This window comes from Streptomyces sp. NPDC101165 (assembly GCF_044768135.1).
Classification (GTDB): Bacteria; Actinomycetota; Actinomycetes; order Streptomycetales; family Streptomycetaceae; genus Streptomyces.
The window spans coordinates 55,751-97,803 of the sequence record NZ_JBIWPG010000031.1 but is presented as its reverse complement, the minus strand read 5'-3'; the positions used below and the strand labels follow the sequence as shown (position 1 = coordinate 97,803).

At 71.8% G+C, this 42,053-nt stretch carries 41 protein-coding genes and 2 pseudogenes; 25 read left to right on the top strand and 18 right to left on the bottom strand.

Translation table 11 applies throughout. The features are described 5' to 3' along the window. Together ACIRVH_RS42800 and ACIRVH_RS42795 are read right to left on the bottom strand one after the other, a co-directional pair. Positions 1-596 (bottom strand): maltotransferase domain-containing protein (locus tag ACIRVH_RS42800; protein ID WP_403965444.1); only part of this gene is annotated, 596 nt, incomplete at its 3' end. Positions 597-705: 109 nt separating this feature from the next. Further along, positions 706-1,005, bottom strand: a complete 300-nt coding sequence (locus tag ACIRVH_RS42795) for a DUF5133 domain-containing protein (RefSeq protein WP_403965442.1) — start codon at positions 1,003-1,005, stop codon at positions 706-708. A gap of 303 nt (positions 1,006-1,308) precedes the next feature. Between ACIRVH_RS42795 and ACIRVH_RS42790 the strand changes: the two genes are divergently transcribed. The 3 genes from ACIRVH_RS42790 to ACIRVH_RS42780 are packed head-to-tail and all read left to right on the top strand — an operon-like array spanning position 1,309 to position 4,287. After that, entirely contained in the window at positions 1,309-1,821 is a 513-nt protein-coding gene (locus ACIRVH_RS42790) for a pep a2 (protein WP_403965440.1), read from the top strand. A gap of 23 nt (positions 1,822-1,844) precedes the next feature. Beyond that, positions 1,845-3,986: a glycogen debranching protein GlgX gene (gene glgX / locus ACIRVH_RS42785; protein ID WP_403965456.1), complete on the top strand. Its 2,142-nt coding sequence runs from the start codon at positions 1,845-1,847 to the stop codon at positions 3,984-3,986. A 58-nt stretch (positions 3,987-4,044) separates the two neighbouring features. Then, a complete protein-coding gene (locus ACIRVH_RS42780; protein WP_403965439.1) occupies positions 4,045-4,287 on the top strand; it encodes a hypothetical protein in 243 nt (80 codons plus the stop codon). 6 nt (positions 4,288-4,293) lie between these two features. On the opposite strand, the gene ACIRVH_RS42775 is transcribed toward ACIRVH_RS42780, so the two are convergent. Next, positions 4,294-5,103, bottom strand: coding sequence for a VOC family protein (locus ACIRVH_RS42775; RefSeq protein WP_403965437.1), 810 nt, complete (start codon positions 5,101-5,103; stop codon positions 4,294-4,296). A gap of 127 nt (positions 5,104-5,230) precedes the next feature. Here ACIRVH_RS42775 and ACIRVH_RS42770 point away from each other — a divergent pair, with 127 nt between their 5' ends. Next, positions 5,231-5,587: an ANTAR domain-containing protein gene (locus ACIRVH_RS42770; protein WP_403965435.1), complete on the top strand. Its 357-nt coding sequence runs from the start codon at positions 5,231-5,233 to the stop codon at positions 5,585-5,587. A gap of 48 nt (positions 5,588-5,635) precedes the next feature. Here ACIRVH_RS42770 and ACIRVH_RS42765 read toward each other — a convergent pair whose 3' ends face one another. Further along, positions 5,636-6,451 carry an RNA polymerase sigma factor SigF gene (locus ACIRVH_RS42765; RefSeq protein WP_403965433.1) on the bottom strand — a complete coding sequence of 272 codons (816 nt, stop codon included), beginning with the start codon at positions 6,449-6,451 and terminating at the stop codon, positions 5,636-5,638. A gap of 194 nt (positions 6,452-6,645) precedes the next feature. Here ACIRVH_RS42765 and ACIRVH_RS42760 point away from each other — a divergent pair, with 194 nt between their 5' ends. From ACIRVH_RS42760 to ACIRVH_RS42745, 4 genes are all read left to right on the top strand, one after another. Beyond that, positions 6,646-7,098: a MarR family winged helix-turn-helix transcriptional regulator gene (locus ACIRVH_RS42760; protein ID WP_403965431.1), complete on the top strand. Its 453-nt coding sequence runs from the start codon at positions 6,646-6,648 to the stop codon at positions 7,096-7,098. Continuing rightward, positions 7,095-7,934 (top strand): ABC transporter ATP-binding protein, encoded by an 840-nt coding sequence (locus ACIRVH_RS42755; protein ID WP_403965429.1) that lies wholly within the window; start codon positions 7,095-7,097, stop codon positions 7,932-7,934. Before ACIRVH_RS42760 ends, ACIRVH_RS42755 begins: the two co-directional genes overlap by 4 nt. Next, positions 7,894-8,751: an ABC transporter permease gene (locus tag ACIRVH_RS42750; RefSeq protein WP_403965428.1), complete on the top strand. Its 858-nt coding sequence runs from the start codon at positions 7,894-7,896 to the stop codon at positions 8,749-8,751. Before ACIRVH_RS42755 ends, ACIRVH_RS42750 begins: the two co-directional genes overlap by 41 nt. 189 nt (positions 8,752-8,940) lie before the next feature. Further along, entirely contained in the window at positions 8,941-9,480 is a 540-nt protein-coding gene (locus tag ACIRVH_RS42745) for a hypothetical protein (protein ID WP_403965426.1), read from the top strand. A gap of 6 nt (positions 9,481-9,486) precedes the next feature. Here the strand turns inward: ACIRVH_RS42745 and hemC are convergent, their stop codons facing one another. The 6 genes from hemC to ACIRVH_RS42715 all read right to left on the bottom strand — a co-directional run bounded on the left by hemC (position 9,487) and on the right by ACIRVH_RS42715 (position 14,554). Further along, positions 9,487-10,422: a hydroxymethylbilane synthase gene (hemC, locus tag ACIRVH_RS42740; RefSeq protein WP_403965425.1), complete on the bottom strand. Its 936-nt coding sequence runs from the start codon at positions 10,420-10,422 to the stop codon at positions 9,487-9,489. A 73-nt stretch (positions 10,423-10,495) separates the two neighbouring features. Continuing rightward, a complete protein-coding gene (locus ACIRVH_RS42735; protein WP_403965423.1) occupies positions 10,496-11,269 on the bottom strand; it encodes an NPP1 family protein in 774 nt (257 codons plus the stop codon). A gap of 106 nt (positions 11,270-11,375) precedes the next feature. Continuing rightward, on the bottom strand, positions 11,376-12,329 hold the full coding sequence (locus ACIRVH_RS42730; protein ID WP_403965454.1) for an ATP-dependent DNA ligase: 954 nt from the start codon (positions 12,327-12,329) through the stop codon (positions 11,376-11,378). A gap of 173 nt (positions 12,330-12,502) precedes the next feature. Beyond that, a complete protein-coding gene (locus tag ACIRVH_RS42725; RefSeq protein ID WP_403965421.1) occupies positions 12,503-13,147 on the bottom strand; it encodes a LuxR C-terminal-related transcriptional regulator in 645 nt (214 codons plus the stop codon). Between the two features lie 133 nt (positions 13,148-13,280). Beyond that, positions 13,281-13,520 carry an alcohol dehydrogenase catalytic domain-containing protein gene (locus tag ACIRVH_RS42720; RefSeq protein WP_403965419.1) on the bottom strand — a complete coding sequence of 80 codons (240 nt, stop codon included), beginning with the start codon at positions 13,518-13,520 and terminating at the stop codon, positions 13,281-13,283. 179 nt (positions 13,521-13,699) lie between these two features. Next, entirely contained in the window at positions 13,700-14,554 is an 855-nt protein-coding gene (locus ACIRVH_RS42715) for an EamA family transporter (protein ID WP_403965452.1), read from the bottom strand. A 155-nt stretch (positions 14,555-14,709) separates the two neighbouring features. On the opposite strand from ACIRVH_RS42715, the gene ACIRVH_RS42710 reads away from it, so the two are divergent. From ACIRVH_RS42710 to ACIRVH_RS42685, 6 genes and pseudogenes are all read left to right on the top strand, one after another. Continuing rightward, positions 14,710-15,573, top strand: coding sequence for a LysR family transcriptional regulator (locus ACIRVH_RS42710; protein WP_403965417.1), 864 nt, complete (start codon positions 14,710-14,712; stop codon positions 15,571-15,573). Between the two features lie 48 nt (positions 15,574-15,621). Beyond that, entirely contained in the window at positions 15,622-16,332 is a 711-nt protein-coding gene (locus ACIRVH_RS42705) for a PIG-L deacetylase family protein (RefSeq protein WP_403965450.1), read from the top strand. Further along, positions 16,329-17,057: a 4-carboxy-4-hydroxy-2-oxoadipate aldolase/oxaloacetate decarboxylase gene (locus ACIRVH_RS42700; protein ID WP_403965415.1), complete on the top strand. Its 729-nt coding sequence runs from the start codon at positions 16,329-16,331 to the stop codon at positions 17,055-17,057. The genes ACIRVH_RS42705 and ACIRVH_RS42700 overlap by 4 nt, the downstream gene beginning before the upstream one ends. Positions 17,058-17,080: 23 nt before the next feature. Further along, positions 17,081-18,170: pseudogene (locus tag ACIRVH_RS42695) on the top strand (4-oxalomesaconate tautomerase). Next, entirely contained in the window at positions 18,151-19,101 is a 951-nt protein-coding gene (locus ACIRVH_RS42690) for a VOC family protein (RefSeq protein WP_403965413.1), read from the top strand. The pseudogene ACIRVH_RS42695 and the gene ACIRVH_RS42690 overlap by 20 nt, the downstream one beginning before the upstream one ends. Before the next feature lie 31 nt (positions 19,102-19,132). Beyond that, positions 19,133-19,480: pseudogene (locus tag ACIRVH_RS42685) on the top strand (MFS transporter); the annotation flags it as partial. Positions 19,481-19,526: 46 nt separating this feature from the next. On the opposite strand, the gene ACIRVH_RS42680 reads toward ACIRVH_RS42685, so the two are convergent. Continuing rightward, positions 19,527-20,285, bottom strand: coding sequence for a DUF2690 domain-containing protein (locus ACIRVH_RS42680; RefSeq protein WP_403965411.1), 759 nt, complete (start codon positions 20,283-20,285; stop codon positions 19,527-19,529). A gap of 195 nt (positions 20,286-20,480) precedes the next feature. Then, positions 20,481-21,023: a hypothetical protein gene (locus ACIRVH_RS42675; protein ID WP_403965409.1), complete on the bottom strand. Its 543-nt coding sequence runs from the start codon at positions 21,021-21,023 to the stop codon at positions 20,481-20,483. A 260-nt stretch (positions 21,024-21,283) separates the two neighbouring features. Here ACIRVH_RS42675 and ACIRVH_RS42670 point away from each other — a divergent pair, with 260 nt between their 5' ends. From ACIRVH_RS42670 to ACIRVH_RS42655, 4 genes are all read left to right on the top strand, one after another. Then, the gene (locus tag ACIRVH_RS42670; RefSeq protein ID WP_403965407.1) at positions 21,284-21,808 is read left to right on the top strand and encodes a MarR family winged helix-turn-helix transcriptional regulator; all 525 of its coding nucleotides are present in this window, start codon (positions 21,284-21,286) and stop codon (positions 21,806-21,808) included. A 144-nt stretch (positions 21,809-21,952) separates the two neighbouring features. Beyond that, positions 21,953-22,333, top strand: coding sequence for a DoxX family protein (locus ACIRVH_RS42665; RefSeq protein WP_403965405.1), 381 nt, complete (start codon positions 21,953-21,955; stop codon positions 22,331-22,333). Continuing rightward, entirely contained in the window at positions 22,330-22,797 is a 468-nt protein-coding gene (locus tag ACIRVH_RS42660; protein ID WP_403965403.1) for a peroxiredoxin, read from the top strand. Before ACIRVH_RS42665 ends, ACIRVH_RS42660 begins: the two co-directional genes overlap by 4 nt. Before the next feature lie 54 nt (positions 22,798-22,851). Then, positions 22,852-25,191 carry a SpoIIE family protein phosphatase gene (locus tag ACIRVH_RS42655; protein WP_403965401.1) on the top strand — a complete coding sequence of 780 codons (2,340 nt, stop codon included), beginning with the start codon at positions 22,852-22,854 and terminating at the stop codon, positions 25,189-25,191. On the opposite strand, the gene ACIRVH_RS42650 is transcribed toward ACIRVH_RS42655, so the two are convergent. Beyond that, positions 25,192-25,626 (bottom strand): cupin domain-containing protein, encoded by a 435-nt coding sequence (locus ACIRVH_RS42650; RefSeq protein WP_403965399.1) that lies wholly within the window; start codon positions 25,624-25,626, stop codon positions 25,192-25,194. It abuts the gene before it with no gap. A 169-nt stretch (positions 25,627-25,795) separates the two neighbouring features. On the opposite strand from ACIRVH_RS42650, the gene ACIRVH_RS42645 reads away from it, so the two are divergent. Then, positions 25,796-26,563: a dienelactone hydrolase family protein gene (locus ACIRVH_RS42645; protein WP_403965398.1), complete on the top strand. Its 768-nt coding sequence runs from the start codon at positions 25,796-25,798 to the stop codon at positions 26,561-26,563. Between the two features lie 171 nt (positions 26,564-26,734). On the opposite strand, the gene ACIRVH_RS42640 is transcribed toward ACIRVH_RS42645, so the two are convergent. Further along, entirely contained in the window at positions 26,735-27,598 is an 864-nt protein-coding gene (locus tag ACIRVH_RS42640) for an oxidoreductase (protein ID WP_403965396.1), read from the bottom strand. Positions 27,599-27,747: 149 nt separating this feature from the next. Here ACIRVH_RS42640 and ACIRVH_RS42635 point away from each other — a divergent pair, with 149 nt between their 5' ends. After that, positions 27,748-28,623, top strand: coding sequence for a helix-turn-helix domain-containing protein (locus ACIRVH_RS42635; protein ID WP_403965394.1), 876 nt, complete (start codon positions 27,748-27,750; stop codon positions 28,621-28,623). Between the two features lie 80 nt (positions 28,624-28,703). Beyond that, positions 28,704-29,678: a TauD/TfdA dioxygenase family protein gene (locus ACIRVH_RS42630; protein WP_403965392.1), complete on the top strand. Its 975-nt coding sequence runs from the start codon at positions 28,704-28,706 to the stop codon at positions 29,676-29,678. Between the two features lie 67 nt (positions 29,679-29,745). On the opposite strand, the gene ACIRVH_RS42625 is transcribed toward ACIRVH_RS42630, so the two are convergent. Then, positions 29,746-30,774: an LLM class flavin-dependent oxidoreductase gene (locus tag ACIRVH_RS42625; RefSeq protein ID WP_403965391.1), complete on the bottom strand. Its 1,029-nt coding sequence runs from the start codon at positions 30,772-30,774 to the stop codon at positions 29,746-29,748. 90 nt (positions 30,775-30,864) lie between these two features. Continuing rightward, the gene (locus ACIRVH_RS42620; protein ID WP_403965389.1) at positions 30,865-32,367 is read right to left on the bottom strand and encodes a metallophosphoesterase family protein; all 1,503 of its coding nucleotides are present in this window, start codon (positions 32,365-32,367) and stop codon (positions 30,865-30,867) included. A 111-nt stretch (positions 32,368-32,478) separates the two neighbouring features. On the opposite strand from ACIRVH_RS42620, the gene ACIRVH_RS42615 reads away from it, so the two are divergent. Beyond that, positions 32,479-34,776, top strand: a complete 2,298-nt coding sequence (locus ACIRVH_RS42615) for a zinc-dependent metalloprotease (RefSeq protein WP_403965387.1) — start codon at positions 32,479-32,481, stop codon at positions 34,774-34,776. A gap of 27 nt (positions 34,777-34,803) precedes the next feature. On the opposite strand, the gene ACIRVH_RS42610 is transcribed toward ACIRVH_RS42615, so the two are convergent. Next, entirely contained in the window at positions 34,804-36,606 is a 1,803-nt protein-coding gene (locus ACIRVH_RS42610; protein WP_403965385.1) for an alkaline phosphatase family protein, read from the bottom strand. A 306-nt stretch (positions 36,607-36,912) separates the two neighbouring features. On the opposite strand from ACIRVH_RS42610, the gene ACIRVH_RS42605 reads away from it, so the two are divergent. From ACIRVH_RS42605 to ACIRVH_RS42595, 3 genes are all read left to right on the top strand, one after another. Continuing rightward, a complete protein-coding gene (locus tag ACIRVH_RS42605) occupies positions 36,913-37,224 on the top strand; it encodes a hypothetical protein (RefSeq protein WP_403965383.1) in 312 nt (103 codons plus the stop codon). Beyond that, entirely contained in the window at positions 37,188-38,180 is a 993-nt protein-coding gene (locus ACIRVH_RS42600) for an alpha/beta hydrolase family protein (RefSeq protein ID WP_403965382.1), read from the top strand. Before ACIRVH_RS42605 ends, ACIRVH_RS42600 begins: the two co-directional genes overlap by 37 nt. Before the next feature lie 193 nt (positions 38,181-38,373). Further along, positions 38,374-40,767 (top strand): M4 family metallopeptidase, encoded by a 2,394-nt coding sequence (locus ACIRVH_RS42595; protein WP_403965380.1) that lies wholly within the window; start codon positions 38,374-38,376, stop codon positions 40,765-40,767. A gap of 55 nt (positions 40,768-40,822) precedes the next feature. On the opposite strand, the gene ACIRVH_RS42590 is transcribed toward ACIRVH_RS42595, so the two are convergent. Then, positions 40,823-42,022 carry a glycoside hydrolase family 64 protein gene (locus ACIRVH_RS42590; RefSeq protein WP_403965378.1) on the bottom strand — a complete coding sequence of 400 codons (1,200 nt, stop codon included), beginning with the start codon at positions 42,020-42,022 and terminating at the stop codon, positions 40,823-40,825. Between the last annotated feature and the right edge of the window lie 31 nt (positions 42,023-42,053).

Below are 42,053 nucleotides of genomic sequence, written 5' to 3'. Positions count from 1 at the left end.
AGGGCCCGCTCCCGCTCCACGAGCAGCGGCATCGCGTCCGACGCGGTCACCAACTCCCGCACCGGATGGCGGGACAACACCGCCTCCACCTCGGGTGACAACGCGGCCTTCAGACGGTGGTGCACCGACAGCGTGTCGTCGCCGAGAGCCCGCGCCGCGGCCAGGACCAGGTCCCGCTGCGGCCCCTTGGGCACTCCCGCGGCCGCACGCTCGTAGAGGTCGGCGCCCTCCTCCAGGACCAGGCCGGTGTCGATGCCCGCCGGGATCTTGACGGAGGCGGTGTGCCGCCAGGTCGCCAGCGGATGGCTCCATGCCTCCACGCGGAAGGTCCAGCGGCCGGTGGCGTCCGGGGTGACCTCCGCACCCCACAGGTCGCTGCCGGGGGCCAGTTCGCGCATCGGAGTCCAGGGGCCACGGCGGCCCGTCGGATCGCGCAGGACGACGTTGGCGCCGACGGCGTCGTGCCCCTCGCGGAACACGGTGGCCGTGACCTGGAACGTCTCTCCGGTCACCGCCTTCGCCGGGCGCTTGCCGCACTCCACGGCCGGCCGTACGTCACGTACCGGTACACGGCCGATGGCCGGGGTCCTGCGCATGGATCTCACCTCCGCCGTGCGCGAAGCCGGGCCGCCGGCCCGGCTTCGCGATCCGAGAAAACGGTTCGGCTGCTGCCGCCCCGTGGGGATTGCCGAGTACGGTGCCACGTCAGGGGCTTGGTGCCGTGGAACGCCGCTCCGGTGGTGGCGCCCGCCGTGCCGCCCGCCCCGACTGCGGCCGCCCGTCCTGCTCGCGCAGATAGCCGGCCAGGCTGGAGCGCAGATAGTGCTCGGCCGCGTCCGCTGCCTCCCGGGCGCAGCGCTTTCCCATCAGCACGCACAAGGTGTAGCCCGAGTCCTCGAAAGTGGCCCGGACCGTGCGGTCGTGGGGCTTGGCGAGCATCACGCGCTCCCACGCCCGGTAACGCCGCAACTGCCGGGCCACTTCGGCCTTGGCGGGTAGCAGCATGACCCTCTTCACCTTCCACGCTCTCGACTGGGCGCGTTCCCGACGGTCGGGTGGTGTCCGCGCAGGGGAGGGCACGGCACCGTTACGGCGATCGAGGCTTTCACTCATGGTGCACGTGCGACCACGCAACGTCCTGTTGGATCTTCAACCATCCGCCGTTCGTGAGGCTCGTGTTGCACGAATGGCGTAGTGAGCCCACTGTGGAGGTGACTCAGAAGCGATCGGCGCTCACGCTCGGTGTCCGGGACCCTCCCGGGCACCGGCACGGGGAGCGGGAGCTTCGCGGGTGAGGAGCAAGCGACGATGAAGACCGCAGTGCCCTGCTACTACCACCTGGACGTGGAAGTCAGCCCGGAACGGGTGGGACAGGTCAGCCGCATCCTGGCCGCCCATCTCCGCTACTGGGACCTCGAGAACCTCGTGGTTCCCGTCTGTCACGGTGCCGAACTGCTGCTGCATGCGATCGACGAGCACGCCTCGGACAAGGACACGTCGATCGAGATGTGGTGGAACGGCCAGCATCTCATCACGGCCGTCGGCGGCGGCGACCGTGACCTGCGCCCGGACCAGGATCTGCGGGCGTGCCTGGCCGACATCGCGGCCATGAGCGACGGCTGGGGCTGCTGTGCCCCGGACGGCGGCGCCAAGATCATCTGGTTCTCGCAGCGGGCTCGCGCCGGCGAACGTGTCCCGCTGGTCCCGACCGCTCCGGCGCCGAGCCTGAGCCAGGGGCTCCGGGTGCCCCGCGAGCTCCCGGTGCTCGCCCTGGCCGCCCCGGCGACCGCCGTGGACGGCGTCCTGGAGGGCGCCCGGTGACGGCACGGAAGTCCCGGAAAGGGGTGCCCGTCTGGAGCGGGCACCCCTACCCGTTGGGCGCCGCCTTCGACGGACAGGGCACCAACTTCGCGCTGTTCAGCGAGGTCGCCGAGCACGTCGAGCTGATCCTGGTCGACGAAGCCGGTGCCGGGCGCCCCGTCCCCCTGAGCGAGGTCGACGGGTTCGTCTGGCACGCCTACCTGCCCGGCGTCGGACCGGGGCAGCGCTACGGCTACCGCGTGCGCGGCCCCTGGCAGCCCGGCCTCGGCCACCGGTGCAACCCGGCGAAGCTGCTGCTCGACCCGTACGCGCGGGCGGTGGACGGCCAGATCGACAACCACGCCTCGCTCTACGAGCGCGCGGCGGCCGGCCCTTCTCCCGGTGACAGCGCCGGCCACTCGATGCTGGGCGTGGTCACCGACCCGTACTTCGACTGGGGCGACGACCGCCCGCCGCGGTACGCGTACGCCGACTCCGTCATCTACGAGGCCCATGTGCGGGGCCTGACCCGCACCCACCCGGACGTCCCCGAGCGGCTCCGCGGCACCTACGCGGGTCTCGCGCACCCCTCGGTCCTGGAGCACCTGACCTCGCTCGGCGTCACCGCGGTGGAACTGATGCCGGTCCACCAGTTCGTGCAGGACGGCGTCCTGCAGGACCGGGGCCTCGCCAACTACTGGGGCTACAACACCATCGGCTTCTTCGCCCCGCACAACGCCTACTCCGCCTTCGGCAGCCGGGGCCAGCAGGTCGACGAGTTCAAGACGATGGTGAAGGCGCTGCACGCGGCCGGCCTCGAAGTCATCCTCGACGTGGTCTACAACCACACCGCCGAGGGCAACGAGATGGGTCCCACCCTGTCCCTCCGGGGCATCGACAACGCCTCCTACTACCGTCTCGTCGACGGCGACTGGGGGCACTACTACGACACCACCGGCACCGGCAACAGCCTGCTGATGCGGCACCCCTACGTACTGCAGCTGATCATGGACTCGCTGCGCTACTGGGTCACCGAGATGCACGTCGACGGCTTCCGCTTCGACCTCGCGGCCACACTGGCCCGGCAGTTCCACGAGGTGGACCGGCTCTCGGCGTTCTTCGACCTGATCCAGCAGGACCCGGTGATCAGCCGCGTCAAGCTCATCGCCGAACCCTGGGACGTGGGGGAGGGCGGCTACCAGGTGGGCAACTTCCCGCCGCTGTGGTCGGAGTGGAACGGCCGCTACCGGGACGCCGTACGCGACTTCTGGCGGGCGGAACCCGGCTCGCTCGGCGAGTTCGCCTCCCGGCTGACCGGCTCCTCCGACCTGTACCAGCACAGCCGGCGCCGGCCGCGGGCGAGCGTCAACTTCGTGACGGCACACGACGGTTTCACCCTCCGCGACCTCGTGTCGTACAACGACAAGCACAACGAGGCCAACGGCGAGGGCAACAGGGACGGCGAGAGCGCGAACCGGTCCTGGAACTGCGGTGCCGAGGGCGAGACCGACGACCCGGCCGTTCTCGAACTCCGAGCCCGGCAGCAGCGCAACTTCCTCGCGACCCTGCTGCTGTCCCAGGGCATCCCGATGCTCAGCCACGGCGACGAACTCGGCCGCACCCAGCGCGGCAACAACAACGCCTACTGCCAGGACAGCGAAGTCTCCTGGGTCGACTGGAAGTCGACGGACGAACAGCACACCCTCACGGACTTCACCCGGTACGTCATCAACCTGCGCGCCGAGCATCCCGTGCTGCGCAGGCGCCGCTTCTTCCGCGGCGAGACCGCGACCAACGCCGACCAGCCGCTGCCCGACCTGATGTGGCTGCGGCCCGACGCGCGCGAGATGACCGCCCGGGACTGGCAGCGCGAGGACGCCCACTCGGTCGGCGTGTTCCTCAACGGCGACGCGATCGCCGAACGCGACCCCTACGGCCGCCGGGTGCTCGACGACTCCTTCCTGATGCTCCTGAACGGCTACTGGGAGCCCGTCGACTTCCGTCTTCCCGACGAGTCCTACGGCGAGCGCTGGACGACCCTGATCGACACCGCCGACCCGGACGGCATCCCCGACGAACGCGAGCGCAAGGCAGGCACCCGACTCCGCGTGGAGCCCCGAAGCCTGATCGTGCTCTCGAGGCCGTCGCGCAGCGGGCGAGGGGCCCGGGGAGTCCGCCGCCGGTGACGTGATGTGGGATGGCCGTATGGCGAAACGGCACAGGAAGCGGAGGCCTCTCGTCGGCGTGCCCGAGAGCATCGTCCTGCTGGCGACACCGGACGGCTGGCGCCACAGCATCCGCACCGCGGACGGCGGGATGCTCTGCGGACGCCTCGCCGGGGTGCCGGCCGACGCGGAGGCCGAGGCGGCCCAGGCCGCTGCCGTCGAGCTGGTCAGGGATCTCGCCGAAGGCACCGGCGTCGAAGTGGTCTGGGACCCCTCACCGGAGCCGGCCTCCTGGACCGGTCGGGTCGGACCGGTCCGCTGAGTCCGCTCAGCGCGAGCGGCGGGACGTGATCGTGAACTGGGCGCCGTCCGGGTCCCGGAGGATCGCCTCGTCCTCCTGCTCGCTCAGGACGCTGCCGCCGTGCTTCTCGGCGGTCCGTGCGCAGCCCGCCACGTCGGCCACCGCGAAGTGGATCTGCCAGTGCGGCCGTACGGACGGGTCCGGGGCCGACTCCGCCGCGCCCGAGTCGATGCGCGCCACCACGTCACCCCTGCTGCGCAGCACCACCTCGCCGCCCTCGTACTCGACCTCGCAACAGCCGGGTTTGCCGGAGGCCCAGTCGAGGATCTCGCCGTAGAAGAGTGCGGAGTCGAAGGCGTTGCGGGTGTGCAGCCGGATGAAGGTCGGGGCGGCCCGCCGCCAGGCCTCCCAGTTGCCGACCAGCTCGCCCTCCCAGATTCCGAAGGTGGCCCCGTCCCGGTCCGCGAGCAGCGCCGCCCGCCCCGGCGGGAAGGACAGGGGCCCCACGGCCGCCGTACCGCCGCGCTCCCGGGCCCGCGACACCGCCTCGTCCGCGTCCGGCACGGCGAAATAAGGGGTCCAGGCCACCGCCATCTGCCACATGGCGGCGACCGCGGCGATCCCGGCGACCGGCACACCGTCGGCCAGCGCGATCCGGAAGTGCTCGCCGAGCTTGGCGCCGCGCCACCGCCAACCGAGCAGCGCCGAGTAGAACTCCTGGGTGGCCGCCAGATCGCGGCTGGTCAGGCTCACCCAGCACGGCGCACCGAAGACGGAGTGCGTGGAGATGATGTCCCGCGTCCTCGGTCCACCGCTGGCAGGCGTGTCATGGTTCATGGCAGTCGCGTCCTGGTCTCGGGGTCCGGCGCCCACCGGTCTGGCACCAGTGTCCAACCGGAACCGGGTGCGGTGCCTGTCGAGTACCCCGGTGGCGGGGGGCCAGGTGGGTGAGCACGATGGAGGCATGGGAGAGACGGAGCCCGACCGGATCGCCGAGCTGCAGGCCGAAGTGGACCAGTTGAAGGAGGCCGTGGCCTCCCACGCTGTCATCGACCAGGCCATCGGGATGATGGTCGCCCTCGGTCGGGTGACACCCGACCAGGGGTGGGAGGTGCTGAAGGACGTCTCCCAGCACACCAACATCAAGCTGCGCAACATCGCGGAGCTGATCCTGATCTGGGGCCGCCGGGGCGACATCCCGCCCGCGATCCGTGCCGCGCTGGAGGACGCCCTGGACCGGCGCGGGCCCGTCCAGATCCCCGGGACCGCCGAGGCCATACCCGCCGGCACGGAGGAGAGCCCCGGAAGCGTGGAGGACTGAGGCATCGGCCTGCGTCCGCCCTGTACCGGGCCGGCCTCCGCGAGGTGCTCAGCCGGCCTCCGCGAGGTGCTCGGTCGGCGCCTCCGCGAGCAGCTCCTCCCGCAGCCGCTCGAAGCAGGCGCTGAGCAGCCGGGAGACGTGCATCTGCGAGATACCCAGCTGCTGGGCGATCCGGCTCTGCGTCATCCCGTCGAAGAACCGCAGGTAGAGGATGATCCGCTCACGCTCGGGCAGCGCCTGGAGACACGGTTTGACCGAGGCACGGTCGACCACGAGGTCGAAGCCGGGGTCCGCCTCGCCGAGCGAGTCACCGAGCGCGTATCCCTCCGTCCCGGACACCTCGGCGTCCAGTGACAGGGCCGAGAAGCACTCCAGGGCCTCCATACCGGCGCACACCTCGGCCTCGCTGAGCTCCGTGTGCGCGGCGATCTCGGCGACAGTGGGCGCCCGGCCGGGCGTGGTCTGCGCCATTTCCTTGAGGGCGCCGCGGACCCGGTTGCGCAGATCCTGCACCCGGCGCGGCACATGCAGCGTCCACATGTGGTCGCGGAAGTGGCGCTTGATCTCACCGGTGACCGTGGGCACCGCGTACGCCTCGAAGGCGCGACCACGGGCCGGGTCGTAGTGGTCGACGGCCTTCACCAGGCCGAGGGCGGCCACCTGGTACAGGTCCTCCAGGGACTCCCCGCGGCCCCGGAACCGTACGGCGATCCGCTCGGCCATGGGCAGCCAGAGCCGGACCAGCTCGTCCCTGAGCGCTTGGCGCTGGGGACCGTCCGGCAACTGTGCGAGCCGCTCGAAGGACTCGGTCGTGTCGGGGGCGTCGTCGTGGGGGTGAGGCTTCGTGCTGCCGGTGACAGGCATCGCGCGCACTTCCCTCAGCGGTTGCTGGATCCGGGCGTGCCTCCTGTCCGAAGCACTGTTGTGCGGATTCCCGCTGATGGATAGATCAAACAATTCGGGTGATATCGGGCGCGAGGTGCGTGCGGAATGCTCCCAGCCCGCTCTTGACCGCCCCTTGAAGCGCATTACCTCTGTAACAGAGGTAATCTTCAGAAGTGGAATCCGACTTCCCCGAGGAGCTGGCCGACACACTCGTACGGATCCAGCGACTGGTCCGGCGCAGGCTGCGCGGCGGGCTGACCCTGCCGCGGCTGCGCGGTGCCGAGGTGGAGCTGCTGCGGCTGGTCGAGGCCCGGCCCGGCATCGGTATCTCGGAGGCCGCCCGGGCCCTGCACCTGGCGGGCAACTCCGTGTCGACCCTGGTCAACCACCTCGTCCGGGACGGCTACCTGATCCGCGAGACGGACCCCGCCGACCGGCGGGCCGCCCGCCTGCTGCTCACCGAGGCCGCCGAGCAGCGACTCGGGGACTGGCAGCGCCGCCGGGCCGAACTGGTCGGCCGGCACGTGGCGCGGCTGGACGAGGCCGACCGGGAGGCCCTGCACGCGGCCCTGCCGGCGCTGCGCAAGCTGGCCGTCACCCTGCACGAGGAGGCCGAGGAGACATGACGAGCGACACCCCCGCCCCGCCCGCCGAAGCCGTCACCTGCACCCTCCTCTCCTACGCCTTCGGGGACACCAGAGCGGTCGACGAACTCGACCTGGCCGTCCGCGAGGGCGAGGTGTTCGGACTGCTCGGGCCCAACGGCGCCGGAAAGACCTCCGCGATCCGCTGCATCACCACGCTCCTCCCGGTGCCGGCCGGCATGGTCCGGGTCTTCGGGCACGACGTCGCCAAGGAGCGCATGGCGGTACGCCGCCTCCTCGGCTACGTCCCGCAGCAGCTGTCCGCCGACAGCGGGCTCACCGGACGGGAGAACGTCGCCCTGTTCGCCCGGGTCTTCGACGTGCCGCGCCGCGAGCGCGCCGAGCGCGTCGCCCAGGCCCTGTCCGCCGTCGGTCTCGCCGACGCCGCCGACCGGCTCGCCGGCACCTACTCCGGCGGCATGGTCCGACGCCTCGAACTCGCCCAGGCCCTGGTCAGCGCGCCCCGGCTGCTGATCCTGGACGAGCCCACCATCGGCCTGGACCCGATCGCCCGCACCGGCGTCTGGGAGCACATCAACGCCGTACGCGCCGCCACCGGCATGACCGTCCTGGTCACCACCCACTACATGGACGAGGCCGACCAGTACTGCGACCGGGTCGGCCTGATGCACCGCGGCCGCGTCCGCGCCCTGGGCACCCCGTCCGAGCTGCGCCGGGGACTCGCCGAACGCCGGGGCGCGGACACCCTGCCCACGCTGGAGGACGTCTTCCGGGACGTCGCCGGCAGCGGACTCGACTCCGGAGGAGGTTTCCGCGATGTCCGAAGCACCCGCCGCACCGCGCACCGCGTCGGCTGACCCCACCGTCGCCGGCACCGCCCTGCTGCTCACCCCGCCCCGGCCCCGCGCGGGCTGGCGGCTGCTGCCCGCCCGGGTCGCCGCGATGTGCGCCGTCGAACTGCAGAAGCTGCGCCACGACCGCACCGAGCTGTACACCCGGGCCGTCCAGCCCGCCCTGTGGCTGCTGATCTTCGGCCAGACCTTCACCCGGATCCACGCGATACCCACCGGCGGCATCCCCTACATCGACTACCTGGCGCCCGGCATCATCGCCCAGTCCGCGATGTTCATCGCCATCTTCTACGGCATCCAGATCATCTGGGAGCGGGACGCGGGCATCCTGAACAAGCTCCTCGTCACACCGACCCCGCGCTCGGCACTGATCACCGGCAAGGCGTTCGCGGCCGGAGTGAAGTCGCTGATCCAGGCCGTCGTGGTCGTCCTCATCGCCGCTCTGCTCGGCGTGGCCCTCACCTGGAACCCGCTGAAGCTGCTCGGCGTCGCCGCCGCCGTGGTCCTCGCCTCCGCGTTCTTCTCCTGCCTGTCGATGACCATCGCGGGCATCGTCCTCAGCCGCGACCGGCTGATGGGCTTCGGGCAGGCGATCACGATGCCGCTGTTCTTCGGCTCCAACGCGCTGTACCCCGTCTCGGTGATGCCGGGCTGGCTCCAGGCCGTCAGCAAGGCCAACCCGCTCAGTTACCAGGTCGACGCCCTGCGTGGTCTGCTGCTGGGGACCCCCGCCCACCTCGCCGCCGACTTCGGCGTCCTGGCGGTGGCCGCCGCCCTGGGCATCGCCGCGGCTTCCTCACTGCTCGGCCGGCTGGCCCGCTGATCTTGCCGCGGAGTGAAATACGGCACGCAGCCGCACCCTGCCCGAGACCCCCGTGACGGGATTCCCCCTGGGCAGCGCTTGATCACCGATCAAAGCGGGCGAACCCCCTGGCCACAGCGCATTCTGCTCATTTGACAGTGCGCTGAGCGCACAGATAGACAGCAGCTCTCCGAGGTCGAGAGGGGCACTGTGTACGAGCCGAACGTGGTCGGGGACTGGCACGAGTACGACGAGCATGCCGGTCTGCGGGTCCGCGTCCACCGCCTGGAGGCGGCCGAGCCGCCGCGCGGACGTGACGACGCCGCAGCCGGGCTGACGTACTTCAGTGTCCGGGTGACGGTCGAGAACCGTGGCGCGCACCACTACGGGATCCATCTCGAGGACGGTCAGATGGACGTCCGGGTCGGCCCGGACGGGGAGGGCGCGTTCATCGACTGGCGCAACTCCCAGTTCATCGAGGGTTTCGACGTCTACCCGCTGCGCCGGGCCACCGCCGTGCTCTACGCGGCCGCCCCGGAGGCAGCCCTCACCCACGTGGACGTACAGGTCCAGCTGCGGGTGGACGAGGAGTGGGCCGACCGCCGGCTGTGGGCGGGCGGCATCGGCATCCTGGAGGCGACCACGGTGGCCGCCCCCGCGGGCACCGGGCAGGGCAGCCTGGCCCACCAGGTCAGCGCCTTCCTGAAGGACCAGACGGTGAAGGACCAGACGGAGCCCGGCACCGCCTGACCCGGGTCAGTGCGGGATGCCGTCGATGATCTCCCGCGCCCCCTGCCGCAGCAGCGCCACCGCGACCGAGGTGCCCAGCGTGGCCGCGTCCAGCCGGCCCGCCCACTCGTGGGCGTTCAGCCGCGTCTTGCCGTCCGGGGTGAACACACAGGCCCGCAGGGAGAGTTCACCACTTCGGTCCACGCGCGCGTAGCCGGCGATCGGGCTGTTGCAGTGCCCCTGCAGCACATGCAGGAACATCCGCTCTGCCGTGGCCTCCCGGTGCGTGGCCGGGTCCCCGAGCCCGCTGACCGCGTCGATCAGCTCGGTGTCGCCCTCCCGGCACTGCAGGGCGAGGACGCCCGCGCCGATCGGCGGCATCATCGTCTCCGGGGAGAGCACCTCGCTGATCACGTCCTGGCGGCCGATCCGCTCCAGACCGGACACCGCGAGCAGCAGCGCGTCCGCCTCACCTGCGGCCAGCTTCTCCAACCGGCGGTTGGCGTTCCCGCGGAACGGCACGCACTCCAGGTGCGGGTGCGTGGCGGCCAGTTGGGCGACCCGGCGCACCGAGGAGGTGCCGATCCGGGTGCCGGCCGGGAGTTCGTCGAGGGTGAGCCCGTCCGGGTGCACCAGCGCGTCCCGGATGTCGTCCCGCTTCAGGAACGCGGCGAACACGGTGCCGGCGGGCAGCGGCCGGTCGGCGGGCACGTCCTTGACGCAGTGCACCGCGAGGTCCGCCTCCCCGGCCAGCAGGGCCGCGTCCACCTCCTTGGTGAACGCCCCCTTGCCCTCGACCTTGGACAGGTCGCCGAGCCACTTGTCACCCGTGGTCTTCACGGGTACGACCTCGGTGCGCACCCCTGGATGCAGCACGCCCAACTCGACGCGTACGCGCTCGACTTGGGCGAGAGCCATCGGTGAGTCGCGGGACACGATGCGGATCAGTTCCGGGACGGACATGGGGGACACGATAGACCCTCGGACGCCATGCCCCGTCATGTCCCCCACCAAGAATCAGATGTTCGGGAGCAGGTCAGGCGTTCGGGTCGAAGGGGATCCCGGACGGCTTGGCCGAGGCCAGATGGGACGGGAAACTCGCGTCCTTCAGGCCGAAGTGGGCGCTGCCGAAGTCGTAGGCGCTCAGCTTGTCGCGCAGGCCCGCCGGATAGCCGTTCCAGCCGACCAGCGGCGGGTACTGCCAGGTGTGCCTGTGGTTCTCCGGCGGCTCGTCGTTCGCGTTGGCCAGCCGGAAGCAGTGCGTGCCGATGCCGTCCTTGTGGTACACCACCTTCGGGTGGCTGCCCTCGAAGCGGACCTCGGAGACCGGATGCACGGTGAACGAGCCGTGGTTGGACGTCGACACGTACCGCACCTGCCCGTCCTGCACCCACACCACCACGTGCTCCCAGTCGTGCCGGTGCCCGCCGATGCCGCTGCCGGGGAGCGCCTGGTCCTTCTCGAAGTACAGGCCGTACAGGTAGGCGCACCAGCCGTTGTTGCACTTGTGGCGCGAGTAGCTGTTGGTGTTGTCCAGGTCGGAGGCGTCGTGGCAGCTGCCGTTGAGGGCACCCGTCGGCTTGAGGCCGCCGTTGATCGTGCCGTCCGGCCCGATCGCGGGCGTCGGGTAGCAGCCGTCGGTGTCGTAGTCGAAGGCCGGCTGGTACGTCAGCTCGGCGGGCTCGGCGTTCGTGGGCAGCGCGAGCGGTGGTGCGGCGAAGGCGGCGGCCGGGAAGGCGACGACGAGAGCGGCGGCGCCGGCGAGCACGCCGAACCATCTGCCGCGCCGGACACGGGATGTGAGCGGCACGAGGGTCCTCCAACAGCGGTGGGGGGCTGGGGAGTTCAGCATCCCGGGCGGACGTCGCGCTGCCAAGAGATCACACGCGTCCCACGAGTGAAGCCCCCCAGAACACCTACTGCCGGCCCTCCGGGACGTCCGCCGACGACTCCTCCGGGGTGAGGTCGGGGCGCAGCCGCAGCCACGACGGCTGGCGGAGCAGCCCGGCCCGGGTCCGGGTGCTGTAGCTGACCTCGCCGACCAGCCGGGGCAGCACCCAGTGGGCGTCCGGGAACCGCGGCACCGGGTCGAAGGGGCACTCGGTGCTGGCTGCGGCCCGCAGCAGCGCCGCCAGTTCCGTCCGCTCCGCCTCGCTCCAGCCGGTGCCCACCCCGCCCACGTAGCGCAGCCGGCCGCCCGCCCGCTGGCCGACCAGCACCGCGCCGGGCAGCCCGGTCAGCCGCCCCTTGCCCGGCAGCCAGCCGCCGACGATCACGTCCTCGCTGCGCATGTTGCGGATCTTGATCCAGGCGCGGGAGCGCACCCCGGGTTCGTACACCGAGTCCAGTCGCTTGCACACCAGCCCTTCGAGACCGTGCTCCCGGGTCGCCCGGAGCGCCTCGGCGCCGTGCCCGGTCACCGCGGCGGGCGTCGACCAGTGCGGCCCCGTCAGGCCCAGCTCCTCCAGCCGCGCCCGCCGCTCGGCGTAAGGGAGTCCGAGCAGCGGGCGCTCCAGGTGGGGCACGTCGAACAGCACCAGGTGGACCGGCACCCGGGCGGCCCGGCGGGCCGCCCGCGCGGGGGAGTGGGCGAGGCCCATCCGGCTCTGCAGCAACTGGAAGTCCGCCCGCCCCTGCTCGTCCAGAGCCAGCACCTCGCCGTCCAGGACGACGGCAGCGCTGCCCAGGGCGCCGCCGAGCGGCCGGAGTTCGGGGTAGGCGCCGGTGATCTCCTCACCGGACCGGGCGCGCAGCAGCACGCTGCCGTCGCCGGGCAGATAGACCATCACCCGCTGACCGTCCTGCTTGGTCTCGTACGCCCACCGTTCGTCCTGGGCGGCGGGCGGCAGCTTGCCCGGGGTGGCGAGCATCGGCGGAATCAACGGCAGGGTCACGGCGGTCACGGCAGAAGGTGTCGACCGCACCCGGCACCCTCACGCGCCTTTCGCCACCGGTTCCCCTGAACGGGCCCGTCCGGTCGCCTTGCTGCCATCAGCACCGACTGGCGGGCCGGCACCACGAGTTGGGCGCGGTCGCGCGCCGCTCACGCGTGCTGCAGGTAGGCGAGCACGGCCAGCACCCGGCGGTGCCCGCTGTCGCTGGGCGGCAGCCCCAGCTTCAGGAAGACGTTGCCGATGTGCTTGCTGACCGAGCGTTCGGTGATGACGAGGGACCTGGCGATGGTGGTGTTGTCGTGGCCCTCGGCCATCAGCTGCAGCACCTCCCGCTCGCGCGGGGTCAGCGCGCCCAGGGGCGAGTCCTCACGACGGGTCATCAGCTCCGTCACCACCTCCGGGTCGAGGGACGTGCCGCCGCCCGCGACCCGCTCCAGCGCGTCGAGGAACTCGTCGACCCGGCCCACACGGTCCTTGAGCAGATAGCCCACTCCGCCGGCGCCACCGCTCAGCAACTCGGCCGCGTACGACTCCTCGACGTACTGCGAGAGCACCAGCACCGGCAGCCCGGGCAGGTACCGGCGCGCGTCGAGGGCCGCTCGCAGACCCTCGTCCCGGAAGAGCGGCGGCATCCGTACGTCCAGTACGGCGATGTCGGGGCGGTGCTCCAGCAGCGCCGGCAGGATCTCCGGGCCGCTGCCGACGACCGCGACCACCTCGTGCCCGACAGAGCTGAGCAGCAGCACCAGACCCTCACGCAACAGCGCGTTGTCCTCGGCGATCACCACACGCACGGCAACTCCACCTCCGTCGCACCCCCGACGGGGCCGGCTGGTCATGGTCGTCGTGGAGCCGGGCGGGCCGCCGGTCACGGCCCGCCCCGCCCTCCGGCAGACCGCCGCTCCACCGGCGGCACGCTCGCGCTTCCTAGCCCACCGTCTCGGCCGACGGCTCCGGCTGCGCCGGGGCCTCGGCCGTGCCCACGGGGACCAGCTCGCCGCCCAGATGTGCGCGGGCCGGCATGCCACCCATGTGCAGGAAGGTGACGTCGGTGCCGCAGATCCCGCAGGCGCGGATCTTCACGAGCACGTCCTTCGGACCGGGCACGGGACGCGGGACGTCCACCACCGCGACCTTGCCGACGGCGCCGGTCCGTATGGACTTCATGGTGGCCATGGGGTGACTCGCTTTCCGGAGGTCACGGGGGAGCGGGGGCCCGAGCGGGCTTGCTTGAGTTAGGCAAACATGTGCGAGTTACTTGAGTCACGCAATCTGATTGCCAGAGGGGGCGGGAGTGCGTCACCAAGCCGGTCCGGATCGCCGAAGTCCTGGCCGGGATCAAGGTGTTACGGCGCGCCGGCACCTCCGGTGACGGCGGGCGGCGAGGTGAGGTGCTGCGTCGTCAGCATGCTGGTCGCGTTCGCGGCGACGACCGCGCCGATGCCTGCCCACTCCTGCGCGCCGAGCCCCTGGCCGAGGACGATCCAGCCGACCACGGCCGCGAGCACCGGATTGACGCTCATGAAGAGCCCGAACGTCTGCGCGGGCACGGTTCGCAGGGTGAGCAGGTCGGCGAGGTACGGCACGGCCGAGGAGAGCACTCCGGCGGCCACGGCGCACAGCACGGCCCCGGCCGTCGGCGCGTGTCGTACGGCGACGACGACGCCGACCGGCAGGAAGGCCAGCGCCGACACGCCCGCGGCGGCGGCCGCGCCCTGGGCGCCGGGGATGCGGCGGCCGACGATCCGGTTGAGCAGGATGTACGAGGCCCAGCAGCAGGCCGCCACCAGGCCGAGACCCATGCCCACGTAGTCGGTCGAGGGCTGTGGGCGCATCAGGACCACGACCCCGGCCGCCGCCGGCACCGCGCACCCCGCGTCCAGCCGGCGCCGGGACGCGGCCAGGGCGATGGCGAGCGGTCCGAGGAACTCCAGGGTCACCGCGAGCCCCAGGCCGATCCGGTCGACGGCGCTGTACAGGGTGAGGTTCATCGTGCCGAAGACCGCCGCCAGCAGGAGTACCGGCCACCACTGGCTCCAGGTGAAGGACCGAAGGCGCGGTCGGGCGACGGCCAGCAGCACCAGCGCGGCGACGTACTGGCGCATCGCGACCACGCCGACGGGGCCGAGCGCGGGGAAGGCCAGCGCCCCGATGGCCGCGCCGGTCTGGTTGGACAGGCCGCTGCCGAACATGGTGGCCACCCCGGCAAGCCGCCGGGCCTGCGGCACGGAGCCGGACGGAGTGGTGGGCTCGGTCACGGCGGCCGGGCGTTCGAGAGCTTGAGGCATGCCTGGATGGTGCGCCGCCAGGATGCTTACGCAAAATGCATGCTCGGGTCCATCTATACGCTGAGCATATGCATGAAGCCGACATCGACCTGCGCCAGCTCCGCTGCCTGGTGGCCATCGTCGACGAGGGCACCTTCACCGACGCGGCCATCGCCCTCGGCGTCTCCCAGGCCGCCGTCTCCCGCACCCTCGCCTCCCTCGAACGGGCCCTGGGCGTACGGCTGCTCAGGCGCACCTCGCGCGCGGTGACGCCGACCGCGACCGGGCTGCGCGTGGTGGCGCAGGCCCGACGGGTGCTCGCGGACGTCACCGAGCTGGTCCGGGAGGCGACCTCGGGGCACGAGCGGGTGCGGATCGGTTACGCCTGGTCGGCGCTCGGCCGTCACACCGTGGCCTTCCAGCGGCGCTGGACCGCCGCGCACCCCGACACCGACCTGCACCTGGTGCGCGTCAACTCCCCGTCCGCGGGGCTGGCCGAGGGCGCCTGCGATCTCGCGGTCGTCCGCAGGCCGCTGGACGACCGCCGCTTCGACTCCGCCATCGTCGGCCTGGAGCGGCGCCTGTGCGCGCTCGCCGCCGACGACCCCCTCGCCAGGCGCCGCTCGGTCCGGCTCGCCGACATCGCCGGGCGCACGCTCTTCATCGACCGCCGCACGGGCACGGCCACGCCGGAGCTGTGGCCGCCCCACGCCCGGCCGGCCGTGGAGGAGACATACGACGTGGACGACTGGCTCACGGTCATCGCCGCCGGACGCGGCATCGGCGTCACGGCCGAGTCCACCGCGAACCAGTACCCGAGGCCCGGCATCGTCTACCGGCCGGTGCGTGACGCCGAACCCGTCGCCGTGCGCCTCGCCTGGTGGCGGGACGACCCGCACCCCGCCCACCCGGCCGTCCGTGAACTGCTCACCGAGCTGTACCGGGCGGGTTGAGGCCGACACAGAAAGCGCGAACAAAATTGTTGACAATCCCGTTCGACCCTGGTCGTCACCGCGCACGCCGGGGACTTCGTGTGGCGCGCGGGCGGAGCCGTCGCTCTGGCCGCCTCCCGCGGGGAGAAGGTCACCATCGCGTGCCTCACCTTCGGCGAGCGCGGCGAGTCCGCCAAGGCGTGGCGCGAGGGGAGGGCCCTGGAGGAGATCAAGGCGATACGCCGGGCGGAGGCCGAGGAGGCCGCCGCCACGCTCGGCGCCGAGGTCCGCTTCTTCGACGCCGGTGACTACCCGCTCGTCGCCGGTGCCGAGTTGACCGACCGGCTCGTCGCCGTTTTCCGCGAGACCCAGCCCGACGTGGTGCTCACCCACCCGGTCGAGGACCCCTACAACGGCGACCACCCGGCGGCCAACCGCATGGCGCTGGAGGCCCGGGTCCTCGCCCAGGCCGTCGGCTATCCCGGCCCCGGCGAGATCATCGGCGCCCCGCCCGTCTTCTACTTCGAGCCCCACCAGCCCGAGATGAGTGGTTTCCGGCCCGAAGTCCTGCTCGACATCACCGAGGTGTGGGACACCAAGCGCAAGGCCATGGAGTGCCTGGGCGCCCAGCAGCACCTGTGGGACTACTACACCGACCTCGCCGTCCGCCGCGGCGTCCAGCTCAGGCGCAACGCGGGCCCCAACCTCGGCCTGCCGCACAGGACCATGGCCGAGGCCTACATGCGCCCCTACCCGCAGGTCACCAAGGAGCTGGTATGAGCGGCGTGATCGTCACCGGCCCGCCCAAGACCGACGCCGAGGACGTAGAGGCGCTCGCCGGGTACGGCGTGGCCACCGTGCACGAGGCGATGGGCCGCACCGGGCTCCTGCCGGCGCGGCTGCGCCCGATCCAGCAGGGCGCCCGGGTCGCGGGCACCGCGGTCACCGTGCTGTCCTGGCCCGGCGACAACCTCATGATCCATGCGGCCGTCGAGCAGTGCGGCGAGGGTGACCTGCTGGTCGTCACCACCACTTCGCCCTCCACCGACGGCATGTTCGGCGAACTGTTCGCCACCGCACTGAAGCGGCGGGGTGTGCGCGGCCTGGTCATCGACGCCGGCCTCCGCGACACCCAGGAACTGCGCGAACTCGGCTTCCCCGCCTGGTCGGCCGCCGTCTCGGCACAGGGCACCGTGAAGGCGACCGGCGGCTCGGTCAACGTGCCCGTGGCCGTCGGCGGTCAGCTGGTCCGGCCCGGTGACGTGATCCTCGGCGACGACGACGGAGTCGTGGTCGTGCCGCGCGAGAAGGCCCGCGAGGCCGTCGAGGCGTCCGCGGCCCGGGAGGCCAAGGAGGCCGCCTCCCGCGCCGCCTTCGTCGAGGGACAACTCGGCCTGGACCGCTACGGGTTGCGGGAGAAGCTCGCGCAACTGGGCGTCACGTACACCAGGTACGAGGACTACGTCCGGGACGGTGCCCACGCCCGGGCCGGAGCAGGGGCGTGAGCGGTCCCACGGGGGTGCGCTGCATGCTGATGCGCGGCGGCACCTCCAAGGGCGCCTACTTCCTGGCCGAGGACCTGCCCGCCGACCCGGCGGCCCGCGACGACCTGCTGCTGCGGATCATGGGCAGCCCCCGACCCGCGTCAGATCGACGGACTCGGCGGTGCCCACCCGCTCACCAGCAAAGTGGCCCTCGTCTCCGCCTCCGGCGCCCCGGACGCCGACGTGGACTACCTCTTCCTCCAAGTGGCCGTGGACCGCGGCGAGGTGAGCGACCGGCAGAACTGCGGGAACATCCTTGCCGGAGTCGGCCCGTTCGCGGTCGAGCGATGGCTCGTGGCCCCCGGTGACGGCGAGACCTCCGTACGCATCCGCATGCTCAACACGGGGGAGCGGGCCGTCGCCACCTTCCCCACCTCGGGCGGGCGCGTCGACTACACCGGTGACGCCGAGATCTCGGGCGTGCCGGGTGCGGCGGCTCCCGTGGTGATCGAGTTCCCGGGCGGGGACACCCCGCTGCTGCCGACCGGCCGCGTCCGCGACACCGTCGCCGGTACCGAGGTGACCTGCGTGGACAACGGGATGCCGACCGTGCTCGTCCCGGCGACAGCGCTCAAGGTCACCGGACACGAGGAGCCGAAGGACCTGGAGGAGGACCTGGCGCTCGCCGACCGCCTCCATGAGATCCGGCTGGCGGCCGGGCGGCTGATGGGGCTCGGGGACGTGGAGACCGCCACCGTTCCCAAGCTCACCCTGCTCGCCCCGCCCCGCAACGGCGGCGCGGTCACCACCCGCACCTTCATCCCCGTCCGCTGTCACACCTCCATCGGCGTGCTCGGCGCCGCGAGCGTGGCGGCCGGGCTGCGGCTGCCCGGCGGGGTGGGGGAGGGGATCGCCCGGCCGCCCGAGCGCGGCGACCGGGTCCGCATCGAGCACCCCACCGGCTTCCTGGACGTCGAGACGGCCGTCGACCCGGCCGCCTCCCCGCCCACGGCGCGTCGTACCGCCGTCGTCCGCACGACCCGAAAGATCATCGACGGCATCGTCTTCCCACGTGCCGCCGCCCCTGCACCCGTACAACCCCTTGGAGGCAACGATGGCTCCGCCGCTCGGTGACATCGCCCATATCGGCCACGTCGAGCTGTTCACCCCGGACCTGGACGCCAGTGTCGCCTTCTGCACCGACTTCCTGGGGCTCACGGTCAACGGGGAGGACGGCGACACCGTCTACCTGCGCACGTTCGACGACTACGAGCACCACAGCCTCGTCCTCACCGCCCGGGACCGGCCCGGCCTCGGCCGGCTCGCGCTGCGCACCTCCGGCGAGGAGGCCCTCCACCGTCGGATCAGGGCGATCGAGGCGGCAGGCGGCAAGGGACGCTGGGCCGAGGACGAGCCCGGCCTCGGCGCGCTGTACGTCACGACCGACCCGGACGGACACGAACACGCCCTGTACTGGGAGAGCGAGCACTACCAGGCCCCCGACGAGCTGAAACCGGCGCTGAAGAATCAGCCGCAGGCCAAGCCCAACCGGGGCGTGGGGGTGCGGCGGCTCGACCACGTCAACTTCCTCGCCGCCGACGTGCTCGCCAGTGCCGAGTTCCAGGAACACGTGCTCGGCGCCCGGCCCACCGAGCAGATCCGGCTCGACACCGGGCGGATCGCGGCCCGCTGGCTGACCTTCACGAACAAGTCGTACGACGTCGTGTACACGGAGGACCGGACCGGTTCGACCGGCCGGCTGCACCACATCGCCTTCGCGACCGACACCCGCGAGGACATTCTGCGCGCCGCCGACCTCGCGATCGACACCGGCGTCTTCATCGAGACCGGCCCGCACAAGCACGCCATCCAGCAGACGTTCTTCCTCTACGTCTACGAGCCGGGCGGCAACCGCATCGAGCTGTGCAACCCGCTCACCCGGCTCGTCCTGGCCCCGGACTGGCCGCTCATCACCTGGACCGAGGCCGAGCGGGCCAAGGGACAGGCCTGGGGGCTGAAGACCATCGAGTCCTTCCACACCCACGGCACACCGCCGGTGGGCTGACCGCCGACGGACGGAGCTCCCACGCCGGCGCCTGCTCAGCGTCCACATGCCGCTGGGCGTGACCTTCCTGGTCGTCTTCCTCGCCGGCGTGTTCCTCAACAGCGCCCAGACGATGATCTACGCGACCGTCTCCATCCGCTCCACCCCGGACACCCGTGCCACCGCCGTCGGCTGGACCTCCGGCATGGGCCGCTTCGGTGCCGTGTTCGGCCCGTGGCTCGGCGGTCAGCTGCTCGCCGCGGGCAACGGCGACCGGGGCTTCACCGCCTTCGCCCTGGCCGGTGTGTCGTCGATGGTCTTCATCGGCCTCGCGGCCCTGCGTTCGGCCCGGGGGCCGGAGCGCAGCGGCGCGGAGCAGCAGTTCGTCGCCGCCGGGTGACCGGCACGGTGCCGCACCCGGATCCGGGTGCGGCACCGCCGTTGCCTCACTCGCCGGGCGGCTCCACGTCCAGACCGGTGCACGCCAGTTTCCCCTCCACCTCGGCGCAGGCCTCCACGCCCTTGGGTGAGCGGACGGCGAGCATCGGGCTGGTGTCCTCGGCGGAGTTGTCCGCCGGGTAGCTCGCCGACAGCACGTCCTGCCCGGCCCGTACCGACACCTCCCGCGCCATCGGCGTACGCACCCGCACCTCCGACCATGCGGTGCCGCAGGCGGGGGAGTAGCGCAGCCGGACGTCGTAGTCGGTGTCGGACACCATGCTCGTGGTCTGCGCGTCCCGGGCGCACACCGAGGCGTCGGGCAACTGGCCCTGGCAGGAGCGGGCGTGGCAGCGGGGCGCGGTCAGGAGGGTCTGCGCGGCGGGAGCGGGGGAGCCCTGCCGGCCGGAGAGGATGACCGCTGCGGCCACCGCGGCGGCCGTGCCGAGCAGTGCGAGTGCCGACAGCGGAAGCCATCGGGTGCGGGCCCGGGCCGCCTGCTCGGGCGGACTCGGTGCGGGTGGCTCCTCGGCGGCCTCCCACAGGGCCAGTACGGCTTCGGGGTCGGCGCCGGCCAGTCGGCTCAGCGCCTCCACCGCGGCCCGCGGAGGCCGCTTGGTGCCGGTCAGATAGCGGTGCCAGGCCGACTTGCTGTACGGGGTGCGCGCGGCCAGTGCCGCCAGGCTCAGTCCCGTACCGTCCTTCAGTTCGCGCAGTCTCACCACCAGTGGCTCGTCCGGCTCGGCCGATCCTTGGGGATGCCGCATCGTGCGTCCCTCGACTCCCGTTCCACTATGGGCGCTTTCGCCCCTGTTGTCGGAATGGCTTCCCAGGAGACCGGGCTCCGCAACACCGGCCGAGGTATGAGGACGGTGAGGCATATGCGCGCCGAAGGCCTGTTCGGGAGAAGGGGGTTCCCGAGCAGGCCTTCAACGGTCAGGCGGTGCGTGTGTGAGTGGTCGTCAGCACCACGGGACGGCGGTGCGTCCGGTGCGGACGTAGCGGGCGGAGACATAGCCGCGGTGGTGCGGGAGGCGGTACCAGGTGTGGTTGCCGTACACCCAGGAGCCGTAGGTCTTGCAGCTGAGCGTGAGCAGCCGGTGCGTGTGCCGGTGCCCGATCACGCGGTAGCTGGTGCCCGGGCCGGAGCGTACGTTCAGCCGGGCGCCGTGGGTGGAGACCCGGCCGAGGGCGGGCACGGTGCGGCGGTACGACATGCCCTGCGCGACCGCCCGCGCCACTCCCGCGGCGACGAAGTGGTGCAGGTGACGCGTGCGGTACCGACGGTGGTGGACGCGGCGGACGGTGCGCTTGGTGTGGTGCCTGCGGTGCTTGGTGTGGTGCGTGCGCTGCTTCGTGTGGTGCGTGGTGTGCTGGGCCGCGAAGCTGGGCACCGGGCGCGGGGTGGTGGTCGCGCTCGCCGGGGCGGCCCCGGCCGCCGTGGGCAGGAACGCGAGCACCGCGACCGTGGCCAGCACCCCGCTCTTGAGAGTCCGTCGGATCATGGAAACCTCCGGCTGTCGTTCTCGTGACCACGAACCGTGATCACAACAGCCAGCGTTGCCGTGACGGGCCGTCAGGATGCCGTTCCCGCGTCCCCTGGGACGACGGGAACGTTTCCGGGGACGGGCACCGCCCCGTGTCCCGGCCCATCCGGTCCTGTGCCGAGAGGTGTTCCGCCGTCCTGTCCGTCCCCGTGGACGTCCGGACACGGGGACGGCGCTAACTTACTTAACTTACGCAACCATATGGTAAACTCGTGAGTATGCCCACGGAACCGCTGTCCGACGTCCCGCCCGCCTCTGCCGAGGTCATCGAGATCGAGCGTGCCCTGACGCGCATCACGTACCTGGCCACGCGTGCCCGCCAGCACGAGCGGCTGATGGCGCTGGCCGGTGTGCCGCTGGACCGGGCCGCGGTGGCGCTGCTGCGGCAGATCGCCGACTCCGAGCCGCTCAGGCCGGGGGAGCTGGCGCAGCGGCTGGGCGTGGAGGCCTCCCATGTGACGCGGACCGTGCAGCAGCTGCAGCGGTCGGGGTACGTCACCAGGGTCCCCGACCCCGACGACCGCCGGGCCCAGCGGATCGAGCTCACCGACGCCGGCCGGGAGGCTGTCGCGCGAGTACGCGAGGCCGGGGCCCGCGGGATGCAGCTCGCCCTCTCCGACTGGCAGCCCGAGGAGCTGCGGCAGCTGGCCCGGCTGTTCCATCGCATGGTCGACGACTTCCTCGCCCACGCGGTGGACGACGAGTCCGTCCAGGAGGCCGACGCCCGCGCGACGACGGCGTGACGGCAGTGGTCCTGGCTGTTCCTTCCGGGGCGGCGGTCCCGGCCGTTCCTCCCGAAGCAGCAGCCCCATCTGTTCATCCCGAAGCAACGGCCCCAGTGTCTACCGTCGAGTAATATCCGGCGGCAGGACACCTGAGGAGGAGCCGTGCCCCGGTCCGAACGCTCACCCCTGCTGCTGGCCGGTCTGCTGGCCACGGTCGGGGTCGCCCACTTCGCCGCCCCGCGGCAGTTCGACGCCACGATTCCGAAGGTGCTGCCGGGCTCGCCCAGGGCATGGACGTACGGCAGCGGGGTCGTGGAGCTGGCGCTGGCGGCCGGGCTGGCATCGCCCCGTACCCGCGCCGTTGCCGCGAAGGCGGCCGCCGCCTTCTTCGTCGGGGTGTTCCCCGCCAACGTGAAGATGGCCGTCGACTGGCGGCACCGGCCCGCACCGCAGCGGAACGCGGCACTGGCCCGGCTGCCCCTCCAGGTGCCCCTCGTGCTGTGGGCCCGCAGTGTGGCAAGGAACGGAGAGGGACGGTCGTGAGCGAGCGTATCGAGGTCGGGGACAAGGTCGAGGACTTCGCCCTGCAGGACGAGACAGGCACCACCCGGCGGCTCACCGAGCTGCTGGCCGAGGGCCCGGTGATCCTCTTCTTCTATCCCGCCGCCCTGACGCCCGGCTGCACCGCCGAGGCCTGCCACTTCCGCGACCTCGCCGCGGAATTCGCCGCCGTCGGTGCCCGCCCCGTCGGAATCAGTGGTGACAGCGTCGAACGGCAGCAGGAGTTCGCCGGTCGGCACACCCTCGGCATGCCGCTGCTCTCCGACGCCGACGGAGTGATCCGCGAGCGGTTCGGGGTCAAGCGGGGCTTCACGCTCGCTCCCACCAAGCGGGTCACCTTCGTCATCGCCGAGGACCGCTCGGTCCTGGAGATCGTCCGCAGTGAGCTGCGGATGAACACCCACGCCGACCGGGCCCTGTCCGCACTGCGCGCCCACAAGGGCTGAAGCGAGCCGCTGCCGCGCTTGATGCCCTGGAACAATCGGATCATCCTTGGGCATATGGAGCGTGTCGCGGCCGCTGCGATCATCGATGCCCAGGGCAGGGTGGCGGGGTGGAGCGAGGGTGCACGACTGCTCACGGGCCGCACGGCGCAGGAGGTCGTCGGCAGACCGGCGACCGACCTGCTCGCCGAGGACGTTCCTTCCGACGCTCTCGCCGCGCAGGCCGGGACGCTCGCCCTGCGACACCGCGACGGACACCGGGTCGAGCTGGCCCTGACCGCCTGCCCGGTCGTCGGTCCCGACGGCGCGCCCACCGGATACGTGGTCACCGTCGACCCGCCCGTCCCGGCCGGTGCCGCGCTGGCGGCCCAGGCCTTCCAGCAGGCCTCGATGTCCATGTCGGTCTTCGACCTCCGGCAGCGGTATCTGCGCGTCAACGACGTCGCCTGCCAGGTGATGGGCGTACCGGCGGAGGCGCTGGTCGGCCGGTTCTACCCGGATACCGTGGCGGACTCCGAGCACAGCCGGGGCTTTCTGGGGCATCTGCGCGAGGTCGCCGAGACCGGCCGGCCGCTGCGCTACGAGAGCTTCACCAGCGCCCCGGCCCTGAACCGCGAGCACGCCTGGAGCATCGAGATGTGGCCCCTGCGGGACCACACCGGCGAGCCGGCCGCCGTCGCCCTGTCGGCGTTCGACAGCAGCGACCAGTACTGGGCCCGCCGCCGGCTCGCCCTGCTGAACGAGGCGACCACCGCCATCGGCACCACCCTCGACGTGGTGCGCACCGCCGAGGAGATGGTCGAACTCCTGGTCCCGCAGTACGCCGACTTCGCCAGTGTCGACCTGCTCGACTGGGTCCTCGGCGCGGACGAGCCGCCCGCGATCCCGGACGGCGGGGTCGAGCTGCGCCGCGTCGCCCACGGCTCCACCCGGGAGGGCAACCCCGGTGCGGCCCTGAAGGTGGGCGAGGCGCACGTCTACCAGCCGTCCTCGCCGCCGGCCCGGGCGCTGCGCGAGGGTCGTGCCGTCGTCGCCCACGCCGGTGAGCCGGACTTCGTCCAGTGGCTGGCCGAGCGCAATGAGCGTTCGCCCGACGGCCGCCCCTACCGGCAGGGCGTCCACTCCATGATCGCGGTGCCGCTCCGCGCCCGCGGCACCGGCCTGGGCGTCGCGGTGTGCATCCGCATGGCCCACCCGGACGACTACGGCCCCGACGACGCCGTCTTCGCCGAGGAGCTCGGCAGCCGCGCCGCCGTCTGCGTCGACAACGCCCGCCGCTTCGCGCGCGAACGCAGCACCGCCCACGCCCTCCAGCACAGCCTGCTGCCCAGGGGACTGCCCGGACAGGCCGCGGTCGACGTCGCCCACCGCTATCTGCCCTCCGGTTCGCTGGCCGGCATCGGCGGCGACTGGTTCGACGTGATCCCGCTCTCCGGCAGCCGGGTCGCACTGGTCGTCGGCGACGTGGTCGGCCACGGCATCCAGTCCTCGGCCACCATGGGCCGGCTGCGCACGGCCGTCCGCACCCTCGCCGACGTCGACCTGCCCCCGGACGAACTCCTCACCCACCTCGACGACCTGGTCACCCACCTGGCCTCCGACGAGAGCGGTGAGGAGGTCGCCGAACTGGGCGCCACCTGCCTGTACGCCGTCTACGACCCCGTCTCCCGCCATCTGTGCACGGCGGCCGCCGGCCACCCGGCCCCCGCCGTCGTCCTGCCCGGCGACATCCCCGAGTTCGTCCCCATGACCGCCGGACCGCCCCTCGGGGTCGGCGGGCTGCCCTTCGAGGCGACGGAACTCGAACTGCCCGAAGGCTCGGTCGTCGCCCTCTACACCGACGGACTGATCGAGGACCGCGACCGCGACGTCGACCGCGCCACCGACGAACTGCGCCGCGCCCTCGGCGCACCCGCCGACTCCCTGGAGGAGCTCAGCGACAACGTCCTCAAGGCCGTCATGCCCGAACATCCCACCGACGACATCGCCCTCCTCATGGTCCGCACCCGCGCCCTCGGCGGCGACCGCGTGGCCACCTGGGACGTACCACCCGACCCGGCCCGTGTGGCCGGCTTCCGGCAGGCGGCCACCGAGCGACTGGCCGCCTGGGGGCTGGAGGAGGCCGCGTTCGTCACCGAACTCGTCGTCAGCGAACTCGTCACCAACGCCATCCGCTACGGCGAACCGCCCATCAAACTGCGCCTGATCCGCGACCGCGCGCTCATCTGCGAGGTCTCCGACGGCAGTTCCACCTCACCACACCTGCGCCGGGCCCACGCCTACGACGAGGGCGGCCGTGGACTGCTGCTGGTCGCCCAGCTCACCCAGCGCTGGGGCAGCCGGCAGACGGGCAGCGGCAAGACCATCTGGGCGGAACAGCCGCTGCCCGACGCCTGATCACTGGAACGGGCAGCCAGGGTTCGGCGCGTCCTGCGAGAACGGGGAGCCGTGCGGCAGCACGTAGAGCACATCGAGGACGAGCGGGGTGTCACCCAGGTTGCGGCCGAGGTGGACGTGGTCCGGGCCGGGCGGCTCCTGGATCGTCGAGCCCTTCCGGTACACGCCGTCCGAGGCGCAGGTGTGGTCGAAGTGGCTGAGGGTGCCCTGCTTCACGAAGCCGTACAGCGGACCGTCGTGGTAGTGCCATCCGGTGCTCTGACCGGGCGGGACCGTGATCTCCCGCAGGGTGTAGTCGGTGCCGCCGATGGTGGTCTGGCTGATGATCCGGGCGGTCACCCCGGGACCCGGCGGGGTCGCCCCTGCGGTGCCGCAGGTCATGACGGTGGTGGCGGTCAGCACGCCGGTGACGGCCAGGCGGAGTGCGGTGCGCATGCGGAGCCTCCATGGACGCGAGGGGGTACCGCCGTGAACATAGGCCCGGAGAGGGAGAGTCGGGGGCGGAACCCGGTAATCCGGATTGCCCGAAACAGCCCCTGACCCCGTTTCGAAAATGACGCCATCGGTAAACACCTGCTCTGTGTCCACGTGCTGGAGGTAGTCGATGCTCCTTCCCGGAGAAGCAGTGGAACTGGGCCCGTCGAGCAGTCGGCTGGGCGGCTCCCGGCAGCTCACCGGGCATCTCGCCCGCCCGGTGGGTGACGGCCCCTGGCCGGGTGTCGTGGTCGTCCACGAGGCCCTCGGTGTGGACGAGGTGATGCTGCGTCAGACGCGACGGCTGGCCGACGCGGGCTATCTGACGCTCATGCCCGACCTGTTCACCCAGGGCGGCGCGCGGCGCTGCCTGGTGGCCACCCTGCGGGCCGCGCTGTCGGGGAAGGGGCGCGCCTACCAGGACATCGAAGCCGCTCGTGACCATCTCGCCGGACATCCCGACTGCACCGGCGCCGTGGGCATCATCGGCTTCTGCATGGGCGGCTCGTTCGCCCTGATGACGGCCGGCCGCGGCCAGTTCGACGCGGCAGCCGCCAACTACGGCCTGCTGCCGAAGAACCTGGATGCCGTCCTGACCGACGCCTGTCCCGTCGTGGGGAGTTACGGCGGCCGGGACCGCATGCTCCGGGGAGCGGCCGCTCGGCTGGAGAGCGCCCTGGACCGGCGCGGAGTCGTCCACGACGTCAAGGAGTACCCGGACGCGGGCCACTCCTTCCTCAACGACGCCGAAGTCGGCCCCAAGCTCCTGCGCCCGCTCCTGCGGGTCACCGGCATGGGACCCCACCCCGAATCCGCCGCCGACGCATGGCAGCGCGTCGAGACCTTCTTCGCCACCCACCTCACCGCTTGCCCCACCCCCGGGACATCGGAGTCATGACCACCACAGACCGAGCAGCCCCGGGACTGTGGTCTGCCCGCGAACCGGGCTGAGCGGCTCGTACCCGCAGCCGGAAGTCGACGTGCATGCGGCACGCGTCATGGATCCGCACCACGAACCGGGGCCCGCGCGCCGGCCGGGGCCGCCGCCTGCCCCGACGGCTCGCGGGGTTCAGCCGGCCATGCCGTTCAGCTCCGTGACCGCGTCCTCCGGTAGGACCAGCGCGGCCGCGGCGATGTTCTCGCGCAGGTGGTCCGGGGACGACGTGCCGGGGATGAGCGCGATGTTCGGAGAGCGGCGCAGCAGCCAGGCCAGGGCGACCTGCTGCGGTGCGGTGCCCAGCAGCGCGGCCACCTTCGACAGCGTCTCGGACTGCAGCGGCGTGAACCCGCCCAGGGGGAAGTACGGTACGAAGGCGATGTTCTCCGCCGCCGTACGCTCGACGAGCGGGTCGTCCTGCCGGTTGGCCAGGTTGTACAGGTTCTGCACCGTGACCACGGGCGCGATGGCCCGCGCCTCCTCCAACTGCGCGACGGACGCGGCGCTGAGCCCCAGGTGCCGGATCAGACCCTGTTGCCGCAGCTCCGCCAGGGCGCCGAACTGCTCGGCGACGGAGTCCTCGTTCGGGGTGTCCATGTCGCCGAGCCGCAGATTGACCACGTCCAGCGTCTCCAGCCCCAGGTGCCGCAGGTTGTCGTGCACCTGCGCCTTCAGGTCCTCCGGATGCCGGGACACGGTCCAGCTGCCGTCGGCTCCCCGCCGCGCGCCGACCTTGGTCACGATGTGCAGCTCGTCCGGGTAGGGGTGCAGGGCCTCCCTGATGATCTCGTTGACGACCACGGGGCCGTAGAAGTCGGCGGTGTCGATGTGGGTGATGCCCGCCTCGACCGCCGCACGGAGCACCGCCACGGCCCGCGTCCGGTCCTTCGGCGGGCCGAACACATGCGGCCCGGCCAGCTGCATGGCGCCGTAGCCCATGCGGGTCAGGGTCAGACCGTCGGCCGGGGTGACGGTGCCGCCGAGCTGTGCAGTCATGTCGTACCTCTCGTGCAGTGCGAGGGTCACCGGCACGTCCGGGACCCTGTCTCCACGGTGCGCCGAACACCGCCGGGGCGGCAGTGCCCCCTCGTTCCTGGGAGTGCCAGGGACAGTCACGGCCACCGGTACGGCCGTACGGTGGTGTCATGGACGGTACGAACGCGCTCGGCGAGTTCCTGCGGGCCCGCCGGGCGCAGGTCCGGCCCGAGGACGTGGGGCTGCCCGGCCCGGGCCTGCGCCGGGTGCCGGGGCTGCGCCGCGAGGAGGTCGCGATGCTCTCCGGCATCAGCTCCGACTACTACCTGCGCCTGGAGCAGGGCCGCGACCGCAACCCGTCCGCGCAGGTCCTCGAGGCCATCGCCCGGGTGCTGCGGCTGGACGCCGACGCCACCTCCTACCTCCTCGGCCTGGCCCAGGAGCGGCCCACCGGTGCGCGGCCCCCGTCCCGCACCCGGGCGGCGCGCGGCCGGGAACCGGTGCCGTCCAGCCTTCTGCAGCTCATCGACGGCTGGCCCCGCAGCCCCGCCTACATCCAGAACCGGTACACCGACGTCCTCGCCGCCAACGCCCTCGCCACGGCCCTCACCCCGAACTGCCGGCCCGGCGTCAAGCTGCTGCGGGCCGTCTTCCTCGACCCCGCCGAGCGAGCACTGCGCCGGGACTGGGAGGACCTGACCGAGGAGGGCGTGGCCACCCTGCGCACCTACGCCGGGCCCGACGCCGACGACCCCCAGTTGCGCGACCTGGTCGGTGACCTGTCCCTGCGCAGCGAACGCTTCCGCATGCTCTGGGCCCGGCACGACGTACGGCCCCGGCGCGGCCGGGTCAGCCACCTGAGCCACCCTCAGGTCGGCGACCTGGACCTGCACTCGAACAAACTCTCCGTGGACGGCACCGACGGACTCACCCTGGTCGTCTTCCACGCCGAGCCCGGCAGCCGCAGCGCCGAACTCCTCGACATCCTCGGCAGCCTCACCGCACCCCACTCGGGCGCCCGGACCGAGCGCGTCGAGGAGCAGTAGACCGTACGGGAGTTCGCGGTCCGAGGGCACGCGGTGTCACGATCTCCACGGAGCCGGTTCGGACGACCATCGGAGCGCACATGACGACGCACAGGGACACGGCGGAGCAGGTGGATCGGGTCAAGGGGGTCGAGGTACATCCGGTGGCCGGGCACATCGGTGCCGAGATCACCGGAGTCGACCTCGCCGGACCGCTCGACGACGCCGTGGTCGCCCTGGTCCGGGAGACGATGCTGCGCTGGAAGGTGGTGTTCTTCCGTGGGCAGGAGCTGGACCACCAGGGTCACGTGGCTCTCGCCCGCCGCTTCGGTGAGCCGGTCGTCCTCGGTCGGCGTGGCAGTGCCTCGCCGTCGGACTTCCCCGAGGTGGAGACGACCGCCGACCGGCTGGAGCTGGGCGGGCGCTTCGGCATGGAGCACGAGGAGTGGCTGCAGCGCCGCCGCCACACCCTGCTGCGCGGCTGGCACTGCGACCACGGTGCCCGCATCGACCCGCCGGCCGCGACCATCCTGCGCGCCGAGACCGTACCGCTTTACGGAGGCGACACCACCTGGGCCAACCTGGCCGCCGCCTACGCGGGGCTGTCGGCGCCGGTCCGTGCCTTCGTGGACGGGCTGCGCGCCGAGCACCGGCTCGGTGTCGGCTACCAGCCGCGGCCCGGTGACGACGGGTACGTCCGGCACCTCCTGGACCACCAGGTCGCCTCGGTGCACCCGCTGGTGCGCGTGCACCCGGAGACGGGTGAGCGGGTGCTGTTCGTCAACGGCTACTACCTGGAGCAGATCGACGAGGTCTCCCGCCCCGAGAGCGCGGCCCTGCTGGAGATGCTGCTGGAGCAGGCGGTCCGCCCCGAGTACACGGTCCGCTTCCGCTGGGAGCCCGGGAGCGTCGCCCTCTGGGACAACCGGGCCACCATCCATCTGGCCCCGAGCGACAACGCCCACCTGGGCTTTCCACGGACCATGCATCGCGTGATGCTCGCGGGTGAGGTACCGGTGGGTGTGGACGGCAGGCCGTCCGAGCCCGTCACCGGTACGGAGGTGGGCCGCTGGTGAGCGCAGACGCGTCGCCGGCGTCGACGGAAACGTCGGCGACGGCGGTATGCCGACGAAGGGCGGGAGATCAGGGAGCCGGCCGCCACCCCAGCGCCGGGCCCAGTTTCGTCGCCATGTCGGTCAGGATCTGGACGTAGTCCTCGTGTTCGAAGGTGAACGGCAGCGCGAACGCCACCTCGTCGATCTCGCGGAACGCGGCGTGCGCGTGCAGCCGCTCGGCGAGTTCGTCGGAGGTGCCGACCAGGTCCGGGGCGAAGAGGAGCCGCGCCGGGCCCTGCGGGGAGGCCGTCCGGGGGAGGCGTGCGGCGGCGTACTCCTCGTACTTGGCCCGCTGTTCGGGGTTCGCCGAGTCGATGGGGATCACCACCAGGTCCTGGGAGACGCGGGCCGCGTCCCCGTCGGGATGGTGGGCACGGAAGGCGCGGATGTGGGACAGCTGGATCTCCGCGAAGTCCAGCGGCCCTTCCGGGTCCTCGGCCTTCACCACGCTGCTGGTCAGGAAGTTCATGCCGTGCTCGCCCGCCCAGCGCGCCGAGTCGAGGCTGCCGCCGCCGTACCACAGGCGGCGGCCGAGGCCGGGGGAGTGCGGCTGGACCATGTCCGAGAACACCTCGATACCCTCCACCCCGCTGAAGTCGCTGGCCGGCTTGCCGCGCACGAGGTCAAGGAGGCGCCGCACCCGCGCGTAGCTGAAGTCCTCGGCGTCCGCGGTGTCCGGGTACAGGGCCTCCTTGACCTGCTCGTAGTGCATCGGCGGGCCCACGCTGACGCCGGGGTTCAGCCGGCCGCCGGACAGGATGTCCACGGTCGCCAGGTCCTCGGCGAGGCGGAGCGGGTTCTCCCAGCCCAGGGGGATCACCGCGGTGCCCAGCTCGATGCGCCGGGTGCGCTGTGAGGCCGCCGCCAGCACCGCGACCGGGGACGAGATGCCGTACTGCAGGTGCCGGTGGCGGACCCAGGCGCTGTCGAAGCCCAGCCGCTCGCCCAGCTCGATGATCTCCAGCGTGGTCTCGTGCCCCCGGCCCGGGTCGGCCGCGTCGAACAGACCGATGGTGAGGAAACCCAGCTTGCGCAGCGGGCGGGCGGTGGACGACACGGGCTCCTCCAGCGGTCGTACGTCGGCTCCGCCCCGGTCATGGCGTCGGCCCTGCCCCGATTCTGGCAGGCGAGCGTGACAACCGTGTGATCAGTTCAGCGGGATGGTGACCTCGTCCTCGACCGGCGGATCGAGTTCCTGGGCGCGATTGCCCGTCGCGGCGAAGCAGCGCAGCCGTACCGCCTCCGGGGTGACGTCCAGGCGCAGGAAGCACTTGAAGAACGGTGGGCTGTAGGTGGCCGAGCCGGGCGAGAACAGCTGCGTATACAGCTTGCGCACGGGCAGCCGGAAGCGGGAGGTGCGGTCGGGGCGGCCGCCGGTGCCCAGCAGGCTCGCGACCAGGCGGGTGCGCCGGGTGATCCGGGTGTCCGGGCCGGGCGCCCGGCCCGGCTCGATGCCCAGCCGTTCGGCGATGACGGCCGTCGCCTCGGACTCGGTGAGCGTGAAGAAGCGGCGCAGGCGCAGGCGGCGGCCGTACAGGCGGCTGTAGAAGGCCAGCGAGTCGCCGCGCAGCGGATAGCAGCGGAAGTCCCGCTCGGTGACGCCCGCGACCGACACCCGCGGGATGGTGTGCGTGGCGTGCATGAACGCGCCGCCGCCGCCCGAGACCACGTACTGGACGGTCCGGCCGTCCACGTCGACCGGATAGCGCTGGTAGTTGTGGATGTCGCCGCCGATCGCGGCCACGTAGTGGTGCGCCGGGTCGCGGACGATGTCGTCGACCGTGCCGCCACCCTCGATGGCACAGGGGTGGTGCTCGCCGTCCACGTACAGCGGCGAGCCGGTGATCAGGATCTTCGGCTTCGGCCCGCGGGAGACCTCCCGCAGCCATGCGCCCTGTTCGGCGTCGATCGTGCCCAGCAGTCCGGTGTCGATGCCTACGATCCGCACCGGACCGGCGTCGATCGCCCAGTACGGCCCCGGCTGCACGGCCTCTTGCGCCGGCGCCGACCGCAACTTCTGTGCATCGGCGAGACGTTGACCGTCCCCCGGGCGCGGCCGGTGCCAGAGCAGGTTCTGCCACCAGGCGCCGGTGAGCGGGCGGGGCGTGGGCTCGGGGGCCGGCGGCGGGGCGTCGGCGCAGAAGACGCGCATGAACGCGCCGAGGTCCTCGTACCAGTCGTGGTTGCCCGGTATCGCGTATATGGGTGCCGGGTAGTCCTGGTACGGCTGGAAGAACTTGGTGCCGTAGTCGTCCGCGCTGCCGACGGGGTAGATGACATCGCTCGCGATCACCGCGAACTCCGTGTCCTGACCCGCCTTCAGAAAGCCCGGCACGACGGCGTACTGGGAGTCGTCGCCCTCTCCGGTGTCCCCGATGACCATGAAGGAGAACCGGTCCGGCACCTCCCGCCGGACCACCTTGTCGACGGGTGCCCCCGCCTCGGCCTGCCGGGCCACCAGGCGGCTGCGGGTACGGCCCGTCGGGTCGCCGAACCAGGACGCCAGCACGCCGTTGCGGGCGGCCCACAGGGTCCTCGGGTTCAGCCACGACAGCTTCTCGACGTGGTCGGGCATCAGCTGCTGGTAGGCGCCGCGTTCGGCCGCGCCCCAGCCTGCGCCCTGTGCGGTATCGCGTGAGGATTCAGACACGCGGTGCACCGTAACAACGTGCCGATCACGGCCCGCAGGGCGGGGCCTGACACGATGCGTCCCCGGACCCGCACCGAGCGTTCCCGGACCCGCACCGACCGAGAGGCCCGCATGACCGGCGACGACACCTCCGCCCCCGACTTCCTCGACCTCGTACCCGACCTCGAAAGCGGTTCGGAGCGGCTGCTGTTGGGCATCCGTCACTTCGACGAGCCCTTCCTGCTCACCGTCTCCCTCTCGCAGGGAGTCGGCTCCAGTGAACTGCAGCTGGACCGGGGCCGGGCGGGCAAGGCCCGTCTCGCGGAGCTCCGCCGGGCGGGCGGCCGGGTGTTGCTCCTCGTACGCAACAAGCACTTCCTGACCAGCGGAGAGCCGGCCGGCGTGCGGGCGGGTCAGGAGTCCTTCGCCGTGTCCGTGGTGTGGAGCGGACCGGTGCTGCGGGAGGAGGCCGGCGCGGTCGTCGTGGACGCCGGCGGGCTCGTCCTGTACGACCACGACCGTGTCGCCGAGCACCTGGAGGACGAGGGACAGGGCGAGTACGCCCTCGACGCCGCCACCAGTCTTCCGCTCGTCGCCGACAGCCGCACCGGCCCGGACGCCGTCCGCCTGGCCGCCCTGCTCACCTTCCGGGGACCCGGCCGCGGCCCGGCCCTCCGGGCGGTCGCCGCCGACCCGCGCGCGGTGACCGTCGTCCAGCAGCTGGTCCTCCTGCGCCTGCCCAAGTCTCCACTTGCAGCACGCCGTTACCATCCGGCCTCCGGCAGCTACGGCGTCGGGTGGGCCGATCACGGCCTGGCCGGCCGTGCGGACACCCAGGTCAAGGTCCAGCCCCGGTTCCGTGCCGAGCCCGGTGGCGCGCCCGTCGTCTTCCGCGTCGACCCTGCCGTCCCCGAGCCCTTCCGTACGGCGGTCGTCGAGGGCGGCAACTGGTGGCGGGAGGCCTTCGCCCGGATCGGTCTGCCCGACGCCTACCGTGTGGAGACCGCGGGCGACGACTTCGACCCGCACGACCCGGCGGTCAACGGCGTGGTGTGGGTGCACCGTTCCGGCCGCGGCTGGTCCCTGGGGCAGGGCCTGACGGACCCGCGCACCGGTGAGATCCTGCACGCCCGGGTCCGGCTCGGCTCCCAGCGCCTCGACCAGGTCCGTGCCCTCGGCGAGGCACTGCTCGCCCCGTACGGCCGGCCCGACGAGGGCGAACGCCTGGCCGCCGTCGAGGAGTTGATGCTCGCCCGGCTCCGACTGCTCGCCGCGCACGAGATCGGTCATGCTCTCGGGTTCATGCACAACTTCGCCGGCACCCGGCACCCGGCACCGTCCGTCATGGACTACCCGCACGCCCACGTCACCGTGACCGACACCGGCGATCTCGACCTCACCCACGCCTACCCGACCGGCCTGGGCCCCTGGGACCACTTCCTCGTCGCTCACGGCTACGGCCACTTCGCCGACGAGGAAAGCGAGTTGGCCGAGCTGCGCCGCGAGGTGGCGGAGGCGGGCCTGATGTATGTGAGCGACGTGGACGCCCAGGGCACCGCGGCCGCGCACCCGGACGGCGTGCCATGGGTGACCGAGGGAGACGCACTCCGGGCCCTGGCTACCGTGCTCCGGGTGCGCCGCATCGCCATGGAGGGCTTCTCACGTGGGGTGCTGCCGCCCGGGCGGCAGACCGGTGAACTGGAGGAACGGGCGGTGCTGCTGCACCTGCTCCACCGCCACGAGGTCACCGCCGTGGCCCGCCTCGTCGGCGGGGTCCGGTACGGCTATGCGCAGGCCGGAGATGACTCCCCGGGCGTGGAGGCCGTCGACGCGGCCACCCAGCGTACGGCCCTGACCCGTCTGGCCGAACTGCTCCGGACCCATCAACTCGGTCTGCCTGAAGCCGTGTTGGACGCACTCACCCCGCCCGCCATCCGGTACGAGCGGAACGACCAGTACGTCGACACCCGCGCCGGACGGCTTTTCGACCCCTTCGAGGCCGTACGGACCGCCGTCACCCTCGTCACCGCCGAACTGCTGGACCCCGCCCGGCTCGGCCGCGTGGCCTGGCAGCACGCCAAGGACCCGGCCATGCCGGGCGTCGAGGATGTCGTGGACGCCCTGCTGGACGCGACCTGGCTGAGCGACGAGGAGGACGGCGACGCGCAGGTGCCGGGCGGGGAGGGCGTACGGCAGACGGCCGACTGGACTGTCCTGAACCATCTGCTCACCGTCCTCGAATCGCCCGGCCTGCACGCTCCGGTCAGGGCCACTCTCCGGGACGCCCTGCGTCGACTCGCCGACACCCTGCGCGTCCAGGCCGGCGTACAGCGGCGTGAGGCGGCCAGGTCGATCGGTGCCTACCTGGCCGACCCCCGCACGGTGAGGCTCGACCCGCTGCCCCGGGTACCCCCCGGGGCGCCGAACTGAAGGTGCCCGATCAGTCCACGGTCCTGATCAGTCCACGGTCAGCGAGAACGGCCCGGCCAGCACCGAATAGCCGTCATTGGCGAGGTAGTACACATCGTACTTGCCCGCGCCGCTGAGCTTGCCGGTGGAGAACGTGGCCGCGCCGCTGGCGTTGGGTGTGTAGGCCCAGGTCAGTGCGGACCGCTGGCCCGGGGTGACACCGGCCGGGTAGATGCCGATCCAGTTCTTCGCGCTGACTTGCGCGGCGGACGGAACCGAGTACCGGAAGGTGACGTTGCCGCCGTTCGCGACCGCGTTCAGGTCACCGGTGAGCTTCGGCGCCGTCGCGGTGGACGGTGCGAAGGCGGCGTTCAGCGGCGTCGCGTAGGTGTCGTTGGCGGTCAGGCCGGGCAGGCCGAGGGCCGACTCGATGGTGCGGGCTATGCCGTAGTGGTCGTAGTGGGCCGGGCTGCTGGTGCCGGCCGGGACGGTGCCCTGCGAGCCGACGACCGTGGTGACGATGTGGTTGTAGGCCTCGCTCTGGCTCTCGTCCCAGGTCAGGACGAGCAGGGAGCGCTGCTGGGTCCAGGCGGGGGAGGACAGCACCGGGGCGAGGGTCTGCTTCAGCCAGCCGTCCTGCGTCTTCAGGCTGGTGGCGCTGCCGTTGCCGGAGGCCTCACCGTCGTAGTAGTCGTCGGCGGCGATCCAGGAGAAGTTCGGCGTGGTCGCGGCCGACTGCAGGTCGGTGGTGAGCTGCGAGGTGTCGAACAGGTGGGCGGCGCAGCGCGACGCGTTGCCACTGATGTCGGTGTAGTTGATGAACGGGGCGTCGTCGGGCTCGTAGTAACTGTCGTTGTTGTTCTTGGTGTTGCACGGGGTGCCCATGCCCTGCTCGTAGGCCTTCCAGGTCTTCCCGGCGTCCTCCAGGGTGTCGCCCAGGTTGCGCTGCGGGGAGTTGATGTTGGGCCAGTACGTAGCGCCCTTGGCATAGGTGTCACCGCCCGCGACGGCGAGGTAGTTCTCGTCGCTCGGGTGGTAGACGCCGTGGAAGTCGGTCAGGGTCGCGCCCTGGTTCATCAGGCTGTGCATGTAGGGCGTGTCGGCCGGGTCGTTCATGACCTCGGAGTAGTCGGTGTTCTCCATCATGACCATGAACACGTGGTCGTAGCCCGGCACTTGGGACACCGGCGGGGTGAGCGGCGCCGGCGCGGTGACCGGGGTGTCCAGGGTGAGGGAGAGGTTGTCGAGGTAACCGGTCTCGTGCGACGTCGACAGGAACTGCACCTCGACCTGGATCGACCGGGTCCCGGCGGGCACCTGGCCGGTGGTGCTGCGGGACAGGAACTTGGTGGCCAGACCCCGGTCGGACGCGGAGACCGTCGGCAGCTTGGCCGTCGCGCCCAGCGGGTGGCCGCTCGCGTCCCGGAAGTGCAGACCGACCGCCGCGTAACCGCCGTAGACCGTCCAGCCGCCGAGCCAGCCGGAGAGGTTGTAGCTCACGCCGCCGCCGTCGATGGCCGTGGCGGCCGAGGAGACGTCCACGGTCTGCGACATCGAGCCGTCACCGAAGTTGCCGGGCCCGAAGAAGGCCTTGCCCGGGGCCTTGCCGTCGCCGGGCAGCCCGAAGGAGCCGGCGGTGTGGCACATGACGTCCGGGCCGCCGGCCTGGGTCGTCCAGCCGGGCACCGTGGTGGCCGCGGACCAGTCGTCGGTGCAGTAACCGCCGGCCTCCGCATCGCCGTTGACGATCAGATTGCCGCTGCTCCCGGCCGCGTGGGCCGGGGGAGTGGAGACGATCAGTGCGCCGAGGAGGGCCAGGAGCCCGCCGAGGGATCTCCAGCGCAGTCGCATGCGTGTACCTCGTCCCGTTCAAGAGGGTGTGGTGAGGGTGAGGGCCATTGGGCCCGGCTGTGCACGATGAACGGGACATGGGTATCGGTCTGCGCTGTCGAACGGAAGAACCGAGACCAAACTTGACCAGACAAGTTGGCATGGTGTCGGTCAGGCGGCGCCCTGCTCCCGGGCACGCCGGGCGCCGCCGGCCAGGGCATCCGACGGACTGTGCGAAAGCTGGGGAAGGCTCCCATCCGTGGCCCCCCAGGTCGGAGCGGGCTGGGACGTCCACGGGCCCTTCGCGGTCGTGCAGTCCCGCGACCAGTGCAGGTGCACTTCCTCGCCGTCGACCCCGCGGACGGCCGCGCCACGCTCCTGCACGAGCAACGGGATTCCCGCTGGGTGCAGTCGGTGACCGGACTCCCCGCCCGCACCGCCTCCGGTGCCCTGTTGTCGCACGCCGACCTGTGCGGCACCCGACACCTGGCCGTGGACGGTGAGCCGGTCGCCCCGGCCGGTTTCCAACTCCGCTCCGTCCTCGGTGTCGACGGGGACGACGTGCTGTTCACCGGCTCCGACGAGCCCACCGAGACCCACCTGTGGTCCTGGAGCCGAGCAGCGGGCCGCGGCGGCTGAGGGCGGGAGCGGGGCTGCACGGGGGAGTGCGGTGCGGCGGCACCCTCGTACGGACGACCCTCGACGCGGATGGACCGGGCGGGCGCGCCGAGGTGCTGCGTGCCCGGCGACCGGTCCTGCCCGTGCCGTCGTACGCCGAACGGCCCGCGCTGGACGTGCGCCGGACCCCGTTGCGGCTGGGTCCGCGGGAGCTGCGCGCCGACCTGTACCTGCCCTCCTGGCATCGACCGGAGCACGGCCGGCTGCCGGTGCTGCTCGACCCGTACGGCGGCGCGGCGACCCAGCGGGTGACCGCCGCGCACGGCTGGAAGGACCTGCTGTCCCAGTGGTTCGCCGAGCAGGGCTTCGCGCTGCTGGTCGCCGACGGCCGCGGCACCCCGGGGCGCGGGCCCGACTGGGAACGGGCGGTGCACGGCGACCTGCTCGGGCCGGTGCTGGACGACCAGGTGAGCGCGCTGCGCGCGGCCGCCCGCCGCCATCCCGTCCTCGACCTGGACGGGGTCGGCATCCGCGGCTGGTCCTTCGGCGGCTCGCTCGCCGCCCTGGCCGTCCTGCGCCGGCCGGACGTCTTCCATGCGGCCGTCGCCGGCGCGGGCGTCACCGACCAGCGGCTCTACCGCGCCTACTGGCGTGAACGGTTCCTCGGTCACCCCGACGAGCACCCGGAGCGGTACGACGCCTGCTCGTTGCTCGGCGAGGCGCACCGGCTCACCCGCCCGCTGCTGCTGATCCACGGTCTCGCCGACACCAACGTCCGGCCCCTCCACACCCTGCGCCCGTCCGAGGCGCTGCTCGCGGCGGGCCGCCCGCACGAGGTGCTGCTCCTGCCCGGCACGGGACACCAGCCGATCGGCACCGATCTGACCGAAAACCTGCTGGACCATCAGATCCGTTTTCTGCAGGAGCACTTGGGGGCCATACCGACGGGAGTGTCCCGGGCTGCCCCGTCCGCATAGGGAAAACCCTCGATTGCCCCCGACATGGCTGACATGCGCGGGTCAAAGCTGAAATCCTCCCCCCGCACACGGATCCTCCAAGGTGTGTGTACGGATCACGGTCCCCGCACAGCTCAGCTCGTCCCGGGCAGCACACCCGTCTGTCCGGTCTGTCACCGGCCGCGACCCGGCGGCCGCAGCAGGAGGAGTACGAGTGAGACGTCTTCCCCACAGACGGGCCACGGTCGGAGCCGCACTGGTCTCCACCGCCGCCTTTCTCGCCGTCGGCATCCAGTCGGTCCCGGCGACCGCCAAGCCCGCAGGCCCCCACCCGAGCCCCGTTCGCACCGGAGGCCTGGAGGCCAAGCTCAGCCCCGCCCAGCACTCCGCGCTGATCAAGAGCGCCAAGGAGAAGACCGCCGCGACGGCCCGCACCCTCGGGCTCGGCGCCAAGGAGAAGCTGGTCGTCAAGGGCGTCGTCAAGGACAACGACGGCACCCTGCACACGCGTTACGAACGCACCTACGCCGGCCTGCCGGTCCTCGGTGGCGACCTCATCGTGCACACCCCGCCCGCCTCCCTGGCCGCGGGCACCGTGAGCACGACCTTCAACAACAAGCACAAGATCAAGGTCGCCTCCACCACTGCGGCCTTCACCAAGTCCGCCGCCGAGACCAAGGCCCTCAAGGCCGCGAAGACCCTCCACGGGAAGAAGGCCACCGCCGACAGCGCCCGCAAGGTGATCTGGGCCGGCAATGGCACCCCGAAGCTCGCCTGGGAGACGGTGGTCGGCGGCTTCCAGGATGACGGCACGCCCAGCCAGCTCCACGTCGTCACCGACGCCACCACCGGCAAGGAGCTGTACCGCTACCAGGCCGTCAGGACGGGCACCGGTAACACGCAGTACAGCGGCCAGGTCACGCTGACCACGACCCAGTCGGGGTCGAACTACACCCTGACCGACGGGACGCGCGGCGGCCACAAGACGTACAACCTCAACCACGGCAGCTCGGGCACCGGCACCCTGTTCTCCCAGACCAGCGACACCTGGGGCAACGGCACCACGTCCAACGCGGCCACCGCGGGTGCGGACGCCCACTACGGCGCGCAGGAGACCTGGGACTTCTACAAGAACACCTTCGGCCGCAGCGGCATCAAGAACGACGGTGTCGGCGCCTACTCCCGCGTCCACTACGGCAACGCGTACGTGAACGCCTTCTGGGACGACAGCTGCTTCTGCATGACCTACGGCGACGGCTCCGGCAACGCCGACCCGCTGACCTCGCTCGACGTCGCGGGCCACGAGATGACCCACGGTGTCACCTCCAACACCGCGGGTCTGGAGTACACCGGTGAGTCCGGCGGCCTGAACGAGGCCACCTCCGACATCTTCGGCACCGGCGTGGAGTTCTACGCCAACAACAGCTCGGACGTCGGCGACTACCTCATCGGCGAGAAGATCAACATCAACGGCGACGGCACCCCGCTGCGCTACATGGACAAGCCCAGCAAGGACGGTGGATCCGCCGACAGCTGGTACTCGGGCGTCGGCAACCTCGACGTGCACTACTCCTCGGGCCCCGCGAACCACATGTTCTACCTGCTGTCCGAGGGCAGTGGCACCAAGGTCATCAACGGCGTCACCTACAACAGCCCGACCTCCGACGGGGTCGCCGTCACCGGCATCGGCCGGGCCGCGGCGCTGCAGATCTGGTACAAGGCGCTGACGTCGTACATGACGTCGAGCACCGACTACGCCGCCGCCCGCACCGCGGCCCTGAACGCGGCCACCGCGCTCTACGGCACCAACTCCACCCAGTACGCCGGGGTGGGCAACGCCTTCGCAGGCATCAACGTCGGCGGCCACATCAACCCGCCCAGCAGCGGAGTGACGGTCACCAACCCGGGCAGCCAGACCGCCACCGTCGGCACCGCGGTCAGCCTGCAGATCCAGGCGAGCAGCACCAACAGCGGTGCTCTCACCTACAGCGCCTCCGGGCTGCCGGCCGGCCTGTCGATCAACAGCTCGACCGGCCTGATCTCCGGCACGCCCACCACCGCGGGCAGCTCCAGCACCACGGTCACGGTGACCGACTCCACCGGCGCGACCGGCACCGCGACCTTCGGCTGGACGGTCAACCCCACCGGCGGCGGCTGCTCCTCGACCCAGTTGCTGAGCAACCCCGGCTTCGAGTCGGGCAGCAGCGGCTGGACGGCGACCAGCGGGGTCATCGGCACGGACAGCGGTGAGGCGGCCCACAGCGGCTCCTACAAGGCTTGGCTGGACGGGTACGGCTCCTCGCACACCGACACCCTGTCCCAGTCGGTGACGATCCCCGCGGGCTGCAAGGCGACGCTGACCTTCTACCTGCACATCGACACCTCGGAGACCACCACCAGCACTCAGTACGACAAGCTGACGGTGACCGCCGGTTCGAAGACCCTGGCGACGTACTCGAACCTCAACAAGGCTTCCGGCTACAGCCAGAAGTCCTTCGACCTGTCCTCGCTGGCGGGCTCGACGGTCACGCTGAAGTTCAGCGGAGTCGAGGACATCTCGCTCCAGACCAGCTTCGTCGTGGACGACACCGCCCTGACGACCGGCTGAGTCCCACGTCGCGGTCCCGCACACCGGAGGCTTCCGGGTGCGGGACCGTGGCATGTCAGGAGAGCGGATCCAGCGTCAGATAGCCCTGCTGCGGGCTGCCGTCGTGGACCAGCGACTCCTGGTTGCCGACGTCGTCGAAGGAGAACGCGTACGCCTTGCCGTCGGTCATCTGCGCGTGGATCTTGCGCGCGTAGTGGTTGGTCACCGCATCCTGGTAGAAGTTTGCTGCCGAGGCGTCCGGCTGGTTGGGGTTCACCAGCAGGGTGGAGCGGTTGAAACCGGCGCACAGCGTGCGGGAGATGGGGCCGCGCACGGCGTCGTTGGGTGCGTCCAGGAGCTTGTGGCAGCCGAAGATGCTGGACGCGTCCGGCTTCTGGAAGCTGGTGACGACCGCGCCGGAGGAGTTGGTGAAGTTCATGACGTTCCCCGAGACCCGGCCGTAGTACTTGGTGCCCGGCTGGTCGGCGAACGGTGTGACCGTGAGGGTCGACGTCGAGTACTTCTGCCAGACCCGGTTGACATAGTCGTCCATCACGTTCGCCGGCAGAGCCCCGGTCTCCACGCCGTACAGCGGAGACAGGGCGCGCAGCACGGTGCCGTCGGAGCGCGTCTGGATCAGGTTCGCCCAACCGCCCGGCTGCCCGCGCAGCGCGTTGAAGAAGCCGGTGTAGCCACCGGACTTGAGGTGCCCGGTGCTGCTCACACTGCCGTCGGCGCGCTGCACGCCGACCGCGTACGGCGCCGAGAACATGTCCACCTGGGTGCTGTTGAGCCACAGCCCGGAGTCGTTGAGGGTGTACTCCGACCAGTTGAACAGGATGTTCCGGTTGGGGTCGGACGGGTTCTGCACGGCCGGCTGCACCAGCCCGCCGGTGGTCAGCCGGAAGTCGAGCTTCTGGCCGTAGGAGAAGTAGATCCGGCCGGAGAACTTCGGGATACGGATCGTCTTCGACTGCCCGGCGGCGGGCCCTGCGATCGCCGCGTCCGGTGCGGGAGTCGGCGGGTTGCCGCCCGCCGGCCAGGCGTGGAAGGCGCCGTTCGCGTCGGCCCAGCCCTGCCGTCCTGAGGACAGCTGGGTGCCGAGGTCGTAGACGTACACCGGGTCGGAGCGGCCCGAGTTGTTGGTGATCTTCAGCGGGATGGTGTCCGGTACGGCGGCACCGGCCGGGTCCGGTGCGACCAGCGTGAGCAGGCCGCCGACCAGGGCCGCCGCGGCCGCCAGGGGCAGCGCGGGGCGCGTGATGCTGAGGGGCACTCTCCACCTCCGTGTGGGGTCGGGGTCGTAC

Bases quoted from the DNA above. Each gene is read 5' to 3' on its own strand.
- ACIRVH_RS42755 (WP_403965429.1), top strand. From the start codon at position 7,095: ATGACGAGCGACACCCCCGCCCCGCCCGCCGAAGCCGTCACCTGCACC.
- ACIRVH_RS42670 (WP_403965407.1), top strand. From the start codon at position 21,284: ATGCCCACGGAACCGCTGTCCGACGTCCCGCCCGCCTCTGCCGAGGTC.
- hemC (WP_403965425.1), bottom strand. From the start codon at position 10,422: ATGTCCGTCCCGGAACTGATCCGCATCGTGTCCCGCGACTCACCGATG.
- ACIRVH_RS42765 (WP_403965433.1), bottom strand. From the start codon at position 6,451: ATGCCTGTCACCGGCAGCACGAAGCCTCACCCCCACGACGACGCCCCC.
- ACIRVH_RS42710 (WP_403965417.1), top strand. From the start codon at position 14,710: ATGCATGAAGCCGACATCGACCTGCGCCAGCTCCGCTGCCTGGTGGCC.
- ACIRVH_RS42655 (WP_403965401.1), top strand. From the start codon at position 22,852: ATGGAGCGTGTCGCGGCCGCTGCGATCATCGATGCCCAGGGCAGGGTG.
- ACIRVH_RS42610 (WP_403965385.1), bottom strand. From the start codon at position 36,606: ATGCGACTGCGCTGGAGATCCCTCGGCGGGCTCCTGGCCCTCCTCGGC.
- ACIRVH_RS42615 (WP_403965387.1), top strand. From the start codon at position 32,479: ATGACCGGCGACGACACCTCCGCCCCCGACTTCCTCGACCTCGTACCC.
- ACIRVH_RS42650 (WP_403965399.1), bottom strand. From the start codon at position 25,626: ATGCGCACCGCACTCCGCCTGGCCGTCACCGGCGTGCTGACCGCCACC.
- ACIRVH_RS42675 (WP_403965409.1), bottom strand. From the start codon at position 21,023: ATGATCCGACGGACTCTCAAGAGCGGGGTGCTGGCCACGGTCGCGGTG.
- ACIRVH_RS42750 (WP_403965428.1), top strand. From the start codon at position 7,894: ATGTCCGAAGCACCCGCCGCACCGCGCACCGCGTCGGCTGACCCCACC.
- ACIRVH_RS42635 (WP_403965394.1), top strand. From the start codon at position 27,748: ATGGACGGTACGAACGCGCTCGGCGAGTTCCTGCGGGCCCGCCGGGCG.
- ACIRVH_RS42690 (WP_403965413.1), top strand. From the start codon at position 18,151: ATGGCTCCGCCGCTCGGTGACATCGCCCATATCGGCCACGTCGAGCTG.
- ACIRVH_RS42700 (WP_403965415.1), top strand. From the start codon at position 16,329: ATGAGCGGCGTGATCGTCACCGGCCCGCCCAAGACCGACGCCGAGGAC.
- ACIRVH_RS42770 (WP_403965435.1), top strand. From the start codon at position 5,231: ATGGGAGAGACGGAGCCCGACCGGATCGCCGAGCTGCAGGCCGAAGTG.
- ACIRVH_RS42790 (WP_403965440.1), top strand. From the start codon at position 1,309: ATGAAGACCGCAGTGCCCTGCTACTACCACCTGGACGTGGAAGTCAGC.
- ACIRVH_RS42640 (WP_403965396.1), bottom strand. From the start codon at position 27,598: ATGACTGCACAGCTCGGCGGCACCGTCACCCCGGCCGACGGTCTGACC.
- ACIRVH_RS42775 (WP_403965437.1), bottom strand. From the start codon at position 5,103: ATGAACCATGACACGCCTGCCAGCGGTGGACCGAGGACGCGGGACATC.
- ACIRVH_RS42630 (WP_403965392.1), top strand. From the start codon at position 28,704: ATGACGACGCACAGGGACACGGCGGAGCAGGTGGATCGGGTCAAGGGG.
- ACIRVH_RS42720 (WP_403965419.1), bottom strand. From the start codon at position 13,520: ATGAAGTCCATACGGACCGGCGCCGTCGGCAAGGTCGCGGTGGTGGAC.
- ACIRVH_RS42645 (WP_403965398.1), top strand. From the start codon at position 25,796: ATGCTCCTTCCCGGAGAAGCAGTGGAACTGGGCCCGTCGAGCAGTCGG.
- ACIRVH_RS42730 (WP_403965454.1), bottom strand. From the start codon at position 12,329: ATGCTCGCCACCCCGGGCAAGCTGCCGCCCGCCGCCCAGGACGAACGG.
- ACIRVH_RS42680 (WP_403965411.1), bottom strand. From the start codon at position 20,285: ATGCGGCATCCCCAAGGATCGGCCGAGCCGGACGAGCCACTGGTGGTG.
- ACIRVH_RS42795 (WP_403965442.1), bottom strand. From the start codon at position 1,005: ATGCTGCTACCCGCCAAGGCCGAAGTGGCCCGGCAGTTGCGGCGTTAC.